Origin of the sequence: Streptomyces sp. NPDC088097 (genome assembly GCF_044741845.1) — a bacterium.
Classification (GTDB): domain Bacteria; phylum Actinomycetota; class Actinomycetes; order Streptomycetales; family Streptomycetaceae; genus Streptomyces.
The window spans coordinates 506,177-561,981 of sequence record NZ_JBIUTJ010000003.1 but is presented as its reverse complement, the minus strand read 5'-3'; the positions used below and the strand labels follow the sequence as shown (position 1 = coordinate 561,981).

The 55,805-nt window shown below is 74.8% G+C and carries 49 protein-coding genes and 1 pseudogene (1 of these 50 cut by a window edge); 25 read left to right on the top strand and 25 right to left on the bottom strand.

Translation table 11 applies throughout. The annotated features are described in order from the left end of the window. Window positions 1-26: 26 nt before the first annotated feature. A complete protein-coding gene (locus tag ACIOD1_RS12550) occupies window positions 27-1,307 on the top strand; it encodes an ROK family protein (protein ID WP_401901891.1) in 1,281 nt (426 codons plus the stop codon). 40 nt (window positions 1,308-1,347) lie between these two features. On the opposite strand, the gene ACIOD1_RS12545 is transcribed toward ACIOD1_RS12550, so the two are convergent. Then, on the bottom strand, window positions 1,348-1,902 hold the full coding sequence (locus tag ACIOD1_RS12545; protein ID WP_401901888.1) for an ATP-binding protein: 555 nt from the start codon (window positions 1,900-1,902) through the stop codon (window positions 1,348-1,350). A gap of 198 nt (window positions 1,903-2,100) precedes the next feature. Here ACIOD1_RS12545 and ACIOD1_RS12540 point away from each other — a divergent pair, with 198 nt between their 5' ends. Together ACIOD1_RS12540 and ACIOD1_RS12535 are read left to right on the top strand one after the other, a co-directional pair. Further along, on the top strand, window positions 2,101-3,258 hold the full coding sequence (locus ACIOD1_RS12540; protein ID WP_365623653.1) for a PLP-dependent cysteine synthase family protein: 1,158 nt from the start codon (window positions 2,101-2,103) through the stop codon (window positions 3,256-3,258). A gap of 108 nt (window positions 3,259-3,366) precedes the next feature. After that, window positions 3,367-4,398 (top strand): hypothetical protein, encoded by a 1,032-nt coding sequence (locus tag ACIOD1_RS12535; RefSeq protein ID WP_401901885.1) that lies wholly within the window; start codon window positions 3,367-3,369, stop codon window positions 4,396-4,398. A 46-nt stretch (window positions 4,399-4,444) separates the two neighbouring features. Here the strand turns inward: ACIOD1_RS12535 and ACIOD1_RS12530 are convergent, their stop codons facing one another. From ACIOD1_RS12530 to ACIOD1_RS12520, 3 genes are all read right to left on the bottom strand, one after another. Continuing rightward, window positions 4,445-4,939: an SRPBCC family protein gene (locus ACIOD1_RS12530; protein ID WP_401901883.1), complete on the bottom strand. Its 495-nt coding sequence runs from the start codon at window positions 4,937-4,939 to the stop codon at window positions 4,445-4,447. 114 nt (window positions 4,940-5,053) lie between these two features. After that, on the bottom strand, window positions 5,054-7,558 hold the full coding sequence (locus ACIOD1_RS12525) for a right-handed parallel beta-helix repeat-containing protein (protein WP_401901880.1): 2,505 nt from the start codon (window positions 7,556-7,558) through the stop codon (window positions 5,054-5,056). 161 nt (window positions 7,559-7,719) lie between these two features. Continuing rightward, complete coding sequence (locus ACIOD1_RS12520) at window positions 7,720-8,331, bottom strand: hypothetical protein (protein ID WP_365623645.1); 612 nt, start codon at window positions 8,329-8,331, stop codon at window positions 7,720-7,722. Between the two features lie 395 nt (window positions 8,332-8,726). Between ACIOD1_RS12520 and ACIOD1_RS12515 the strand changes: the two genes are divergently transcribed. Then, entirely contained in the window at window positions 8,727-10,067 is a 1,341-nt protein-coding gene (locus ACIOD1_RS12515; RefSeq protein WP_401901877.1) for an NAD(P)/FAD-dependent oxidoreductase, read from the top strand. On the opposite strand, the gene ACIOD1_RS12510 is transcribed toward ACIOD1_RS12515, so the two are convergent. The 4 genes from ACIOD1_RS12510 to ACIOD1_RS12495 form a co-directional block, all read right to left on the bottom strand. Beyond that, a complete protein-coding gene (locus ACIOD1_RS12510) occupies window positions 10,031-10,396 on the bottom strand; it encodes a UBP-type zinc finger domain-containing protein (RefSeq protein WP_401901874.1) in 366 nt (121 codons plus the stop codon). The two genes, ACIOD1_RS12515 and ACIOD1_RS12510, sit on opposite strands and share 37 nt — an antisense overlap. A gap of 70 nt (window positions 10,397-10,466) precedes the next feature. Beyond that, on the bottom strand, window positions 10,467-11,297 hold the full coding sequence (locus ACIOD1_RS12505; RefSeq protein ID WP_365623639.1) for an MOSC N-terminal beta barrel domain-containing protein: 831 nt from the start codon (window positions 11,295-11,297) through the stop codon (window positions 10,467-10,469). Between the two features lie 153 nt (window positions 11,298-11,450). Continuing rightward, window positions 11,451-11,969 (bottom strand): DUF6643 family protein, encoded by a 519-nt coding sequence (locus ACIOD1_RS12500; RefSeq protein ID WP_365623637.1) that lies wholly within the window; start codon window positions 11,967-11,969, stop codon window positions 11,451-11,453. 246 nt (window positions 11,970-12,215) lie between these two features. Next, a complete protein-coding gene (locus ACIOD1_RS12495) occupies window positions 12,216-13,412 on the bottom strand; it encodes a glycosyltransferase (RefSeq protein WP_401901871.1) in 1,197 nt (398 codons plus the stop codon). Window positions 13,413-13,683: 271 nt separating this feature from the next. On the opposite strand from ACIOD1_RS12495, the gene ACIOD1_RS12490 reads away from it, so the two are divergent. Genes ACIOD1_RS12490 through ACIOD1_RS12480 form a run of 3 tightly spaced genes read left to right on the top strand, consistent with a single transcriptional unit; the run spans window position 13,684 to window position 16,156 of the window. Then, on the top strand, window positions 13,684-14,484 hold the full coding sequence (locus ACIOD1_RS12490) for a glutamate racemase (RefSeq protein WP_401901868.1): 801 nt from the start codon (window positions 13,684-13,686) through the stop codon (window positions 14,482-14,484). Window positions 14,485-14,524: 40 nt separating this feature from the next. Then, window positions 14,525-14,815 (top strand): hypothetical protein, encoded by a 291-nt coding sequence (locus ACIOD1_RS12485; RefSeq protein ID WP_401901865.1) that lies wholly within the window; start codon window positions 14,525-14,527, stop codon window positions 14,813-14,815. 54 nt (window positions 14,816-14,869) lie between these two features. After that, entirely contained in the window at window positions 14,870-16,156 is a 1,287-nt protein-coding gene (locus ACIOD1_RS12480) for a hypothetical protein (RefSeq protein WP_365623629.1), read from the top strand. Window positions 16,157-16,188: 32 nt separating this feature from the next. Here ACIOD1_RS12480 and ACIOD1_RS12475 read toward each other — a convergent pair whose 3' ends face one another. Together ACIOD1_RS12475 and ACIOD1_RS12470 are read right to left on the bottom strand one after the other, a co-directional pair. Further along, window positions 16,189-17,175, bottom strand: a complete 987-nt coding sequence (locus ACIOD1_RS12475; RefSeq protein WP_401901863.1) for an ADP-ribosylglycohydrolase family protein — start codon at window positions 17,173-17,175, stop codon at window positions 16,189-16,191. Next, window positions 17,172-17,762 carry a TetR/AcrR family transcriptional regulator gene (locus ACIOD1_RS12470; protein WP_401901862.1) on the bottom strand — a complete coding sequence of 197 codons (591 nt, stop codon included), beginning with the start codon at window positions 17,760-17,762 and terminating at the stop codon, window positions 17,172-17,174. The genes ACIOD1_RS12475 and ACIOD1_RS12470 overlap by 4 nt, the downstream gene beginning before the upstream one ends. Before the next feature lie 78 nt (window positions 17,763-17,840). Between ACIOD1_RS12470 and ACIOD1_RS12465 the strand changes: the two genes are divergently transcribed. Further along, window positions 17,841-18,950, top strand: coding sequence for an FAD-dependent oxidoreductase (locus ACIOD1_RS12465; protein ID WP_401901860.1), 1,110 nt, complete (start codon window positions 17,841-17,843; stop codon window positions 18,948-18,950). Between the two features lie 92 nt (window positions 18,951-19,042). Here ACIOD1_RS12465 and ACIOD1_RS12460 read toward each other — a convergent pair whose 3' ends face one another. Then, window positions 19,043-19,804, bottom strand: coding sequence for an alpha/beta hydrolase family protein (locus ACIOD1_RS12460; protein ID WP_401901858.1), 762 nt, complete (start codon window positions 19,802-19,804; stop codon window positions 19,043-19,045). Window positions 19,805-20,070: 266 nt separating this feature from the next. On the opposite strand from ACIOD1_RS12460, the gene ACIOD1_RS12455 reads away from it, so the two are divergent. Genes ACIOD1_RS12455 through ACIOD1_RS12445 form a run of 3 tightly spaced genes read left to right on the top strand, consistent with a single transcriptional unit; the run spans window position 20,071 to window position 22,803 of the window. Beyond that, the gene (locus ACIOD1_RS12455) at window positions 20,071-20,586 is read left to right on the top strand and encodes a hypothetical protein (protein WP_365623621.1); all 516 of its coding nucleotides are present in this window, start codon (window positions 20,071-20,073) and stop codon (window positions 20,584-20,586) included. 56 nt (window positions 20,587-20,642) lie between these two features. Beyond that, window positions 20,643-22,262, top strand: coding sequence for an apolipoprotein N-acyltransferase (lnt, locus tag ACIOD1_RS12450; protein WP_401901856.1), 1,620 nt, complete (start codon window positions 20,643-20,645; stop codon window positions 22,260-22,262). 37 nt (window positions 22,263-22,299) lie between these two features. Beyond that, the gene (locus tag ACIOD1_RS12445) at window positions 22,300-22,803 is read left to right on the top strand and encodes an NUDIX hydrolase (RefSeq protein WP_401901855.1); all 504 of its coding nucleotides are present in this window, start codon (window positions 22,300-22,302) and stop codon (window positions 22,801-22,803) included. A gap of 95 nt (window positions 22,804-22,898) precedes the next feature. On the opposite strand, the gene ACIOD1_RS12440 is transcribed toward ACIOD1_RS12445, so the two are convergent. Then, on the bottom strand, window positions 22,899-23,333 hold the full coding sequence (locus tag ACIOD1_RS12440; RefSeq protein ID WP_365623615.1) for a hypothetical protein: 435 nt from the start codon (window positions 23,331-23,333) through the stop codon (window positions 22,899-22,901). A gap of 443 nt (window positions 23,334-23,776) precedes the next feature. On the opposite strand from ACIOD1_RS12440, the gene ACIOD1_RS12435 reads away from it, so the two are divergent. Beyond that, complete coding sequence (locus ACIOD1_RS12435) at window positions 23,777-24,484, top strand: helix-turn-helix transcriptional regulator (RefSeq protein ID WP_365623613.1); 708 nt, start codon at window positions 23,777-23,779, stop codon at window positions 24,482-24,484. Window positions 24,485-24,553: 69 nt separating this feature from the next. On the opposite strand, the gene ACIOD1_RS12430 is transcribed toward ACIOD1_RS12435, so the two are convergent. Further along, a complete protein-coding gene (locus ACIOD1_RS12430) occupies window positions 24,554-25,339 on the bottom strand; it encodes a trypsin-like serine peptidase (RefSeq protein WP_401901853.1) in 786 nt (261 codons plus the stop codon). A gap of 110 nt (window positions 25,340-25,449) precedes the next feature. Then, the gene (locus ACIOD1_RS12425; protein WP_401901850.1) at window positions 25,450-26,910 is read right to left on the bottom strand and encodes a hypothetical protein; all 1,461 of its coding nucleotides are present in this window, start codon (window positions 26,908-26,910) and stop codon (window positions 25,450-25,452) included. Window positions 26,911-27,070: 160 nt separating this feature from the next. Here ACIOD1_RS12425 and ACIOD1_RS12420 point away from each other — a divergent pair, with 160 nt between their 5' ends. Both ACIOD1_RS12420 and ACIOD1_RS12415 read left to right on the top strand, forming a co-directional pair. Then, entirely contained in the window at window positions 27,071-28,360 is a 1,290-nt protein-coding gene (locus ACIOD1_RS12420) for a bifunctional GNAT family N-acetyltransferase/ATP-binding protein (protein WP_365623607.1), read from the top strand. A gap of 429 nt (window positions 28,361-28,789) precedes the next feature. Then, a complete protein-coding gene (locus ACIOD1_RS12415; protein ID WP_365623605.1) occupies window positions 28,790-29,116 on the top strand; it encodes a DUF6191 domain-containing protein in 327 nt (108 codons plus the stop codon). Here the strand turns inward: ACIOD1_RS12415 and ACIOD1_RS12410 are convergent. The 5 genes from ACIOD1_RS12410 to ACIOD1_RS12390 form a co-directional block, all read right to left on the bottom strand. Next, the gene (locus ACIOD1_RS12410; protein WP_401901848.1) at window positions 29,098-29,904 is read right to left on the bottom strand and encodes a hypothetical protein; all 807 of its coding nucleotides are present in this window, start codon (window positions 29,902-29,904) and stop codon (window positions 29,098-29,100) included. The genes ACIOD1_RS12415 and ACIOD1_RS12410 overlap by 19 nt on opposite strands. Continuing rightward, a complete protein-coding gene (locus ACIOD1_RS12405; RefSeq protein WP_401901846.1) occupies window positions 29,901-31,517 on the bottom strand; it encodes a serine/threonine-protein kinase in 1,617 nt (538 codons plus the stop codon). Before ACIOD1_RS12405 ends, ACIOD1_RS12410 begins: the two co-directional genes overlap by 4 nt. 149 nt (window positions 31,518-31,666) lie before the next feature. Next, window positions 31,667-32,923 carry a Tm-1-like ATP-binding domain-containing protein gene (locus ACIOD1_RS12400; protein WP_365623599.1) on the bottom strand — a complete coding sequence of 419 codons (1,257 nt, stop codon included), beginning with the start codon at window positions 32,921-32,923 and terminating at the stop codon, window positions 31,667-31,669. Window positions 32,924-32,971: 48 nt separating this feature from the next. After that, window positions 32,972-33,463 (bottom strand): NUDIX domain-containing protein, encoded by a 492-nt coding sequence (locus tag ACIOD1_RS12395; protein WP_365623597.1) that lies wholly within the window; start codon window positions 33,461-33,463, stop codon window positions 32,972-32,974. A 99-nt stretch (window positions 33,464-33,562) separates the two neighbouring features. Next, window positions 33,563-34,657 (bottom strand): cation diffusion facilitator family transporter, encoded by a 1,095-nt coding sequence (locus ACIOD1_RS12390; RefSeq protein WP_401901844.1) that lies wholly within the window; start codon window positions 34,655-34,657, stop codon window positions 33,563-33,565. Between the two features lie 173 nt (window positions 34,658-34,830). On the opposite strand from ACIOD1_RS12390, the gene ACIOD1_RS12385 reads away from it, so the two are divergent. Genes ACIOD1_RS12385 through ACIOD1_RS12375 form a run of 3 tightly spaced genes read left to right on the top strand, consistent with a single transcriptional unit; the run spans window position 34,831 to window position 38,827 of the window. Next, on the top strand, window positions 34,831-37,257 hold the full coding sequence (locus tag ACIOD1_RS12385) for an FHA domain-containing protein (protein ID WP_401901842.1): 2,427 nt from the start codon (window positions 34,831-34,833) through the stop codon (window positions 37,255-37,257). An 8-nt stretch (window positions 37,258-37,265) separates the two neighbouring features. Then, the gene (locus tag ACIOD1_RS12380; protein WP_365623591.1) at window positions 37,266-37,889 is read left to right on the top strand and encodes a hypothetical protein; all 624 of its coding nucleotides are present in this window, start codon (window positions 37,266-37,268) and stop codon (window positions 37,887-37,889) included. Next, window positions 37,889-38,827 (top strand): serine/threonine-protein kinase, encoded by a 939-nt coding sequence (locus ACIOD1_RS12375; RefSeq protein WP_365623589.1) that lies wholly within the window; start codon window positions 37,889-37,891, stop codon window positions 38,825-38,827. The genes ACIOD1_RS12380 and ACIOD1_RS12375 overlap by 1 nt, the downstream gene beginning before the upstream one ends. On the opposite strand, the gene ACIOD1_RS12370 is transcribed toward ACIOD1_RS12375, so the two are convergent. Continuing rightward, on the bottom strand, window positions 38,824-40,116 hold the full coding sequence (locus ACIOD1_RS12370; RefSeq protein ID WP_365623587.1) for a streptophobe family protein: 1,293 nt from the start codon (window positions 40,114-40,116) through the stop codon (window positions 38,824-38,826). The genes ACIOD1_RS12375 and ACIOD1_RS12370 overlap by 4 nt on opposite strands. 132 nt (window positions 40,117-40,248) lie before the next feature. On the opposite strand from ACIOD1_RS12370, the gene ACIOD1_RS12365 reads away from it, so the two are divergent. From ACIOD1_RS12365 to ACIOD1_RS12350, 4 genes are all read left to right on the top strand, one after another. After that, a complete protein-coding gene (locus tag ACIOD1_RS12365; RefSeq protein ID WP_401901840.1) occupies window positions 40,249-41,679 on the top strand; it encodes a DUF6777 domain-containing protein in 1,431 nt (476 codons plus the stop codon). A 261-nt stretch (window positions 41,680-41,940) separates the two neighbouring features. After that, window positions 41,941-42,444, top strand: a complete 504-nt coding sequence (locus tag ACIOD1_RS12360) for a hypothetical protein (protein ID WP_365623583.1) — start codon at window positions 41,941-41,943, stop codon at window positions 42,442-42,444. 163 nt (window positions 42,445-42,607) lie between these two features. Then, window positions 42,608-43,039: a type IV pili methyl-accepting chemotaxis transducer N-terminal domain-containing protein gene (locus ACIOD1_RS12355; RefSeq protein WP_365623582.1), complete on the top strand. Its 432-nt coding sequence runs from the start codon at window positions 42,608-42,610 to the stop codon at window positions 43,037-43,039. Between the two features lie 172 nt (window positions 43,040-43,211). Next, window positions 43,212-45,296, top strand: coding sequence for a SpoIIE family protein phosphatase (locus ACIOD1_RS12350; RefSeq protein ID WP_401901838.1), 2,085 nt, complete (start codon window positions 43,212-43,214; stop codon window positions 45,294-45,296). A gap of 58 nt (window positions 45,297-45,354) precedes the next feature. Here the strand turns inward: ACIOD1_RS12350 and ACIOD1_RS12345 are convergent, their stop codons facing one another. Then, complete coding sequence (locus ACIOD1_RS12345) at window positions 45,355-46,113, bottom strand: DUF4328 domain-containing protein (RefSeq protein ID WP_365623578.1); 759 nt, start codon at window positions 46,111-46,113, stop codon at window positions 45,355-45,357. A 191-nt stretch (window positions 46,114-46,304) separates the two neighbouring features. Between ACIOD1_RS12345 and ACIOD1_RS12340 the strand changes: the two genes are divergently transcribed. Continuing rightward, window positions 46,305-49,097, top strand: coding sequence for a phosphodiester glycosidase family protein (locus tag ACIOD1_RS12340; protein ID WP_401901836.1), 2,793 nt, complete (start codon window positions 46,305-46,307; stop codon window positions 49,095-49,097). Between the two features lie 7 nt (window positions 49,098-49,104). Here the strand turns inward: ACIOD1_RS12340 and ACIOD1_RS12335 are convergent. The 4 genes and pseudogenes from ACIOD1_RS12335 to ACIOD1_RS12320 all read right to left on the bottom strand — a co-directional run bounded on the left by ACIOD1_RS12335 (window position 49,105) and on the right by ACIOD1_RS12320 (window position 53,203). Beyond that, window positions 49,105-49,631 (bottom strand): annotated as a pseudogene (locus tag ACIOD1_RS12335) (LD-carboxypeptidase). Window positions 49,632-49,709: 78 nt separating this feature from the next. After that, window positions 49,710-51,668 (bottom strand): ABC transporter permease, encoded by a 1,959-nt coding sequence (locus ACIOD1_RS12330; protein ID WP_401901834.1) that lies wholly within the window; start codon window positions 51,666-51,668, stop codon window positions 49,710-49,712. Between the two features lie 153 nt (window positions 51,669-51,821). Then, window positions 51,822-52,643, bottom strand: a complete 822-nt coding sequence (gene modA, locus ACIOD1_RS12325; RefSeq protein ID WP_365623572.1) for a molybdate ABC transporter substrate-binding protein — start codon at window positions 52,641-52,643, stop codon at window positions 51,822-51,824. 164 nt (window positions 52,644-52,807) lie between these two features. Beyond that, complete coding sequence (locus ACIOD1_RS12320) at window positions 52,808-53,203, bottom strand: helix-turn-helix transcriptional regulator (RefSeq protein WP_365623570.1); 396 nt, start codon at window positions 53,201-53,203, stop codon at window positions 52,808-52,810. A gap of 134 nt (window positions 53,204-53,337) precedes the next feature. Here ACIOD1_RS12320 and ACIOD1_RS12315 point away from each other — a divergent pair, with 134 nt between their 5' ends. From ACIOD1_RS12315 to ACIOD1_RS12305, 3 genes are all read left to right on the top strand, one after another. Then, entirely contained in the window at window positions 53,338-53,745 is a 408-nt protein-coding gene (locus ACIOD1_RS12315; RefSeq protein ID WP_365623568.1) for an RNA-binding S4 domain-containing protein, read from the top strand. Between the two features lie 168 nt (window positions 53,746-53,913). Then, window positions 53,914-54,558, top strand: coding sequence for a response regulator transcription factor (locus ACIOD1_RS12310; RefSeq protein WP_365623566.1), 645 nt, complete (start codon window positions 53,914-53,916; stop codon window positions 54,556-54,558). Beyond that, window positions 54,555-55,805: the 5' portion of an ATP-binding protein gene (locus ACIOD1_RS12305; protein ID WP_401901832.1), read on the top strand. The gene runs 1,059 nt beyond the window's last position; only the first 1,251 of its 2,310 coding nucleotides appear in the window; its start codon is at window positions 54,555-54,557; the stop codon falls past the right edge of the window. The genes ACIOD1_RS12310 and ACIOD1_RS12305 overlap by 4 nt, the downstream gene beginning before the upstream one ends.

The window sequence follows — 55,805 nt, the reverse complement described above, 5'->3', positions numbered from 1 at the left end:
CTCCCGATCATGCGAGGATCCATGTCATGAACGGCAACGGGGCCCCGCCGCGGGTGGGGGACGTGACCACGGCGTCCGCACCGTCCGGTGGGCCCGCGGGCTCCACGCGGACCAAGCTGGAACGGGGTCGCGGCGCACTCGGCCCGGCCCTGGAACTCGTCCACACCGGCCGGGCCCCGACGCGCGCCGTCCTCACGGCGGAGCTGGGCGTCACCCGCGCCACGGCCGGGGCCGTCGCCGCCGAGCTGGAGGCGCTCGGCCTGATCCGGGTGGACTCCCGCCCCGGAGGCGCGGGCGGAACGCAGGGCAGGCCCTCGCACCGGCTCGCCGTGGACGAGAACGGCCCGGTGGCGCTGGCCGCGCAGGTTCACCCGGACGGGTTCAGGGCCGCGCTGGTCGGCCTCGGAGGCCGGATCGTGGCGACCGCGCCCGGCAAGGTCACCGTGTCCGCCGATCCGGCGCAGGTGCTGGGCGCCGTCGTCGGGGCGGGCGCCGCCCTCCTCGCGGAATCCGGGCGTCGCTGCGTCGGCGCCGGCCTCGCGGTGCCCTCGGCGGTCGCGGAGCCGGAGGGCACGGCGCTCAACCCGCTGCACCTGGCCTGGCCGGCGGGCGCCCCGGTACGGGCCATCTTCGCGCGGTGCGTGAAGGAGGCCGGGATCGACGGACCGGCCCTGACCGGCAACGACGTGAACCTGGCCGCGCTCGCCGAACACCGCCACGGCGCGGGCCGCAGCGCGCAGCACCTGCTGTGCGTGGCCACCGGGCACCGCGGGGTGGGCGGGGCGCTGGTGCTCGACGGCCGGCTGCACAGCGGGAGCGCGGGCCTGGCCCTGGAGGTCGGCCACCTCACCGTCAACCCGGAGGGCCGGGCCTGCCACTGCGGCGGCCGGGGCTGCCTGGACGTGGAGGCCGACCCGCTGGCCTTCCTCACCGCGGCGGGCCGCACGCCCGGCCCCGAGGTGTCGCTGCTCCAGCAGGCCCGTGACCTGCTGCGCGAGGAACCCGCCGAGCCGGCGGTACGGGCGGCCGTCGAGGAGCTGATCGACCGGCTGGGGCTCGGCCTCGCGGGCTTGGTCAACATCCTGAACCCGGACCGGATCATCCTCGGAGGACTGCACCGCGAGCTGTTGTACGCCGACCCGGAGCGGCTCCGCGCGGTGGTCGCGGACCGCAGCCTGTGGGGGCGCAGCGGGGGCGTGCCGATCCTGCCCTGCACCCTCGACCACAACAGCCTGGTGGGGGCGGCGGAACTGGCCTGGCAGCCGGTGCTGGACGACCCGCTCGGCGCCCTGGGGGCGGCTGCCTGAGGGCTGCGGTCCCGGCGGCGGGGTGGAGGGCCCGGGGAAGTCAGCCGGGCCCGGCACCGGCCGGGACGGGCTCCGGCACGCCTGCGGGGACGGCCCGCGGGTCCACGGCGGCGAGCACCGGGTGCGGGGACTTCCGTACGGACTCCTCCTCCGCGCCGATGCGGACCGTACGGCACGGCGCCGCCGGGGCGGGGGCGGCCCGCAGCGAGAACCACACGATCTTGCCGGGGCCGTCCGGATGGGGCCGGACCCCCCAGGCCTCGCTGAGCGCCGCGACGAGGGCCAGCCCGCGCCCGGAGGTCTCCAGCGCGTCGGCCTGCGCCTCCCGCAGGACGGGCAGCCGCGGATCCCCGTCGTGGACGGAGACGGTGATGCGGCCGAGGCGGAGTTCGATCTCGACCGTGCACACCTGGTCGGGCCGCGCGTGGCGGTGGACGTTGCTGAGCAGCTCCGTCACCCCGAGCGCGGCCCGGTCTATGAGCGGGTCGAGCTGCCAGTGGCGCAGTTGCGCCGCGACGATTCTGCGGATCTGGCCGATCCGGGCGGGCAGGGCCTGCAGTTCCACGACGCAGTGCCTGCGGGAATGACTGATCACGGCTGCGACTCCCCGACATCGGTGTTACGGGTGCTGCACCCACGGTGAGACTCCACCAGGGTCACCCGCGGTGACGCACCCTGCAACCGAATGCGACCGAAAGCGATCCGAGGAGAAACCCAAAGGAACTGTTTGCGCAGGTGAGGGGGGTACATTGCGAAAGCAGGGGGTCGCGGAACCGACAGAGGAGCAAGGCGCATGAGCACTACCGGTAGCACCGGCAAGACCGGCGAGGTCGCGGCCGCGCCGTTGACCACCGTGGACGTGGACCGCAGCGACGCGGACTACCGCGCCTGGCTCAAGGAGGCCGTCCGCAAGGTCCAGGCCGACGCCAACCGCTCCGCCGACACCCACCTGCTGCTCTTCCCGCTGCCCGAGGAGTGGGGCATCGACCTCTACCTCAAGGACGAGTCCACGCACCCCACGGGCTCCCTGAAGCACCGCCTGGCCCGCTCCCTCTTCCTGTACGCGCTGTGCAACGGCTGGATCCGCCCCGGCCGCCCGGTCATCGAGGCGTCCAGCGGCTCGACCGCCGTCTCCGAGGCCTACTTCGCCAAGCTGATCGGCGTTCCCTTCATCGCCGTCATGCCGAAGACCACCAGCCCGGAGAAGTGCCGCCTCATCGAATTCCACGGCGGAGAGTGCCACTTCGTGGACGACTCGATGAAGATGTACGAGGAGTCCGCCGAGCTGGCCGCCCGCACCGGCGGCCACTACATGGACCAGTTCACCTACGCGGAGCGCGCCACCGACTGGCGCGGCAACAACAACATCGCCGAGTCGATGTACCAGCAACTGCGCCTGGAGCGTTACCCGGAGCCCACGTGGATCGTGGCGACGGCGGGCACCGGCGGCACCTCCGCGACGATCGCGCGCTACGTGCACTACATGCAGCACGACACCCGCATCTGTGTCCCGGACCCGGAGAACTCCTGTTTCTTCGACGGTTGGACCCGCGACGACCCGCACGCGAGCAGCGACTGCGGCTCGCGCATCGAGGGCATCGGCCGCCCCCGGATGGAGCCGAGCTTCGTCCCGGGCGCCATCGACCGGATGATGAAGGTCCCGGACGCGGCGAGCGTCGCGGCCTGCCGCGCTCTGGAGTCGGCCATAGGGCGCAAGGCGGGCGGCTCCACCGGTACGGGCGTGTGGAGCGCGCTGAAGATCATCTCGGAGATGGTGGCGGAGGGCCGCAAGGGCAGTGTCGTGACCCTGCTGTGCGACCCGGGCGACCGCTACCTGGACAAGTACTACTCCGACGAGTGGCTCGCGGCGCAGGGCATGGACATCGCCCCGTACGCCCGAACCATCGAAACCCTCCTGGCCACGGGCGACTGGCGCGAACCGGGGGCGTGAGGACGGGGGCGTGAGGGGCGGGGCGCCGGGCCGGCTCCCCCGGCCGGGGGAGGCGGATCGTTCCGGCGGCCGATGCCACCGCGTCGTGGTCGATGCGACGTTCGGAACATGACCGGTGTCGGACGGACGATGACGGCGCGCTGGAGCGCGTGGTGGCAGCGATGGCCGCGATGGGCGGCCGGGGCGACGGTGCTGTGGGCGGTGCTGTACGCCGGGTGGGGCCTGACGTGCGCGCTGAACGGAACCCCCTTGCTCTCCCACGGTGGTGGCCCCGGGGCCACCGGGCCGGCGTGGGCGGTCGTGGCGATCGGTGTCCTGGGGGCGCTGGTCGGCGGGGCGGTGGTGCGGTTCGGGCTGCTGCCGGCGCTACGGGTGCTGCTCCGGGTGGTGTGCGGGCTCGCCGCGATCACGGCGTTCAGCCTGCTGATGGACGTGATCACGCTGATGCTCGGTCAGGGAGTGGACAGCCGGGCCGCCGCCGTGACCAAGGCCCTGGCGGCGGTCGGGGCGGTCCTGCTCGCGGCCACGGCCCGGTCCGACCGCCTGCCCGCCGGTGACACCGCCCGAGCGCCGTCCGCCGCACCGCGGCCCGTGCAACTCGCCGCCTGGGCGGGGACACTGGCCTTCGTCCCGTACGCGGTGATGAAGCTGGTCTGGGCGTCGGGCGGCACGTTCGCGGGGATCAGCGGCGCGGAGATGCTCGCGGTCTCGGAGCGGAACGGCGCCTCGGGGATCTTCCTCACCCTGGAGTCCTGGGGTCTGGACCCCACCGCGCTGCTGGCCGTGCTCGGCGTCTTCCTGCTCTGGGGGCTGGTCCGTCCGTGGGGGCAGGTCTTCCCGCGCCGGACGCTGTTCCTGCGCGGCCGACGGGTGCCACGGTGGCTCCCGCTCGCCCCCGCTCTGCTCGGCGCCGCGACGCTCGCCCCGTACGGCGTCGTGGGGATCGGATACCTGGCCCTGGCCACGGTCGGCGCGGTGACCGTACGGCGCGGCGACCTCCACTCCCCGGGCGCCGCGCTGTTGGTCGGTTGGATCGGGATGGTCGCCTTCGCCGTCTACGGCGTCACCCTGACCATCGCGGCGCGCTCGTACTGGCTCCGGAGCCGCCCCACCGGCCGGACGGGCGGCAACTCGCAGTAGTCACCCCACGCTACGCCGACGGCGCGGCAGAGACGGCCGAGGCCGTCTAGCCGCCGCTGCGGGTCGTCAGGCGGGTGTCCAGGGTGCGGACGGCGGTGCGGAAGGAGTGGCCGAGGGCCGGGCGGGCGGCGGTGAGGGCCAGGCGGAAGGCGGTCGGGCCGTCGCAGGCGAAGGTCCAGCGGATCAGCGTGGCAGGGGAGTCGGCGCCCCCTACCGGGGTCAGCAGCCACTCCTCCAACAGGGCCCGCATGCCGGGCGCGTTGGTCTCGTCGACCCGGTACGCGTAGCGCTGCCCCGGATCGGCGGCCATGATCGTCTCCTGGAACCGGACCCCGCCCATCAGCTTGACCTCCCGGCCCGCGCCGCCCCCGGTCGGCCGAGCGAGGGTCACCGCCCGGAACCAGTCCGGCCAGCCCGTCACCTCCTCCGCGAGCGCCCGGTACACGGCTTCCGGGGTCGCCGAGGCGCGAGCGGTGTAGACCAGACGGACCGGGGCGGTGTCGGCGAAGTCCAGCCCGACGGGGCGGAGTCGGCGGGTCATGGTGGAACCCCCTGGGGGTGCGGCGTGCGTGCGTACGGACGGCGGTGCCGCGTCACCATAGCCGGCTTCGCGCCCGTTGTCCGCACCGGAACGCCCCCGGATCGGCAGGGGCGGTCAGCAGGGCGCCGGGGTCACCGCCGACACCGCGACCCCCGGGAGCGCCGGAAGGTCCGGGAGGTCCGCGGCGAACAACAGGGTGAGGTCGTCCGTGGTCGGCTCGGCCAACTGCGCGACCCGGCCCGCGTGCCGCTCCACCATCGACTCGAAGGTCTGGCGCGCCGTGCGGCCGTTGCCGAAGGCCGGCCCCTTGGGAAGCTCCGTGAAGTACGTCAGCAGAGCCTCGACCGTGCCCTCGCCCAGCCGGTACTCGTGCTCCTCCGTCTGCTGCTCCACGATCCGCAGCAGTTCCCCGGGCCCGTAGTCGCCGAAGGTGATGGTGCGGGAGAAGCGGGAGGCCACTCCCGGGTTCACGGTCAGGAACCGGTCCATCTCCGCCGTGTACCCGGCGACGATCACCACCACCGCGTCCCGGTGGTCCTCCATCAGCTTCACCAGGGTGTCGATGGCCTCCCGGCCGAAGTCCCGCCCGGAGTCCTCAGGCGCCAGCGCGTACGCCTCGTCGATGAACAGCACTCCGCCCCGGGCCCGGTCGAAGGCCTCCTGCGTACGGATCGCCGTGGAACCGATGTGCTCGCCCACCAGGTCGACGCGCGACACCTCGACCAGGTGCCCGCTCTCCAGCACCCCGAGGGAGGCGAGGATCTCCCCGTACAACCGGGCCACGGTGGTCTTTCCCGTGCCCGGCGAGCCCGTGAAGACCAGGTGCCGGCGGACCGAGGCCGCCTTGAGCCCCGCCTGTTGACGCCGGCGGCCGACCTCGATCATGTCGGTGAGCGCCCGGACCTCCCGCTTCACGCTGTCCAGTCCGACCAGCGCGTCCAGGTGCCCCAGGACCTCGCCCGAACCGCGGGCGGTGTCGGCGGCCGCGGACGTGTCCGCCGGGCCGTTCGCCTCCCGCGTGGCGGCGCGGGGAGCGGGCACCCCGGAAGGCGGTCCGGCCGGGCCCTGCGCGGCCGTCACCGTACGGATCCCCGGGCGGTCCCCGGCCGGCGCGCCCCCGGCGGCTCCCGCCCGGGCGGCCAGTCGGGGACCCGACTCGTCGCTCGTGCAGCCTTCGGCGAGCGGGCCGTCCTCGGCGAACTCGTAGCCACCGCGCGCGCAACGCTCGGTGTGACACTTGGTGATGGTGGTGCGGCAACCGTCGATCACGTGGAAGCCGAAGCCGGAGCTGCCGCTCACCCGGCAGGCCGTGAAGGTGCCCCGGCCGCCCGCCGACACGTAGAACCCGGCCTCGGCGGGGGAGGTGACCGTGCACCGCTCCAGCGTGGGATCGGCGCCCTTCGTGACGATCACCCCGGTCTGCACGTTGTCGATCGTGCAGTTGGCGAGGGTGCCGCCGCTGCCGTGGTCCCGGAACCAGGCCCCCGTGCCGGCCTCGCGGATCCGGCAGTCGTCGAGCTGCGCGGTGGCGCCGTCGCTCACGGACACGGCCGTGTTGCGGACCTGGGACAGGTCGCTGTCGACCACGTCGGCGCGCGAACCCCGGTCCAGTACGAACAGTGCGTCCGGCACGTCGTGCACGCGGCAGGAGTCCAGGGAGGCGGTGGCCCCGTCGCTGATCCACACCGCCGGATAGTCGCCCGTGCTGTCGTGGATCTCGCAGGACTCGGCATCGACCCGGGTCCCCGGATCCCACACCGACAGGCCGTTGCGCCCGAAGCGGCGGACGGTGGTGCGGCTGAGCGTGAGGACCGAACGGGACCGCAGGTCGATCGCGTTCTCGGGGATGTCGTGGATGTCGCAGCCCGCGAGGGTCAGCACCGCGTCGGTGTCCAGGGTGACCCCGTCGGCGGAGGTGCGGTGCACCGAGCAGTCGGTGAGGCGGGCCGAGGCGCGGGCGGCGATCTGCACACCGGTGCCCTTGATCTCGTACACCTCGCAGCCCAGCGCCTCCAGCCCGGAACCCTCCCCGGTGACCGAGATGCCCGCGCCCGTGGCGTGGTGGATGCGGCAGCGCTCCAGCCTGGGGTGCGCGCCGCCGCGCACCGCGACCCCCGCCTGGCCGGCGGCCACCACCTCGCACTCCTCGAAGACCCCGCCGCCGCCGTCGAGGACGGAGATCCCGACTCCGGCCGGATTCTCCACCGTGCACCGGCGCACCAACGGGCGGGCCCCGCCGCGCACCTCGATGCCCGAGGCCGACCGGGTGAGCACGCGCAGGTCGGTGAACTCCGGGGAGCCGTCCTCGACGAGCAACGCGGGCGCCGCCCGGTCCGCCCCCTCCAGGTAGAGGTCCTGGACCACGGCCGAGGCCCGCACCGTCAGCGCGACCCCGTCCAACGGGGCGATCCGCACGGAACCGGCCACCGCGCCCTCGGGCCCGCGCAGGGTGACGGCGTGCCGCAGGATCAGGTTCTCCCGGTAGGTGCCGGGGGCGACGGACAGCACGTCACCGTCACCCGCGGCGGCCAGCGCGGCGGCCAGCGTCGGATACTCACCGGAGCGCCGCCGCCACCGCGAGGCCCCGCCGTGCGTCACCTGGACCGTGCCCTGAGCCATGGTGCTGTCGTACCCCCACCCTCGTACTCGCGCTGCCGAAGCGGCGGATGTTGCTGATGCGGCCCCCGCGTCCCGAGTGACCGGAGTCCCTCCAGTGGTCGACGCGACCGAACGGCCTGCGGATCCCACCGTAGCGCGCGCGGGGCCGGTGGGTTGCCAGGTCAGTTGCCCGCGCCCGCCCGGCCCCAATCGGGCCCGGCCGCCGCCCACGCGCGGTCCAGACGGATGTACCGCCGATGCATGAGCCGGCGTACGACCAACCGCCGCAGCATCTCCACCAGCGCGGCCGCCCCCAGGGCCGCGGCCAGTCCGACCATCCCCGCGTGGAAGGAGGCGGCGGACGGGTCCAGCGGCTGCCCGACCACCCGCCCCCGCGTATCGGTCCATATGCGGAACCGGTCACCCGCGTGGGGCGGTTCCTCCGCCGCCGGTACCGTCCCCTGGTGGCTGCTGCCGTCGGGCGCGGTCCAGGAGGCCACGATCTGCGTCCGCTCCGGCGCCTGGCGCTGGGCGGAGGGATCGGTGGCCGCCCCCGCCACGGGCACGGCCGTCGGCCGCACCACCACGGCCGGCACGAGGTGCCGCTCGTGCTGCTGTGCGCTCGCGGCCCTCTGGAGCGTTCCGTCCACCGCCAGGCCGGAGACACAGCCCACGGCGGGCGCGAGCAACAGCAGGCACGCCAAGGCGGCGAAGGCCACCCACGCCTCGAAGAGGTCGGTTCGACGGCGCAGCGGATTGCGCCGCCAACGCCACACACCCATAGCTGTCCACACGGCCGGCTCCCCCTGCCTCTGCCCGTTCCCACTCCGCCTTTTCCCGCTGTCCGTGCGTCCCAGCCTCCCGCATGCGCGCGGGACGCGCATTCCGGGACGCGCGAGACGTGGATCACCCGATCCGGTGCTCGTCTCCCGGAGAGAGGGCGCCACGTCCTGACCGTTCCAACGGCCGTGCCCCGTCGGTTGGTTCCTCAGAGGGACAGGAGCCCCTCGAAGGTGTTGCTCCGTTCCCCCGCCACGTCCCCCTTCCCCGTCACGTCCGCCTCCCGCGCTTCGCTTCCCTCCCGGCCACCCTCGCCGCATCCGGCGGCCCGTGCCCGGCCGAAGAGGACGACAGGAGCAAGACTGGGAAGAGCCGGGCCAGAGGCGCGCAGCACGACGAAGGGAATCCCATGGACACGTCCCGAAGGGGGCGGCGAGCCCCCGTCCTCGTGGTCGGCGCCGGTCTGGCCGGGCTGGCGTGCGCCGCCGACCTCGCGGCGGCCGGGGTGGAGGTCTCGCTCCTGGAGGCCGGCGACCAGGTGGGGGGCCGGATGCGCACCGACGTCCGCGACGGCTTCCGGCTCGACCGCGGCTTCCAGGTCTTCAACACCTCCTACCCCCAGGTCAAACGCCGCGTGCGGCTGCGCCGGCTCGGCCTGCGGCCCTTCACCCCCGGCGCGCTGGTGCACACGGCCGACGGCGAACGGATCCGCTACGGCGACCCCACCCGGCGCCCCGCCGACGCCCTCGCCCTGGTCACCGGAGGCCGCCTGTCCCCGACCGGGGCCGCCACCCTTGGCGCGCTCACCGCCCGCGACCTGCTGTTCCCCGCCGGCCTGCTGCGCCGGATGCCCGACACCAGCACCCGGGCCGCGCTGCGCGCCTGGGGGCTGCCGGAAACGCTGGTGGAGGAGTTTCTGCGGCCCTTCCTCGCCGGGGTCTTCCTCGAAGACGATCTGGAGACCTCCAGCCGGGTCTTCCACCTGTTCTGGCGCAGTTTCCTGCGCGGAACCCTGACCCTGCCCGCCGAGGGCATCGGGGCCGTGCCCCGGCAGCTCGCCGAGCGGCTCCCGCCCGGCTGCCTGGAACTGGACACCCCCGTCACGGCGCTCACCGACGGGGGAGTCCTGGTGGCGGACGGGACCGAGCGCGAGGCGTCCGCGGTCGTGGTCGCCACCGACCCGGCCACCGCCGCCCGGCTGCTCCCCGGGCGTCCGGCCACGCCGACCCGTACCGTCACCACGTACCACCACGCCTGTCCGCGCTCGCCCCTTCGGGAACCGACGCTGCTGCTCGACGCCCGCGGGAGCTTCCTCAACACGTGCGTCCTGACCGAGGTGGCGCCCACCTACGCGGCGGACGGCCGCGCCCTGGTGGCGACGTCGGTGCTCGGCGAGGACTCGCCCGAGCGGCGTCGGTCCCTGCTCGGGGCGCTGTCGCAGGCGTACGGGACGGACGCGGGCGCCTGGGAGCCGGTGGCCGCCCTCACGGTGCGCGGCGCACTGCCGGCGATGCCCGCGCCCTGGCCGCTGACCCGGCCGACGCGCGTCGCCGAGGGCGTCCACCTGTGCGGGGACCACCGGGCGACGGGTTCGGTCCAGGGGGCTCTCGCCTCGGGCACCCGGGCCGCGCGCGAGGTGCTCCAGACCCTCCGTTCGGGTCGGTCGGGGCAGGCGGGTCGCTCGGGGCAGTTGGGTGAGACGGGTGAGACGGGTCAGACGGGGTCGGCGGGCGGCGCGGGGACGAGGTAGAGCTCGTCGGCGTAGCACCAGGCCCAGCGCGCGCCTTCCTCGGCGGAACGGGCCAGGACGTGACCGCTGCGTTCGGCGTGGGCCCAGGCGTGCTTGCCCCGCGAGCTGTCGCAGCAGCCCACGTGCCCACAGCTCAGGCAGACCAGCAGCCGTACCCAGGTCCCGCCCGAGGCCAGGCACTCCGCGCAACCCGCCGCCGTACCGGTGGCCGTGGCCGTGGCCGGGGGGCGGGGTGCTCCGGCCGCATGGGGGCAGGTGCGGCCCCCGTTCGGCCGTCCCGGGTCGGGGGCCTCGATCCAGCCGGGCCCCGCTCCGTCGGGTTCGTTCATGCCGCCTCCTCGGGAAGAAACAGGAAGACAGGAAGACAGGAAGACTGGCGGCCAGGGGACCGGGAAGTCCCTACTCCAGGACGCGGACCTCGTCGCCCACCCGGATCGTCCCCAGGGTGATCGGGACCATTTGGCGACCGAAGGCCAGTGATTTGCCGATCCGGCGGTGGCGGGCCAGTGTCTTGAGGGGTTCGCGGCCGCGTTCGGCCGTCCGCTGGTCGGTGGTGGTCACGATGCAGCGCCCGCACTCGCGCACCCCACGGAAGACGGCGTCGCCGATCGCGATCCGCCGCCAGCCGTCCTCGGCCCAGGCCGCGAGGTCCTCCCCGCCCACCACGAGGTTGGGGCGGAACCGGTTCATGGGCAGCGGGCCCTCCGCCGGATGCTCGCCCTGCGCGATCAACGCGTTGAGGGCGTCGAGCGAGGCCGCGGAGGCCAGGAGCAGCGGATAGGCGTCGGCGAGGCTGACGGTCTCGCCGGGCAGCGCGTAGTCCGGGTCCACGGGGCGGCGCACCGCCGGGTCGTCGAGGTGGACCAGCCGCGCCCCTCTGCCGAGGTAGGCGCTGAACCAGTCGGCGGCAGCGCGCGAGGCGACCACCGTCTCGACCTTCTTGCCGAACAGGACGACCGGCTCCAGCGGCCCCGGCTCCGGCACCTCCACGATCAGCCCGTCCATCCCGGGGCCCGACAGGGCGATCCGCCCGCCCCCCAGCGGACGCGCGGAGGCGAGCGCGAGGCGGGCCTCCTGGCGTTGGGTGAGGATCGCTCCCTCGGAGTCGACCACCGCCCAGCGCCGGTCCCCGGACAGCCCCCAGGGCTCCACGGTCATCTCGTCGGGGGCGACCCCGGTCAGTGACTTGACGGGATGGACGTGGAGGGACCGGACGTACGGATTCGGCATGGGGTCATTTTGCCGGCACCCGGAACCCGGCACCCGACTTCCGGTACCCGACCTGCGTCACCCGGGTTCCGTCACCCGGGTTCCGGCATCCGGGTTCCGGCATCCGGTCGACGAGGTCCCCGCGCCCCCGGGGACCTCGGCGTGACCCGACCGTCAGTAGCCGCGCCCCTGCTGGTACTGCTGCCGGCCGTACGGGTCCTCGTACGAGGGCACCGCGGCGGCCGTCTGGACCGGGCGCGGGGCGGCCGGCCGCATGGCCTCGTAGCCGGTCCCCGCGGCCATCGGACGGGGCTGCTGGGGCTGCGGCTGCGGCATGTACCCGCCGCGGACCGCGACCGGCTGCTGCTGCGGGATGTACGGCGCGGGCGCGTGCTGCAGCGGCATCGGCTGCTGCTGGTACTGCGGCGCCTGCTGCTGCTGGGGGTACCCGTACGCCGGCGCGGCCTGCTGGTGCGACATCGCGGGCGGGAGGGCGGGCATGGAGGAGGCGAGGGCCGGCAGGTAACCACCGCTCGAGTAACCGGCACTGGGCGACTCGTAGGCGGCCGGGACGCGGATCGGGGCGATCTGCGGAGTGCCGCGTTCGGCGACGAGGGAGTCGTAGATGGGGGTGTCCGTGAAGGAGGGCGCGGAGTAGTAACCGCCGCCATAAGTGGAGCGGGGGGAGGTCATGGGACCTAAGTTAAGCCCACGACTTCACGGGGTCCATAGCGAGGTGCCGTCAACACCGCCCTGACCTGCATATTCCCAGGTCAGGGCCCCAGCTTTCACTTGACGTTCACGTGCACGATTCATCACTTCCGCCCCGCCTTGTTCCCACTCGTACCCACCACATGGTGCCTGCACCCATGTGTCGCTGACGCAGCGTCACAACGCGGTGACCTCGGATGACGCCCTTTCAGCGGGTGGGGGCGCGTTTCACGCGTCGCCGGGCCGGGCATATGTCCGGCCCTTCCAGGCCGCCCCGCGCCCCCGGTAGTGCTGGACGGCCGAGTCGACGGTCATGAGGAGATAGAGCAGCGCGGTCAGGGGGAGCAGCGGCGCCAGGGCGGCGGGCTGCCCGTAGTGGCGCACCATCGGCAGGTACGTGCCGGCCATCAGCAGCCACGCGAGGCCGCCGGCCCAGGCGAGGGCGGGCCGGCCGGCCGCGAGCCCGGCGACGAGCGCGGCCGGCGGCACGAGGTACACGAGGACGAGCCCGGCCACCGTCCCCGCCAGCAGGACCGGCCGGTGGCGCAGTTGGGCGTAGGCGCTGCGCGACACCATCCGCCAGAGGTCGGCCAGGTCCGGGTACGGGCGCACGCTCTCCGCCCGCTCCGCCAGCCCGAGCCAGATCCGGCCGCCGTGGTCCTGGACGGCGCGCGCGAGGGACACGTCGTCGATGACGGCCTGCCGGATGGAATCGGGGATCCCGGCGCGGACGGCGGCATCGGTGCGCAGCAGTACGCAGCCGCCCGCCGCGGCGGCGGTCCGGGAGGCGGGGCTGTTGATCCGGCGGAAGGGGTAGAGCTGGGCGAAGAAGTAGACGAACGCCGGGACGACGAGCCGCTCCCAGAACCCCGCGACGCGCAGCCGGGCCATCTGGGAGACCAGGTCGAGGTCGGCGGAGGTCGCGGCGGCGACCAGCTCGCGGAGGCTGTCGGGCGCGTGGGCGATGTCGGCGTCGGTGAGGAGGAGGTACTCGGGGCCGGCACCGGGGCCGGCTCCGACATCGGTCGTACGGGTGTCACGGGCGTGGGCGATGCCGTGGCGCAGGGCCCACAGCTTCCCGGTCCAACCGGGGGGAGGCTCGGGCGGGGAGACGACCGTCAGCGGCAGGCCGGGGCGCTCGGCGGCGAGGCGGCGGGCCAGCGCGGCGGTGCCGTCGGAGCTGCCGTCGTCGACCAGGATCACCCGGGCCGCGCCGGGGTAGTCCTGGGCGAGGAGCGAGGGGAGGCTGAGGGGGAGCACCTCGGCCTCGTCCCTGGCCGGGACGACGACGGCCACGGACGGCCAGCGGGCGGGGTCGGTGCGCGGGGGGAGCCGGACGTCGGTGCGCCAGAACATCCCCTGGGCGAGGGCGAGCCAGAGCCAGGCGGTGAGGGAGGCGCAGGCGGCGATCAGGAGGGGGCCCATGGGGGGAGTGTGTCGAAGCCCGCGGGCCATGTCGCGCGTCCGGGCCGCGTGTCTGTCCGCATCGCGCGTCCGGGGCGCGTGTCCGGGGCCGGGGTTCGAAACGGGCCTCGGGCGGGGGTTCGGGGCGGGGGTTCGGGTCCGGGGTCCGGGCCGGTCGGGGCCGTGTGGGTCTGTGTCGGGGTGCGCGTTCGACGCCTGCGTCGTGGGCCGACGTCCGTGCCGGGTGCGAGGCGGCGGAGGTCGGTGGGGGGCGGTCGATTAAGGTGACCAGGTGAAGATCGCCCTCATGGACTCGGGAATCGGCCTCCTCGCGGCGGCCGCCGCCACGCGTCGGCTGCGGCCCGACGCCGATCTGCTGCTGTCCTCCGACCCCGACGGGATGCCCTGGGGGCCCCGTACGCCCGCCGATCTCACCGAGCGTGCCCGCGTCGTGGCACGGGCCGCCGCCGCGTTCCGCCCCGACGCGCTGATCGTGGCCTGCAACACCGCGTCCGTGCACTCCCTGGACACCCTGCGTGCCGAGCTGGAGCCCGGGGTCCCCGTCATCGGGACCGTCCCGGCGATCAAGCCCGCCGCGGCCGCCGGCGGCCGGATCGCGATCTGGGCCACCCCCGCCACCACCGGCAGCCCCTACCAGCGGGGGCTGATCCGTGAGTTCGCCGCCGGGGCCCGGGTCACCGAGGTCCCCTGCCCGGGGCTCGCCGACGCCGTCGAGTACGGGGACGAGGCCGCCGTCGTACGGGCCGTCGCCGCCGCCGCCGAGCTGACCCCGCCGGACGTCACCGACGTGGTGCTCGGCTGCACCCACTACGAGCTGGTCCGGGAAGTCATCCGGGCCGCCCTCGCCGCCCGTACCGGGGGAGCCGAGCCGATCTTCCACGGATCCGCCGAGGCCGTCGCCGTCCAAGCCCTGCGCCGCATCGGCGTCGCCCCCGAGCCGGGGCTGCCCCGTACGGGCGGACTGACCGTCCTGCACAGCGGCCGCCCCTCCGAGCTGTCGGCCGCCGCCCTGGGCTACGCCGAAGGGCGGCTCCTCGCGGGTCGGCAGCGGGACGCGGCCGTCGGGCGGTGACGCCCGAGGACTCCGCCCTCGCGGAGGTCCGGCGCCCGAGTTGTTCCGCGCCGGGTGGACCGTGGAGCGGATCCGGTCCGTCTCGCGGGACCTGAGCGCGACCGTGCTGTCGCCGGACCGGATCGTCCTCGTCGAGTCCGCCGTGGCCGGGGCCGGGGGTGCGGCGGCCGGGTACGCGCGTCTGCGACCCGCCGTGATCCTCGCGTTCCACGACCTGTGCCTCGTCCAGGAGGAGGACGAGTGGTACATGGGTCAGCTGAACACCGATGGCTCGGTGGTCTGTTGGGCCTCCTACGGCTCCGACCTGGAAGCGGCGCTCCGTGCGCTGTGAAGCGGTGCGCACGGCCCGTTCCCCGGGGGCTTGAGCGCTCGCATACTGGTCCGTGTGACCGCCTACGCCAAGCACCTTCCCACCGGGACGGCTCCGGCAAGTGACCTGCGGACATGGGGAGTTCCCCTCGCGGAACGGTGGTCCCGGGCTCGGGCGCCGCTCTTCTTCGCGCCCGCCGGCGGGAGTTGGGTGCTCGGCGCCCTGGTCGTCCTCGCGTTCGTACTGATCCTCGGGGACGAGGGCGCGGGTCCGGCGGGCGGCGCGGACTGGCGGTATTACCCGGACGCCGTGCTGCTCGCCGCCCTGCCGCTGTGGTTCCGCCTCCTGCCCGCGGCGACGGCGGTCTCCGCCGCCCTGCTCGCGGTGGAGGCCGCGCTCGCCCCCGCCGCCCGGACCGCACCGCACACCGCCGGGCGGACCGGCGCGCTCCTGGTGTGCGGGCTGTCCCTGTGGGCGTTGACCGGAGCCCTGCTGCGGCTGCGGGCCCGCCGGGCCCAGGAACGGCCGGTGCTGGAGGCGGCCGGGCCGGCCCGCTTCCCGCTCCCGGAGCGGCTGCCCGTCGGGCACCGGCGGCGCGGACTGCCCTGGATCCCGCTCGGCGCCCTGCTCTGCCTCTTCGCCGTGCCGGTCCTCCTCGCCGCCCTCGGTGCGAGCGCCCCGGGCGACGCCGTCGACGGGCAGCGGATCGCCCTGCTCCCGCTGGTCCTGGGGACGACCGCGCTGGGCCGGGGGTCGGCCGCCGCCCTGGCCGCCCGGAGGTTGCGCGGCCGGCCGCAGCCCGCGCTGATCGTCGGGATACGGATCGCCCCCTCCGGGCACCACTGGATCCTCCCGGACGCCGACACCACCTCCGGGCGCCCGCTGGTCGCCTTCCGGCCCGGCGGCCGGGACACCCTCACCGAGGTGCGGCTGCTCTCGGGCGGCGCGGGCGCCGTCGCGGGGCGACCCCCGCGCGGGCTCCACGACATCGACGCGCGCGCCGAGCCCTTCGAGGCGGTGCTGTACGGGGTCCCCCGCGAGGGCGCCGAGGTCCTCCTCGAATACGCCGTCCATGAGGGCCGCCACATCGGTTCCTCACTGACGGCGGTCCCGCTCCTGCCGCGCCGCCGCCACCGCTTCGACCAGTGGAACCCGGCCGGGGTCTCCCACCGCGACACCACCGCGAGCCGCCTGGCCCGGGCGGCCGAGCGGCGCCGGGAAGCGGAGGCCCGCAGGCGCGAGGAGCAGCGGCGCGGTCGGGCCGAGGGCGGGGCGGCCGCGACCGCCGGCGGGTGCGGGGGCGGCGACGGCGGCTGCGGGGGAGGGAGCTGCGGTGGGTGCGGGGGCTGCGGATGCGGCTGAGGCGACCCCTGCGGCGTGCGTGCAAGCACGCCTCACCCCGCGGCGAGGCGCTCGGCCAGCCTCCGCAGGTCCTCGGCGTCGAGGACCCGGCCACCGGAGCCGGGCAGCGGTACGTGCAGCGGGGCCGTCCACCGCTCGGGGACGGCGGCGCGGCCGTACACGGCCCCGGCGAGGGTTCCGGTCACGGCGGCCACGGTGTCGGTGTCCCCGCCGAGGTCCACGGCGGCCCGGACGGCCCGCGCGAATTCGGTGGTGGTCCGCAGCGCCCACACCGCCGAACCCAGGCAGGGCCACACGGCCCCGTTGAACTCGGTGGCCATGTCCGGGTGCCAGGCGGGGTCCAGGACACGGGCGTAGCGCTTGCGGTGCTTCGGGTGCACCGCCTCCAGCGTCGCGGGGAGGGCGGACAGGGGGTCGTCCCCGTCGAGTGCCACGCGGACCAGTTCGTGCAGGACGGCGGTGCCTTCCCAGGCGGCCCGGTCGCCGTGGGTGAGGGCCGCGATCCGGCGGGCGGCGTCCATGGTGGCCTCGCGGCCCGCGGCGGCGAAGTACACCGCCGAGGTGGCGGCCCGCATCAGTGAACCGTTGCCCGCCGCGCGCGCGTTGACCTGGAAGTGCAGGGCCGCGGCCAGGTCCCAGGCCTCCCCGCTCGTCAGGACGTCCTCGGTCTGCAGGCCGATGTCCTTGGGGTCGGAGGCCGCCCAGCGGCGGAACCGCTCGAAGATGTCCGGGAGTTCGAGCCCGCCGTGGTCCAGGAGCGATTCGCCGACCAGGACCGCCATCTGGGTGTCGTCGGTGGCCTCGCCCGGATCCCAGCCGCCGCCCCCGCGCATCTCCTCGCCCCGCGCGGCGAGTTGTCCCGCCGGGCCGAACTCGTACGGCGCGCCGAGCGCGTCGCCGACCGCCGAACCGACCACGGCCCCCACGGCCCGGTCGAGCCGGTCGGGTCGCGCGTCGGGCCCCGGCGCAGGTCGTACGTCGGGTCGTACGTCGGCCGGTACGTCCGGCTGTTCCTTCATCGGGGCTCCTCCGGGCAGAGGGAGGTCAACAGGTTCCGGGCGAAGGCGTCCGGGTCGTCGAGGCCGGCGGCGGCGAGGGTGGTGGGCGCTCCGGCCAGGAGGTGGAGGAGCGCCCCGTGCAGGGCGAGGGTGAGCGCGCGGACCCGGTCGGGGTCCGCCGGCAGGCCCGCGCCGGCCAGGAGGTGCCCGTGCGCCGCGAAGTCGCCGGCGCCGATCGGGTCGAGCAGGGCGGCCAGCCAGGGCCGCCGGGCGGCCTCGGTCTGCAGCTCCAGGTAGGCGAGCATCCGCGCCCGGCCGGGTCCGGCCACGTCCCGCAGCAGGGCGGCGAGGAAGGTCGCCAGGGCGTCCCGGTCGCGCGGGCCCGGTCCGGCGCCCGCGAGGGAGGCCGTGCGTTGGCGGTACTGCTCCAGGCAGCGTTCGGCCACGGCCCGCAGGAGCGCGTCGCGGGTCGGGAAGTAGTTCTTGGCGGTGCCCGGCGGTACGTCGGCGGCCGTGTCGACGGCCCGGTGGGTGAGCCCGCGCGCACCCGCCGCCGCCAGTACGGACACGGCCGCGTCGCCGAGCCGATCCCTTCGATCCTGATTCACATTGCCAGCATAACCACACCCGTGGTACCACAGATGGGGTACCACGGATGTGGTGATGCGAGGGGACGGGAGAACGCGATGGAACGGTGGGGTTCACGCGGGAGCGGCGACGAGGGCCGACGAGCCGAGGAAGCCGGGGACCCGGGAACCGCCGTCGTGATCGGAGCGGGCGTCGCCGGACTCGCCACCGCGATCGGCCTGCGCCGCGCGGGCTGGGCCGTCACCGTCCGCGAACGCCGGCCCGCCCCCGACCGCTACGGCACCGCCTTCGGGATCCACCCCACCGCCCAAGCCGCCCTCGACCGGCTCGGCCTCGGGGACGCGCTGCGGGCGCGCGCGGTCCCGTACCGGCACGCGCGGATCCGCCGCCCCGACGGGAAGGTGCTCGCCGCGCTTCCCCTCGAACGGGTCGAGCGCAAGGCCGGACGCCCCGAACTCCTCGTGTCCCGGCCGCACTTGGTCGACGCGCTGCTGACCGAACTCGACCGGCTCGGCGGCCCCGCCCCTTCCTACGGGCAGCCGCTCACCGAGGATCCGGCGGCGCTCGACGCCGATCTCGTCGTCGGCGCCGACGGCATCCACAGCGCCGTGCGCACGTCTCGCCCGGTCCGCTTCGGCGCTCCCGACCGGGTGCGGAGCCTCGACACGGCGGCCTGGATCGGCATCGCCGACTTCGAGACGGAAGAGTACGGCGAGACCTGGGGCGACGGCCGCTTCTTCGGGGTGACCCCCGTCGAGCCCGGCCGCACCAACTGGTACGCCGCCGTTCCCGCCGCCACCACCGCGGAGGAACTGCGGGACGCGTTCGCGGGGTGGCACGACCCGATCCCACCACTTCTGGGCGCCACCGACCCGGACACCTGGATCCGCTACGAGCTGCGCCACCTGTACCCCGCGCTGCGCGGCTTCGTCGCCGACGGCCGCATCGCCCTCGTCGGGGACGCGGCCCACGCCATGACCCCCAACCTCGGCCAGGGAGCCTGCACCGCCCTCCTCGACGCCGAGGCCCTCACCCGCGCCGTCGCCGCCCACGGCAGGGCCGGGTTGCCCGCCGCGCTGTCCGCGTACGACTCCGAACGCCGACGCAGCGCCCAGCGGGTCGCCCTCGGTTCCCGGACCCTGCACCGCTTCGTGAAGACCCGCCGCCCCGCACTGCGCGACGCCCTGATCGGACTCCTCCCCGGCTAGGCGCCGTCATCAAAGGCTCGTCGGGCCCCTCACGGCCGGGCCCCGGCAGCGGCGCCCGGTGGGCGGGGGCCGGACGCCGCTGCCGCTCACCTTCAGGCCGTCGAGGCGACCGACCGGCCGAGGTGCCGGGCGAAGAAGCGGGTCGCGCTGTCGGCCTCCAGCCGGGGGTCGACGTGCTCGCCGGCGATGGCGTGCAGCGTCTTCTCCTTCGAGGCGAAGGCGTCGAACAGCGCGAGGCTCGTCGCGCGCGGGACGCGCTCGCTGTCCCAGTGCATGGAGAACTCGATCGGGACGGTGATCCGCCGCGCCGCCTCGCACAGGGCGTCGGCCCACATCATGCCGAAGACGGCGGCCGTGATCCTGGGCTCGGCCGCCACCAGCGGCACCCCGATCGCGGTGCCCATGGCGATGCCGACGTAGCCCACCGGCCCATCGGCGCCGATCTCGGGGAGTTCCTGAAGGGCGTCGAGGGTCGCCCGGTACTCGGGCACGGCGAGCTCCGCCAGGCGGGCGTTGTACGGGACGACGATCGGGGCTTCCGGCGCGCCGGTCGCCTGCGCCTCGCGCAGCGCGGCGATGTCCCGCTCGTCGTGCGCGGTGCGCGGCCGGTCGCCGTGACCGGGAGCGTCGAGGACGGCGACGTGGAAGCCGCAGCCGGCCACGAGGAGCTGTGCCCGGCCCACCATCGCCCGGTGCTTCTTGTGGGCGCCCCCACCGTGGCCCATCAGGACCAGGGGCGCGCGATCGGCGCCGGCGGCCGGCGACCAGAGGACTCCGGGGACCCCGTCCACGGTGAAGTCGCGCTCGACGATGCCGTTCGAAGACGACTCGGCGGTGAACTGCGGAGAATGCATGGGTGTTGCCTTTCGGGAGTGCCTGTTGTCGAGGCGCTCCCGGCGACACCTACGTCAATCGCCCGACCGTGACGGCAAGGGGGAGCACCCACATCGATACGGCGTTCATGGGTCCCACCTCCTCAGACAGCGTCGCGGTCGACTGGAAAGTAGCAGCCCGACCGTCCCGCCTCCAACCCCTTTTCCCACCGCTGATCACGACTCCGGCTGGGGTCGGCCGGAGTCGTCACGGTGGCGGGTGCGGCGAAGGTGGGTACGCTCTGGACATGACGGTTCACCCCCCGGGTCCCCTCTGGACGGGCCGGGCCTCCAACCGCGTGCAGTGGGTGCTCGCGGCGGCCGGTGCCGCCTTCATCGCGCTCGGCGTCGAGCTCGCCGTCGACAACGCCTGGGGCTCCGGCTCCGCCCCGTTGTTCATGTCCGTGATCGGCTGTCTCGCGGCGGGGCTCCTGATCCTCTACGGAACCCTGGCCTTCGTGCACGTGGCCGTCACGGTCGACTCCCAGGCCGTCGACGTCCGCTGCGGCCACATGGGCCTCCCGCGCCGCACCATCCGCCTGACCGAGGTCACCGACGCCGAGTTCCTGCCCCGCGTCACCCCGCAGCAGTGGGGTGGCTGGGGCTACCGGTGGCGGCCCGAGAAGGGCACCGCCGTCATCGTCCGGCGCGGCGAGGCCGTGGTCCTGCGGCTCGGGGACGGGAAGGCCTTCACCTTCACCGTGGACGACGCCGAGAACGCCGTCCGCGTCATCCGCACCCACCTGCGGGCCCTCGCCCGCTGAGCCGCGCCCCGGCCGCCTTACCGGGGCCCGGCGTGCGGGGACGTACACTCCGCCAGATGAGCAGCAGTGTCACCCGCGCCGCCGAGAGCGAGCCCCCGCGGCCCGTCGAGCGTGCCGGACGTACGGATTCCGAAGCCCCGGCCGCCACCGGCTCCGCCCGCAAGGGCGCCTGGTTGGCGCGGCCCGCCCTCGCCGCCCTCGCGGGGGTGCTGCTCTACCTCAGCTTCCCGCCCCGCCCCCTGTGGTGGCTGGCCCCCTTCGCGCTCGCGCTGCTCGGCGGCTGCCTGCGCGGACGGCGGGCCCGGGCCGGCTTCGGGATCGGGTTCGTCTTCGGGCTGGGCTACCTGCTGCCGCTGCTCGTCTGGACCAGCGAGGGCGTCGGCCCGGTGCCGTGGATCGCGCTCGTCACCCTCGAAGCCCTCCTCATCGGCCTCACCTGCCTCGGCATCAGCCTGGTCGGCCGGTTGCCCGCCTGGCCCGTGTTCGCCGCCGCCGTGTGGGTGGCGGGCGAGGCCCTGCGCGCCCGCGCCCCCTTCGGCGGCTTCTCCTGGGGCAGGCTCGCCTTCGGGCAGGCCGACGGGGTCTTCGTGCCGCTCGCGGCCCTCGGGGGCACCCCGCTGCTGTCCTTCGCCGTCGCCCTGTGCGGATTCGGGCTCTACGAGGCCGCCCGCGTCGTACGCGGCCGGCCCGCCCGGAGCGCCGCCGTCCTCGCCGTCCTCACCGTCGTGGCGCCGATCGGGGCGGGCCTCGCCGCCCGCCCGCTCGTCTCCGACGCGGCCGAGGACGGCACCGCCGTCGCCGCGGTCATCCAGGGCAACGTGCCGCGCGCCGGCTTCGACTTCAACGCCCAGCGCCGGCAGGTCCTCGACAACCATGCCAAGCGCACCCTCCAGCTCGCCGAGGACGTCAAGGCCGGTCGCGCCCCCCGGCCCGACTTCGTCGTCTGGCCGGAGAACTCCTCCGACATCGACCCGTACACCCAGCCGGACGCCTACGCCGTCATCGACAACGCGGTCAAGACCATCGGCGTGCCCGTGGCGATCGGCTCCGTACTGGCCCCGGAGACCGGGCCGCTGCGGAACACGATGATCTTGTGGGACCCGGTCAAGGGCCCCGTCGACACCTACGACAAGCGCAAGATCCAGCCCTTCGGCGAGCGCATCCCGATGCGGTCCTTCGTCCGGCTGTTCAGCTCGGACGTGGACCGGGTGCGCCGTGACTTCGGCCCCGGCAAGGAGCCCGGCGTCTTCGACATGGCGGGCTCCGGAGTCGGCATGGTCACCTGTTACGAGGCCGCCTTCGACGACGCCGTCCGTTCCACCGTGCGGGCCGGGGCCCAGGTCATCGCCGTCCCCAGCAACAACGCCACCTTCGGCCGCTCCCAGATGACCTACCAGCAGCTGGCCATGGACCGGATCCGGGCCGTGGAACACAGTCGGACCGTGCTCGTCCCCGTCACCAGCGGGGTCAGCGCCGTCATCCGGCCCGACGGCACGATCGTCGAGCAGACGAAGATGTTCACGGCGGACGCCCTCGTCACCGAGATCCCGCTGCGCTCCACGCAGACCCCGGCCACCCGCTTGGGCCCGCTGCCCGAGTACGCGCTGGTTCTCCTGGCCGCCGGCGGGTTCGGGGCGGCCTTGTTCCGCCGGATTCGCGCCCGCCGGGCCGCATGAGGACGGTGTCCGCCGCGTGCCCTCGTAGGGTCGGGCCATGACCACACCCGATTTCATCCGCGCCATCCGTGCCGGCGCCGGACAGTTGCTGCTCCTGCTGCCCGGCGTCACCGCCGTCGTCTTCGACGACCGGGGCCGGGTGCTCCTCGGGCGCAGGGCCGACACCGGACGCTGGTCGGTGATCGGCGGTATCGCGGAACCGGGGGAGCAGCCCGCCGACACAGCGGTGCGCGAGGTCTTCGAGGAGACCGCGGTGCGGTGCGTTCCCGAACGGGTCGTCCTCGTCCAGATGCTGGCGCCGATCACCTATCCCAACGGCGACCACTGCCAGTTCCAGGACATCACCTTCCGCTGCCGGGCCACCGGCGGCGAGGCGCGCTCCGCCGACGGGGAGCTGCTGGAGGTGGCCTGGTTCGAGACGGACGCGCTGCCGCCGCTGGAGCCGTTCGCCCTGGAGCGCGTACGCCGTTGCCTGCTGGACGAGCCCACCTGGTTCGAGGCTCCCACCGCCGCGCCGGAGCCGGAGCCGGCCGACGGCTGACGACCGACGGCTGACGGCCACCGGCGGGCGATCGACCCCGAGCGCCGCTCCGGGACCCCCGTGGCCCCGGAACGGCGCGAGCGGGACGTGGTCGGTCAGCCGTTGACGGTGAGGCGGGAGGCGCCGCCGTTGATCTCGATGGCGCCGGACAGGGTCGGGACGGTGGCCACCGCGCCGGCCGAGGCGCCGTTGCCGGCGTTGCCCCCGACCCAGCCGGAGGCGACGTAGTTGCCCCGGCCGTTGCGCAGGGTGACGCGGAAGACGCCGCTCTTGTTGGAGTAGCCGTTCACCCAGCTGTTGCCGTCGCGACCGCGGTGGACGGCGACCCAGTCGCCCTTGTACCAGGACGAGCCGTTGTAGGCCATCGTGCACTGGATGTCGTCGTAGGTCTGCTCCGGCGGGCAGCTGCGGACGGCGGTGACCCCGGTGGTCCCGGTCTCCGAGGCCGTGGCGGCCGAGGCCGAACCGGCGGCCGGCAGGCCGGCGAGCAGGGCGGTGGTGGCCAGGCCGAGCATGATTTTCGTGCGCATGATGCGGAACACCTTCCGTGGAAGTCGAAATCCTGGGCCGTTCGACATTCTTCGGCGCCGAGCGTCGAGTGTCGAAAGCCTCGAACGGCCCGTGCCGAGTGCCTGATCAGCATGGGCGGCCGGGGAAGGGATTGCATTGTAAGAATGCGACACGATTCGGAATTCATAGTTCCGACTCTTTTCGCGGCCCGGGAAATGGCCTGTACGTTCGCGTCAAGATGGCGCAAGACCGTGTTGTCGCTCTGTGGGGCCAGGGTCATGATCGACTGTGCATGATCACCTCGATTCCGGCCATTTACCCGTTCGAGAGGCACGCGTCTGTCATGTCCGACCCTGGAAAAGCATCTCCGCACCTGCTCTTTCGACCGACGGCGGCATTGGCCGGAATCGTCACCGAGTATTCCGGCTACGCCTATTACGGAAACTCGGTCCGTACTCGCCTCGTGATTCCCAATACCGTCGCCACCATCAATTTCGGCTTCGCCGCCCCCGTCCACACCGAATCCGTGTCCGGTGAGCGCCCCTACGGGGCCGGTCTCTCCCGGGTCGACCTGCCGACCACCCTCGCCGTCAGGGCGGAGCACGTGGGGGAGGTGCGGGGAGTCGTGGTGCGGATGCGGCCCATGGGCGCGTACGAGCTCTTCGGCATGCCCATGTCCGAGTGGGGCGAGCCGCAATTCGACCTCTCCCACCTGCTGCCCCGCTCCCTGCGCCACCTGCCGGAGCAACTGGAGGCCGCCGACCCGGACCGGCGGGGCCGCGTCCTGGACACGCTGCTCGGAGAACTCCTGGGGCGGGGGCCGTCCGTCGCCCCCGAGGTGCGGTGGGCCTGGCACGAGTTGCACCGCACCCGCGGCCGGATCCGCGTGAACCGGCTGGCCGCCGGAGCCCTGGTGAGCGTCCGCCACCTGGAACGCCGCTTCAGGGAGCAGATCGGCCGCTCGCCGGGCGAGATCGCCCGCGTGCTGCGCTTCACGCACGCTCTGCGGTTACAGGCCCGGGGACTGTCCCTGGCCGCCGTGGCCCGGCTCGCCGGCTACCACGACCAGGCCCACTTCAATCACGTGGTCAAGGCCACCACCGGCCTCACCCCGACCCAGCTGCCCCAGTGCCACCAGCTCGCCTGGAGCGCGGAGCCCGAGACCCCGTGAGCGGCTCGGAGCGCGGGGAACGGCTCCCGGTCGGCTCAGGATCACGGCCGGGGGACCTCCAGGGCCCGCTCAGCCCGCCGAGACCGCCGCCTCCCGGTACAGCTCCAACGCCTGGTCGCCCATCACCGCGCTGTACGAGACCTCCGGGACCGTACCGCCGCCCTCGTACCCGCCGAGGACCCCCGTCAGGGCCCCGTTCGCCAGCCACGGGCTGCCACTGGTGCCACCGCTGAGGTCGGGGCAGTCGATCCGGCGCTGGGTCGGGGAGAAGAGGCCGGTGGTGTTGGAGCAGCGCAGCGGCGCGCTCTCGGCGCTCGGGTAGCCGACGATCGACACCGTCACGTCGTCCGGCTGCTCCGTGGCCACCGGGAACCCGCCGACGACGTCCTCGACGTTCGCGCCACCGGACTCGCCCCGGTCCACCGGGACCACCGTCGCGAAGGCGATGTCGTCGTCGGGGTCCTCGCCGTCCGTCCACTCCGGGGCCATGTAGACGCCCGTCACCCGCCAGGTCCCGTACGGGGCCGCACCGTCCCGGTAGCCCGGGGCGAAGACGGTGGTGTCCGGGTTGTCGAGGCAGTGCGCGGCGGTGGCGATCACATCGCGGTCGGCGCTGCGCACCACGGCGGCGGTGCAGAAGTGGCCGCCGTCGAGGTCGTCGGCGAACAGGGCGCCCACCCGGGCGGAGGTGGGATCGGGCAGGGCCTCGGCGGTGACCCCCAGCGGGGGGAGGGCCACGGCGTCGGGCAGGTCCACGCTCAGCAGGGAGGCCATCGCGGCCGACGCGAGCAGGATCCGGGACGCACGCCGGGCGCGGTGACGGCCGGCCTGTCGGGGGAGGATGCGCGGGATCATGCACCCGAGCCTTCCCGGTGAAACTGTGTCCACCGCCCGGATCTCCGTATGAATACGCTGTGAATCCCGAACCGGCGCCCAGGCGTCCTCCCGGTCTCCCCCGGGGCGGCTCAGTCCCGGCGCTCGTACACCGTCACCCGGCGCCCCCGCACCTGGCGGTCCTCGACCACGCTGAACCGCTCCCGCAGCACCTGCGCCTTGACCTGGTCGCGGCGCGCCCCCGGCGGCTTCGCCACCCCCTCCGCGTCCGTGACCAGCAGCACCCGGCGCCGCTCCAGCAGGGCGGCCCGGATCCGGGCCGCGTCCGCCTCCTCGCCCTTCAACGTCCCCGAGGCGGCCGGGGCGTCGGCCAGCGCCACGTCGGCCAGGCCCGCGAAGGCCGCCGGCGACACCAGGGCGGTGTCCCGCCGCGCGGCCGGTACGAAGAGCACCGCGTCCCCGTCCCGCTTGAGCCGGGCCACCTCGCCGGCCACGCGGAGCACGTCGTCCACGCGGCTGGCGGGGTCCCGCTTGGCCAGTTCCACCGGGAGCAGGGCCAGCGTCGTTACCGCGATCACCCCCGGCACGAGCAGGGCCGACGCGCGCGGCAGCCGGGGCCGGGCCGCCCGTACGGCCGCTCCCAGCCCGGCGCCGATCAGCAGGGACAGACCGACCATGGAGAACAGCACGTAGCGGTCCAGGAACAGCGGCTGCGCCAGCGAGATCCCGATCAGCGCCGACTGCGGCACCACCAGCAGCGGCAGCCCGACGGCCGCCGCCGACACCCGGCCCCGGGTCGGCCGGTCGGCCCACGCGCCCGGGGCGCCGACCACCAGCAGCAGGGCGGGACCGATCATCATGTGCCAGGTCAGCGGGGGGATCCAGGACACCTGGTCGGACTGGCCCCGGCTGAACAGCACCAGCGGCAGCGCCCCCACCACCGCGCCCGCCCCGGCGACGGCCCAGCGCGCCCACACCCCGCGCCCGACCCGCACCCACCACAGGGTCGCCGCGTGCGCGGGCAGGGCCAGCAGCGAGAGCCAGTTCAGCAGGGCGCACAGCAGCACGAGGCACCCGTACGCCGTCCAGCGCGTCCGGGTCCGCCGGCCGGCCGGTCGGTTCCCGAGGAGGGACACCAGCAGCAGGGTCGACAGCGCGACCCCGGCCGCGACCAGGGCGTAGGGCCGCCCCTCCTGGAGGTAGAACTGCACGGCGGGCAGCAGCCCCAGCGCCGTCCCGGCCGCGATCCCGGCCCACGGCCCGGCCAGCCGGCGGCCGATCAGCGCCACGCAGACGGCGGCGCCCGCGCACGCGAGCACGGACGGCAGCCGCAGGGTGGTGGTGCTCGCCCCGAACACCTCGAAGAGGCCGTGCATGAGCAGGTAGTAGAGCCCGTGGACGGCGTCGACGTTGCCGAGCATCGCCCATATCTCGGCCGTCGACCGTCCGGCGACCTGCCAGGTGGCGGCCTCGTCCCGCCACACGCTGTCCTGCCGGGAGAGCCCCCACAGGCCGAGGCCGAGGGTCCACAGGGCGGGCAACAGCCAGACGAGGTACGGGCGCCGTGGACCGGTCGACATGTGAGAAGTCATGAAGGCGGGCGGATCCTCGGGCTGATGTTCGGGCGGATCGCACCAGTCTATGGACGTCGCGGACGGTTTCCGGACGGCCTGTTGTGCACGACGGAGCGTGAACGCCGGCCCCTCCCGCCCCTAGCCTCGCCGCAGGAGTACGAACGAGGGGCGGTACCCGGTGAACTGGCTCATCCACGACTACCGCGAGGGCGATCTCGCGGCAGTGGTCCATCTGATCGACACCACGGCGGAACTCGGCCAGGAGTCGGTCTTCTCGCTCGCCGAGTGCATCAGCGCGCTCACCGACCGCCAGCCCTGCGTGGTGGCCGTCCACCAGGGAGTCCCGATCGGCGCCGCCCTCGCCTGTGTGACGGGGGAGCGGGCCTGGGTCATGCGCATCGCCATCGCGGCCGGCTGGCGCGGCCGGGGCCTCGCCAGCGCCCTGCTCGTCGAGTTGGAACGGCGGCTCATCGCCGCCCGGGTCGGCAGGATCGCGTACGTCCTGCCCGAGGAGGACCTCCTCGGCGAGGGACTCCTCAACGCCGGCTACACCCGTCAGCCCGCCGTCGCCTACTTCGAGAAGACCGAGCCGCTGCACGGACCGGCCGCCGGCCTCCTCGACGACCTCGGGGGCCGCTTCCTGCCCAACGACCTGTGGACCAAGGTCGCCGGCATGGAGACGGAGAAGGACCTCATCGAACGCCGCGTGGTCCTGCCGCTCGCCGAACCGGAACGGGCCGCCTCGCACGGGGTCCGCCCGCCGCGCGCCATCACCCTCTTCGGGCCGCCCGGCACCGGCAAGACCACCTTCGCCCGCGCCATCGCCTCCCGGCTCGGCTGGCCCTTCGTGGAACTGCTGCCCTCCCGCCTCGCGGACGGCGGCAACCTCGCCACGGCGCTGCGCGACGCCTTCGCCCGGATCGCCGAGTTGGAGCGGGTCCTCGTCTTCATCGACGAGGTCGAGGAGATAGCGCCCGTCCGCAGCGAGCCCGCGCAGCCCGGCGGGATGCACGGGGTGACCAACGAGCTGCTGAAGCTCATCCCGGGCTTCCGGGAGGGCGACGAGCGGCTGTTGGTCTGCGCGACCAACTCCATCCGCTCCCTCGACCCCGCCTTCCTGCGACCGGGGCGCTTCGACTACCTGATCCCGATCGGCACCCCGGACGCCGGGGCGCGCGCCGCGATCTGGTCCCGTTACACGGCGGGACGCGCCGACGTGGACGTGGCGGCGCTGGTGGCGGCGACCGAGCTGTTCACCCCGGCCGACATCGAGCACGCGGCCCGGATCGCGGCCCAGGTCTCCTTCGAACGGGACCTGGAGGCGGTCGGCGCGCGCGGCGCGGCGGCGGCGCAACTGGGGGCGAGCACGCGGGACTACCTGGCGGCCGTGGCCCAGTGCCGGCCGACCGTGACCCCGGCCATGACGGGGGAGTTCCAGGCCGACATCACCGCGCACGCGCGGTTCTGAGGCGCCTGGTTCCCAGAGACTCCGTCCCCCGGTTGCGGCGGGGGACGGACATGCGAAACGGCCCGCAGCCACTCCCCAAAGCGGCTGCGGGCCTCCCGCGCGGACTTGGCATCCGTGCGGGACGGTCACGTTCCGGTTGGGGTGTTCGCCGGCTGGAACGTGACACGCAGGGTGCCGGAGGGCGTCCTGTACGCCCTCGTCAACATCTACGAGTCAACCAGCGGGCGGGGTGTCCGGGCTTCGGCCGTACGGCCACACCGCACCCGGCCGAAAGTACGGGAACGGGTCCCGTCGCCGGGGGCCGAAGGTCCCGCCCGGACGCCCGGACGCCCGGACGCCCGGACGCCCGGACCCGGGCCGGGGAGCGGGCCGGCCCGATCGGGAGCGGGGCCTGTGCCCCCCGGACGACCGGCGGGCTACGGTCGGGCCATGGGTTTCGCCGTCTTCATGACACTGCCGGGCCTCGCGATCGTGCTCACCACGATGGCCTTCTTGGACCTGGCGCTCGTCCGCGCGGGCCGGGCGGGCATGCTGCCGTGGCGGTGGAGCGGACGGCAGGGCCAGATCTCCTCCACCGGGTTCGAGCAGCTGCACGCGAGCTTCTCGCCCGGCAAACAGCACGAGTTGAAGGAACGGCGCAGCGCCCTCGTGATGCGCGACGACGAGGAGGACGGCGCGCCCCCGCACTCCCGCGTCGACCTCGACGGCGGCCTCGCCGTGATCCGGCTCCCCGGCCTTCAGGGGCGGCAGGCGTAGGTGAACTCCACGGCGGCCGAGTGGCGGGACGGGGACGTCACGAGGACCTCGGCGCGGGCCGGGTAGGTGCCGGTGCCCCGGAAGGTCCACAGCAGGTGCAGCGTGGCCTCGTGCCGCCCGCTCGGGACCCGTTCCGTCAGCTCCTGCGAGGTGGTCCCGTCGCTGCGGAGCCAGTGGTAGGTGAGCACGCCCGGGCGCCCGTTCGTCCGTACGACGGCCACCACATCGGCCGCCGAGTCGCAGGCCGGCCCCTGCGGATCGGTGGTCACCGCCACGTCCCGCACCTCGACGGCGGGCCCGAACCGCTGCCAGCCCAGGTAGGCGAGCACCGCCGCCAGGACCACCACGGCCAGGGTGTAGCGCCGCCATCCGAGCCGCCGCCGGGCGGGCCGCGGCGGGCCGGGCAGCACCGGGAACGGTGCGGGCAGGGACGCCGTCACCCCGGGACCGAAGCGCATGACCGACCCCTCCACCCGGTCGGGGGCGGAGTCCGCCGGGGGCGGCGGCCCGGAGAACCAGTGGCTGCCGAGGACCGTCGCGCTGTAGCCGTCGTCCTCCGCGCGCGGGGCCACGACGACCGGGCCGCCCTCCGGCACGGTGAGGGCCTCGGGCTCGCCCCGGCCCGGGGCCGGCGACCCGAGCGCGGCCTCCCGCACGGTGAGGGCCTCGGGCTCGGCCTCCCGCACGGTGGGGGCGTCGTCGGTCTTGCGCAGGGTCACGCCCTCGGCGCCGACCTCGCGCAGGGTCGGGGCGTCCTCGCCCTCGCGCCGGGTGGGGGAGTCGCTCATCGGGGGACCTCCTGGACCTGGCAGCGGAGCAGCAGTTGCGAGTCGGACGCCGAGCCGCTGCCCGAAGCGGGCTTCGTGGTGACCCGGACGGTGCCGTAACAGCCCCGCCCCCGACTGAAGGCGTGCGTCCGGACCACCGGCGCGGAGCCGGCCGGGACGGTGAAGCTTTCCGTGCCGTCGGCGACCGCGCGGCTGCCCGGGGCGTCGCCGAGGAACCACTCCAGGACCACCGTCACCGAGCCGGTGCCCTGCGTCGCGAGGGACACGGTGGCGTCGCCCCGGTAGACCCCGGGCCGCAGGGACACGTCGAGCTTGGTCACCCGGAGCGTCGGGGTGGGGGTCGGCGTCGGCGTCGGGGACCAGGACACCGTCGGGCTCGTCGAAGGCGTCGTGGTGGGCGAGTACGTCGGGCTCGCCGTGATCGAGGCACTGGGCGAGGGGGAGGCGGAGGGGCTCGCGCTCGGCGAGGGGGAGGGGGAGGGCGAGGTCGAGGAGGACGGGGACGCGGTCGGGCCGGGACCCGGCGAGGCCGGTCCGGGCGGGGCCGCGCTGCTCGTCGCGAAGGAGCTGAGTGCCGAGGCCCCGGGCGCCGTGCCGCCGATCGCGTCCGTCGTCAGCACCAGTACGGCGCCGACGACCAGTGCCAGGCCCGCCGCGATCCAGCCCCCGCGGCCCGGTGTCCAGGCGGAGGAGTGACCGATCGAGGTGGTGGCCACCGCCGTGGTGCCCGCCGCGGCCGGCGCCGCGGACGGGAACAGCAACGGGAGCAGGGCGGCCAGCGCGGCCAGCTTGCGCTGCCCGCGCTCCTCCCAGTCCGGTCCGTACGCCGCCAGCGCGACCTGCTCCAGCTCGGCCACGAAGGCCTCGGCGTTCGCCGGCCGTTGTTCGGGCCGCTTGGCCAGACCGCGACGGATCAACGGGCGGACCGGCTCGGGCGCCTCCGTCTCCGGGACGGGCGCCTCGACGTGCTGGACGGCCAGCTCCGCGAAGTTCTCCCCGTCGAAGGGCTTGCGGCCGGTCAGGCACTCGAAGAAGGTCGCCGTCGCCGCGTACACGTCGGCCGCCGGGGAGGCCGGATGCCCCTGCCACTGCTCGGGGGCCATGTAGGCGGGCGTGCCCGCGACCCCGGGGGTGCTGCCGCGGTCCGCCGCGATCCCGAAGTCCACGAGCTTGGAGGAGCCGTCGGCCGCCACCAGGACGTTCTCCGGCTTGTAGTCACGGTGCACGACGCCGGTCCGGTGGGCGGCGGCCAGGCCCAGCAGCGAGCCCTTCAGCACCAGCAGCGCCGCCTCCGCGTCCGTCCGGCCGGACCGCTTCAGCAGGGCCCGCAGGGAGATGCCGTCGACCAGCTCCATCACGATCGCGGCGCCGCCCGGCGCCTCCACGTACTCGTACAGACCCACCACGTACGGGGAGTCGAGCCCGCCCAGCAGCCGGGCCTCGGCCCGGAACTCGCGGACGAAGGCCGGGTCGCGGCGGAGCTGCTCGGAGAGGTACTTCACCGCGACCGCCGTGCCCGTGCCGTCGTGGACGGCGAGCACGACCCTGCCGCTGCCGCCCGCGCCGAGCTCCCGGACCTGCGTGTATCCGGGTACCGTCCAGCCGTTGTCCATCGTTGCCCCCGTCCGTGGCGCCCCGGGCCACCCGAAGGGGCCGACCGGTCGTCCCCCGACCGGCCATCACCGAGGACACAGTTTGCGCCATGACCGGTTCCCGGTGCGCCACACGTCTCGCGGTGCGGACCCGGGCGGGCCGGGACGGGTCAGGCCGCGGCCGACACCGCCCCGATCATGGCGTGCAGCCGGTCGGCCGCCGCCCGCCCGAAGGCCGGGTCGTTGATGTGGGTGTCGTAGTCGTACAACCGGGCCGCGCTGCCCCGCAACCCCTCCCGCAGTGCCGTGAACAGCGCCCGGTCCGCGCCGGGGTCGTGGTAGGGGCCGCCCGGCGCCCCGAGGGTGGACAGTCCGCGCAGCGGCAGGCACACCGCCGTCGGCCCGGTGGCCGGGCGGAGTTTGGCGGCGACCCGGCGCCCCAGCTCGGCGCACTCGGCCTCGGTCGTACGGATCACCGTGATCGACGGGTTGTGGACGCGGACCCGCCGGTAGCGGGCCCGCTCGGGCAGGGTCTCCAGCGGGCCGAACTTCACCATGTCCAGCGCCCCCAGGCTCACCACCTGCGGGACCCCGGCCCGCCCGGCCGCGCTCAACCGGTCGGGGCCGGCCGAGAGGATCCCGCCGCACAGGTCGTCGGCGATCTCGCTGAGGGTCAGGTCCAGCACTCCCGCGAAGATCCCCTGCCCGGCCAGGGTCTCCAGGGTGCGCCCACCGGTGCCGCTGACGTGGAACACCAGTACCTCGTAGCCGAGTTCGGTCAGTCGTTCCCGGGCCGCGTCCACGCCGATCGTGGTGACCCCCGCCATGCTCGCCGCGATCAAGGGCCTGCCGCCCGCGGCCGGCCCGGTCGGGCCGCGCAGCTCGGAGGAGACCCGCTCGAAGCCCTTGGCCATCCCGGCGACCGCCTCCACGGCGTTGGCCAGCACCGGGGCCGAGATGCTGTTGATCCCGGCGATGTCCACCACGCTGTACATCATGGTGATGTCCGCCGACCCGACGTAGGGGGCCACGTCCCCCGACGCCATCGAGGAGACCATCACCTTCGGCACGCCCAGCGGCAGCGCCCGCATCGCCCGGGTGGCGATGGAGGTTCCGCCGCTGCCCCCGATCGCGAGCACGCCGTGCAGCCGGCCCTCGGCGTGCAGGCGCAAGAGGGTGGCCTCGGCGCCCCGGGCCATGGTGGTGACGGCGGCGCCCCGGTCGGCCGCCGCCCGTAGTTCCGACAGTTCCGTCCCCGCGGCCCGGGCCACCTCCGCGCGGGGCACGTCCGCGGGCACACGGGGGTCGCCCATGATCCCCGTGTCGACCAGTAGCACTTCGACGCCGGTGCGCAACAGCCTCTCGCGCAGCCAGCCGTACTCGACACCCTTGGTGTCCAAGGTTCCCACCAGCACGACGCTCGTCATAAGTGCAATGTCCACGCAGGTGGGGTTTATTGGCAAGTAAAGGTCGGGTCAACCCTTCAGGAGTACCAACAGTCGCTCCAGGAACGGGATTTGAGGGATCATCAGTTTGGTTCGGGCCAAGGGCGGGGCGAACCAGGCCACGCGGTCCAGCTCGGGGAACTCCTGCTCCCGCCCCGAGTGCGGCGGCCACTCCATGGAGAAGGTGCCCGGAACCACCAGCTCGGGATCGAGATCGGCCTCCACCGCCCAGATGGTGACCAGCTTCCCGCTGGTCAGCAGCACCTCGCCCAGCGGCAGGTACGGGCCCTCCGGCGGGGCCAGCCCCAACTCCTCGGCGAACTCCCGCCGGGCCGCGGCCCGGGGGGTCTCCTCCGGCCCGTACTCGCCCTTGGGAATCCCCCAGCCGCCGTTGTCCCGGGACTCCCACAGGGGGCCGCCCAGGTGTCCGAGCAGGACCTCCACGCCGTCGTCGCCCGGGGCGCCGGTCCTGCGGAACAGCAGCAGGCCGGCACTGCGCTTGCGCACCTTCGGTTCCGTCATGGGGGCATACATGCCCAGTGCGACCCGCGCCGCACGCCTCGTACGGGTGCGGCCCCCCGGAGCGCGCGGGCCCGCGGCCCCAGTGCGGAGCCGGAGCCGTCAGTGCGCGTGCGGGCCCTGGCGGTGCACCGGCCCGTGGGCGTCGGCGCAGTGCGCGTCGCCCCCGTCGGGCAGCGTGCCGGCCCGGCCGACCGTGAGCAGCGCGTCCTGGACGTGGTCCACCTGGAGCGTGGTGTGGGTGACCCCGTACTCCTTGGCGAGCAGCGCCTCCAGGTCGCGGCGCACGGCGTGGCAGTCGCCCTCCGGTTCCACCAGCACGTGCGCCGAGAGCGCCGCCTGACCGGAGGTGATCGTCCAGATGTGCAGGTCGTGGACCTCGGTGACGGGCGGCTGCCCGACGAGGCGGTCGCCGACCGCGTCCGGGTCCAGGTGCGCCGGGGCCGCCTCCAGGAAGATCCGTCCGGACTCGCGGACCAGGCCGTAGCCCGCCCGGAACATCAGCGCCACCACCACGAGGGTCGCGATGGCGTCGGCCTGCACGAAGCCGGTGGTGAGCACGATCAGACCGGCCACCGCCGTCCCGATGAAGGCGAAGAGGTCGTTCAGGACGTGCTGGTAGGCGCCCTCCACCGCGAGGGAGGAACGGTTGGCCCGGGACATGCACCAGGCCGCGCCCACGTTCACGACGATGCCCGCCAGCGCGGTCGCCAGCACCGGCCCGCCCGCCACCGGCGGCGGATCCATCAGCCGGCGCACCGCCTCATAGGCCAGCCAGGCCCCCAGCAGCAGCAGGGTCAGCCCGTTGGCCTGCGCGGAGAGTATCTCCGCGCGCTTGAGGCCGAAGGTGAACCCGCCGCGCGCGGGGCGCGCCGCCAGCCGCATCGCGACCAGGGCCAGGACGATCGACACGGCGTCGGTGAGCATGTGCGCGGCGTCCGAGATCAGGGCCAGCGAGTGGACCATGACGCCGATGACCACCTCGACGGCCATGAAGCCGACGATCAGGCCGAGCGCGATGCCCAGCCAGCGACGGTCCGCGTCCGGGTCCACGCCGTGGCTGTGCCCGCCGTGCCCGTGCCCGTGCCCGCCGTGCCCACCGTGGCCGTGCGCGTCGTGGTCCGGGCCGTCGTGCTCGTGGTCCGGTCCCACGTACTCGTACTCGTACTCGTCGTGCGCGTGGTCGTGCGCGCTCATGGCTTCCCCCGTGCGTTCGGTTCCGACGCGTGAAGTGAAGCGCACCTGGGCGGGATCGGCAAAGGCTGCAACGGGGACCGTTGTCATTACCTTTAAGACCCGCCTGACCTGCGACGATTCCCCGAGAGTCGCGGTCCGGTGCCGGTCGGGTCGGATCGTGGGAAAATCGCCCCATGGTCCAGCGCCCCGGTGCGGTGACCGCGCCAGAACTCGTCCTGGAGACCGCCAGGGGCTCCACACGCATGAACCCGGCCCGGATCTACCACGTCGGCCGCGACCCCCTCTGCGAGGTCTGCCTCGACGACGCCCGCGTCTCCTGGCACCACGCGGTCCTGCGCCCCGACGGGGACCACTGGACCGTCGAGGACGAGGACAGCACCAACGGGACCTGGGCCGACGGCCACCGGATCCACGCCCTGACGGTCGGCCCCGGCAGCGAACTGCGCTTCGGCAGCGCGCGGGACGGCCCGCGCGCCCTCCTCGTAGGTCGTACGCCGCCACCCGCACCACTCACCGCGCGCGCGTCCGCCCCCGCCCGGCCCGCCGACGGAGCGGGCGACGGGCCCGCCGCCCGGCCCGCCGACCGTCCCTCCCGGCTCAGCGTCCCCTCCCTCACCGGCACCTTCCGCCGCCCCACCACCGTCCGCCCCCTGCCACCCCGCACCTCCCTGAGGATCGGCCGCGACCCGACCAACGACCTGGTCGTCGACGACCTCGTGGTCTCCCGCCGGCACGCCGAACTGCGCGCCCTGCCCGACGGCACCTACGAGATCGCCGACCTCGGCAGCCACAACGGCACCTACCTCAACGGCGCCCCCGTCGGCCGCGCCCGCATCGCCGAGGGCGACATCGTCGGCATCGGCCACACGGCGTTCTGCCTCGTCGGAGACCGGCTCCAGGAGTACGTGGACACCGGCGAGGTCTCCCTCGACGTCCAGGAACTGGCCGTCTCCGTCGACCACGGCGCCAAGACCCTGCTGGACCACGTCTCCTTCCCCGTCGGGTCCAAATGCCTCCTCGCCGTCGTCGGCCCCAGCGGCGCCGGCAAGTCGACCCTGCTCGGCGCCCTCACGGGCCTGCGCCCCGCCGACCACGGCACCGTCCTCTACGACGGCCGCGACCTCTACCGCGACTACGCCGAACTGCGCGGCCGCATCGGCCTCGTCCCCCAGGACGACATCCTGCACGCGCAGCTCACCGTCCGCCGGGCCCTCACCTACGCCGCCGAGCTGCGCTTCCCCCAGGACACCGCCAAGGCCGAACGCCAGGCCCGCGTCGACGAGGTGATCCGCGAACTCGGCCTGGAACAGCGCGCCCAGCAGACCATCCACAGCCTCTCCGGAGGCCAGCGCAAGCGGGTGTCCGTCGCGCTGGAACTGCTGACGAAACCCTCCCTGCTGTTCCTCGACGAACCCACCTCCGGCCTCGACCCCGGCATGGACCGCTCGGTGATGCACATGCTGCGCGGTCTCGCCGACGACAGCCGCACCGTCATCGTCGTCACCCACAGCGTGCTCAGCCTCGACGTCTGCGACCGGCTGCTCGTCCTCGCCCCCGGAGGCCGCGTCGCCTGGTTCGGGCCGCCCGACGAGGCCCTCGCCTTCTTCGGGTTCGACCAGTGGCCCGAGGCCTTCGAAGCCTTCGAGAACGACCGGGACCGCGACTGGGCCGGCCGGTACGCCGCGTCCCCGCAGTACCACCGCTACGGCGCGGGCGCGGCCCGCCGACCCCGGGCCGACGCGGACCGGTCGGGCCCGGCGGGCTTCGCCCCCGCCCCGCCCAAGGCCCAGAGCCGGCGCTCCCAGCTGTCCACCCTGGTCCGCCGCTACGCCGCCGCGCTCGGCGCCGACCGCACTTTCCTCGCCATCATGATCGCGCTGCCCTTCGTGATGGGTGCCATGGCCCGCGCCCTCGCCGGCAGCGCCCTCACCCAGGAGACGGCGATCAACGCCCTGCTCATCCTCTGCGTGGGTGGCGTCCTGACGGGCGCCGCCAACGCCGTACGGGAACTGGTCAAGGAGCGGGCCATCTACCAGCGCGAACGCGCCGTCGGACTGTCCAGATCCGCCTACCTGATGTCCAAGGTGGTCGTGCTGGGCGCGATCACCGTGGCCCAGGCCGTGGTCCTGACCCTCGTCGCCCTCTTCGGGGTGCGGCTCGGCGCCCCGGGCGGACACGGGGTCTTCCTGCCACCCCTCCTGGAGATCACCCTCGTGGTGGCCCTGCTCGCCTTCACCGCGATGATGCTCGGCCTGCTGGTGTCCGCGCTGGTGCGCAAGGAGGAGGTCACCATGCCGTTGCTGGTGCTCCTCGCCATCGTGCAGGTGGTCTTCTGCGGGGCGCTGCTCCCGCTCGACGGGGTGCCGGTCATCGGGCAACTGGCCTGGTTGGTGCCCTCCCGCTGGGCGCTCGGCGCCATGGCGGGCACCATCGACCTCGCCCGGATCCTGCCCGGCCCCCTCACCGACGACCCCCTCTTCGCCCACTCCGGCGGCGTCTGGCTGCTGAACGTGGGGATGCTGATCGTCCTGTCCGCGCTGTTCGGGCTGCTGGTCGCGCGGCTCCTGCGCCGCCACGAGCCCGCGATCATGCGGAAGTAGGCCGGACGATGTCAGAGCAGCCGACCGGCGGCCCGGCGGATCCCGCCGACGCCTTCCGCCCCACGCACGTGGTGCCCCCCGACGGGCTGCCCGCGTGGGAGGGCCCCGGGGCCTCCCGTCCCACGGCCCCGCTGGACGCCTTCCTGCCCGTACGGCTGCTGTCCCGGCATGGGGACTGGGGGGAGGTCCTCTGCGCGAACGGCTGGTCGGCCTGGGTGGACGGAAGGCTCCTGGTGGCGGTCCCGCAGCCGCCCCCCACCACCGGGCGGCCCCTCGCCCGCGCCGAGGACCCCGGCCCGCTCCTGGACCGGACCGCCGAGGCCCTGGAGCGCTACCGCCGGGCGGCGCGAACCGGCCCCGACGGCGAGGGCTTCCGACGCGCGGTCCGGGGCCTGCGCGCCGGGATCGTGATCGACGGGGAGTCCGTGTGGGTCTACGAGGAGTCGGCGCGACGGTGGCTGTACGCGGACGGGAGCCGCCCCACCACCTACGCGGTCGCCTCGGAACCGGGAGCGCCGCCCGCGCCGCAGCCGCCGCCGGGCGGAGCCGACCCCGGGGCGCGGGCCGACGTACGCGAGGCTCCGCACGAGCCCACCCGGATCGCCGACGCCCCTGAACCGGGAGGGCGCTGATGGGCGCCGCCGACGCGTCCGCGGACCGGGCTCCGCAGCCGCCGGGCCGGCAGATCGCCGGGTACCTGCTGGAGGGCGAGATCGGGCGCGGCGGCATGGCGGTGGTCCACCGCGCCCGGGACCTGCGCCTGGACCGCACCGTGGCGCTGAAGCTGTTGGCCCCCGAACTGGCCCGCAACGACGCCTTCCGGCAGCGGTTCGCGCACGAGTCGAAGGTGGCGGCGGCCATAGACCACCCGCACATCGTGCCCGTCTTCGAAGCGGGCGAGGCGGACGGGCTGCTGTTCATCGCCATGCGCTACGTCGCCGGACAGGACCTGCGCGCCCTGCTGGACCGTACGGGTCCGCTCCCGGCCGACGCGGTCGCGCGGATCGCCGGCCAGGTGGCCTCGGCCCTCGACGCCGCCCACGCCCACGACCTGGTGCACCGGGACGTGAAACCCGGCAACATCCTGGTCGCGGAGGGAACGGACAGCGAACACCCCGAGCACGTCTACCTGACGGACTTCGGACTGACGAAGAAGTCGCTGTCGCTGACCGGGTTCACGACCGTGGGGCAGTTCGTCGGGACCCTGGACTACGTGGCGCCCGAGCAGATCTCCGGCAAACCGGTCGACGGGCGCTGCGACGTGTACGGCCTGGGGTGCGTGGTCTTCGAAATGCTGACCGGCGGCCCGCCCTTCCGGCGCGACGACGACCTGGCGCTGCTCTGGGCCCACCAGTACGATCCGCCGCCCGCGCCGTCCTCGCTCCGCCCGGAGCTGACGCCGGCCGTGGACGAGGCCGTGGCGAAGGCCCTCGCGAAGGCCCCCGAGGACCGCTGGCCGACCTGCCTGGACTTCACGGCGGCCCTGCGCACGGCAGCCGCCGCGCCCCCGGGACCGCCTCCCGCTCCCGAGCCGGAGCCGCCCCCGGCGTGGGCGCGGGCGGTGTTCTAGGCCGGCGGGGCGGAGGCGGGCGGGGCGGATCCGGGGGGCGCGGGCGCCCAGGGGCCGCGGTGGCGCAGGGGGCGGGCGACGACGGCGCCGAGGAAGCCGGCGAGGGCGCCCCACAGCAGCGCCAGGCCCGTGGTGCGCCCGAGGTGCGCGGTGAGGTCGACCCGGCCGCCCAGACCTCCCACGTCACCGAGTCCCAGCAGGGACAGGCCGAACTGCGCCTGGACGCGGCCCAGCAGGCACACCGTCACGGTGGCCGCGGCCAGCGCCACCGCCAGGTGCAGGGCGTGCCGCCAAGGGGCCACGCCGGCGGGGGAGCGTACGGCGGCCAGGACACCCGTGCCGAGCAACAGGACGGCCGCCACCACGACCAGCCACCACGCCCGGGGGTCGCGTTGCGCCAGGGAGGCCACGTCCAGGGTGGTCGGGTCCGGGCCGCGCAGCACCAGGTCGAGCAGGTGGGGCACGGGCAGGCCGAAGGGGCCCTCGACCCGGCCGTGCCAGGCCCCGCCGAAGCCCAGGGTGAGGGCGAGCCAGGCCAGGTTCGGCAGGCCGAGCAGCGCCACCGCGAGGGTCCGGGCGGGGTGTCCCTGGGTGGCGGCCACGACCACGGCGACCACGGCGGCGAGCGCCACGTAGGACAGGAGGAGGACGGTGGTGGCGAAGGCGGCCGGGCGCACCGCCGTGTGGAAGCGCAACAGCCCGGGCGGGAGCGGGGCGCGGCGTGAGACGAGCAGCGAGACCAGCAACAGGCCCAGGATCCACAGCAGTCCGAAGAACAGGGTGGCGGGCAGGTCCGCGCGGAAGCCCACGGTGGGCGCGGAGTCCAGGAATTCCCCGATCTCCCCGATCTCGCCGAGCGAGGGATCGCCGGTGGACAGGGCGAAGGTGTGACGGGCCAGGAGGGCGAAGACGGCCAGCAGGACCAGCCACAGGGCCGCCGATCCGGCGGCCCTCAAGGCGAGGTGGCGGGCCGTGACCACGGCGTGGTGGCGCAGGGGGCGCAGGAAGAGGCAGCCGACGGTGAGGGCGCCCGCCAGGCTCACCGACAGCGGGAGCACGGACAGGCTCGCGTCGGCCCCCGCCAGGATTCCGGCGTCGCCGAAGACGCCGACCGAGCCGCCGGCCGCCATCACGACCACGGCCGCCACCACCCGCGGGAAGGCGCCGCCGGGCAGGTCACCCGCTCCGGCGCACGCGAGTCCCGCCGCGGCCACCGCGGTCATCACCGCGAAGCCCGCCACGACGGCGACGAGGGCGTCGCGCCAGGCCCTCGGGGAGGTACGGCTCATCCCGCAACGGTGGCACCCCCCGCTTGCGGGCACCACCCGGACGACGCTCAATGGTCCGCAGGGCGCGGTACGTCCGTGTCGCGCCCCGAACGTCCCACCGGGGCCGCCCGCCGAGCCCGGGAAGAAGAGGCCGTGACCACGCAACCCTCCGGCGAACGGCCGCCCGAGCCCGCCGCACCGTCCGCCCCGCCCCCGGGCCCCACCGGTTCCACCGGCTCCGGGCGGCCCACCGGACCGCCCTCCGGTCCGCTCTCGGGCGGCGGGAGCGGCCCCCCGCCCCCGGGGCCCCCGGCGCCGCCCACCGGACCCTCGGGCGGTCCCCCCGGGCCCTGGTGGCGTTCGGTGCCCCGGCTGGTGACGGTGGCGGTGGCCCTGGCCGCGGTCGCCGCCCTGGTGGTGGTGCTGACCCGGCCCGACGGCGGCGGCTCGACCCGGCACGCCCGGGCCGAGGTGTTCCTCCAGCCCGCCGGGGCGACCGGCCCCGACCCCTTCACCGAGTCCACGGCGAACCGGCGGGCCACCCCACCGGCGGAGCCCCCGCGCCAACCGGCCCCCAGCGGGGCCCCGACGGGCACTCCCCGCGTCAGCGGCGCCGCCCCGGGGCTCTACGGCGGTACGAAGGACGTGGCGAGCTGCGACGTCGAGAAGCAGATCACCGCACTGTCCGCGCAGCCGGCCAAGAACGGGGCCTTCGCCTCCGCGCTCGGGATCCGTCCCGCGGCCGTACCCGGCTACCTGCGCTCCCTGACCGCCGTGCAGTTGCGCGTGGACACCCGTGTCACCAACCACGGCTTCCGTGACGGCAGGGCCAACGCCTACCAGGCGGTCCTCCAGGCGGGCACGGCCGTCCTGGTCGACGACCGCGGGGTGCCGAGGGTGCGGTGCGCCTGCGGGAACCCGCTCGGCGAGCCCGTGGCGCTGCCGGCGAACCCGAAGCGGCACGGTCAGCCGTGGAACGCGTACCAGCCCGCGCGGGTGGTGGTCATCGCGCCGTCGACCACCGTCATCAACAAGATCGTGATCTACGACCACCAGGACAACCGCTGGTACGAGCGTGGCCGCGGTCCCGCCCGGGACCGTGACGAGCCCGTCGTGGCGCCCGTCGTCCCGCCGGTCGTGCCGCCCGTGACCCCCTCCGGGTCCCCGCCGGCCTCCCCGGCCTCGCCGCGGACCTCCCCACCGACCTCCCCACCGAACTCCCCGCCGATCTCGCCGGGGGACGGCAGCGCCCCTCCCGGGACCACCTCGCCCCCCGCGACCGGGAGCGACACCCCCGCGCCCGAGGACAGCGGCGGCACGCCCTCCGACGGCCCCTCCGCGGGTCCCTCCACCGGCACGTCGGACAGCGCGCCCGCCGGTCGGTCGTCGGGCACGTCCGACACACCGGCGGGCCCCTCCTCCGGTACGCCCTCGGACACCCCCGACGAGGACCACACGGGCACGGAGGACGGGTCCTCGAAGCCCGCCCTCACCGACCGGACGGGGACCCCGACGGGAGCGAGTACGCCCGGCGCGCCGCCCGCGCAGGACCCGCCGGCGCCGCCCGGGCCGCGCCGGCCCTGAACGGGGTGGCGCCGCACGGCGGGCGGGATTCACCCGTTCGGTCCAGTCGGGTCGGCGGCGGACGCCCGCCGGAATGCGAAGGGCTGGCAACTGGCCGCCGCCCCAAGCGCGTTGGCCTCCGACCTCTCCGGTTGCGGACTTCCGCGGCGCGGCACAGCCTGGATCATCGGACCGTCCGGAGCCCGTCAGTGGCGCGGGCCGTCCAGACAGGGCGGCAGGCCCTGCCCACCGTCCGCACCGGACGCACCCCAAGGAGCAGCCATGACGCAGCCCACCCCCGGCGACCCCGGCACATCGGGCGCCTCCCGTACCGCCGGAACCGCGCACACGGCACCGCCGTCGCGCACCCCCTCCGCCTCCAGTCCCTGGGCGGCCGGCGGAGTCGCCTTCGCCGGTGTCCTCCTGCTGTTGGACGGAGTCCTGAGCATCCTGAAGGGCATCGTCGCGATAGCCGAGGACTCGGTGTACACCGAGATCGGCGACTACGTCTTCAAGTTCAACGTCACGACCTGGGGATGGATCCTCCTCGTCCTCGGCGTCATCCTGGTCGTCGTCGGTGTGGGCATCCTCAAGGGCGCCGGCTGGGCCCGCGGCCTCGGCGTCGCCCTGGCCTGCCTCAGCCTCGTGGCGAACTTCCTGTGGCTGCCCTACCAGCCGCTGTGGGCACTGATCTCCATCGCCATCGACCTGTTCGTGATCTGGGCCCTGTGCACGGACCGGTCCCACCAGGCACACGAGACGCACCCGACGCACGCGGCGCACTGAGGCCACGGGCCCGGCCGGGCGTTCACCCGCCCGGCCGAACCCGCCGCCGCCGCGCGGATGCGGAAGGCGAAGCCCTATGCGAGGTTTATCCCGACTTGACCGCAAAGGATCTCGCTCGGAGGCGGACTCCCGCCGGCGAATCTGTCGAGGAAGGCCCCACTCAATGAAGCGTTTCGTGGCGACCAGTCTGATCTGTGCCACCGCGGCACTCGGCCTCACCGCGTGCTCAGACAGCAACGATGAGACCCCGAAGGAGGAGGCCACCAAGGCCGCCGCCGCCCTGTGCAACGACCTGGCCACGCTCAAGGCGGACTCGGCCAAGCTCCGCGCGATGGACCCGGCCAACTCCACGAAAGACCAGATCAAGAGCGCGTTTGACGCGGTGCAGACGGACTGGGACAACGTGAAGAAGAACGCCCAGTCCCTGGAGCAGGCGAAGCGCGACGGCGTCAAGAACGCGGCCGAAGGCCTGAAGAAGTCGTACGAGGACCTGCCGGGCGACACGACCGGCCAGCAGGTCATGACCTCCATCCAGCCCGAGCTCGCGAAGCTGGACGCCTCCGTGGCCGCCGCCTCGACCTCCCTGAAGTGCTGAGCCCGGACACCGTTGGTTGACCCCGGCCGCCCCCGGGCCGTAATGGCCCCGGGGCGGCCGGCGTCGTTCGCGCCCGTGCCGGAAGGGAAGGGACCCGGCCGGCCGCGGGGAGGCCCGAGCGGCGTGCGCACGCCGTGGGGCGGGGAAGGGTGAGCGGTGAGACGCTGGCTGCATGGACCAGCGGGGACGGACCCCCGAGGTCGACTGGCCCGCGCGGCCCGATCTGAGCCTGGCGCTCAACCGCATGGGCACCTTCGACTGGGACCTCGACGGCGGGCGCATGCACTTGGACGCCACCGCCCTTGAGGTCCTCGACCTGCGCCCCGACGAGTTCGACGGGACCCCCGAGGGGGTGCGTGCCCGCGTCGTGCCCGGCGAGGAGGCACGGCTCGACCGCCGGGTGCGCCGAGCCCTCGACGACGGCCGCAGCCACTACGGGGCCTACTTCCGCACCCATCGCGCGGACGGCGGCGTCGCCTGGACCCACATCCAGGGCCACATCCTGCGGGACCCGCACGGCCGCCCGTACCGCGTCATCGGGATCCTCCGCGACGCCGCCCAGGACCCCGGCGAACCGGGAGCCTCCGGAGAGCGGGACGAGGGCCGCCGGCGGATGACCGGGGTGGTCGAGCGGACCACCGCCATCCTCGCGCACGCCCGCACCGTCAACGACGTGACCGACGTCCTCAAGGACCCCGAGGCCCTCGGACACCTCGGCGCCGTCAGCGTCATGCTCGGCGTCGTCGACGGGCCGCGCGTCCACCTCGTCGCGGAAGGGCAGCTCGGCTCGTACGTACCGGAGATCGAGTACACCCGCATCGACGCCCGGTTCCCGATGAGCGAGGCCGTACGCACCCTCCAGCCCGTGTACCTCTCCTCGCGCGAGGAGTTCCGGCAGCGCTACCCGCTCCTTTGGCCGTACATCGAACCGCTGTCCGTGTGCAGCGGGGTCTACCTCCCCCTGATCGCCCAGGGCCGGCCCGTCGGCGCGCTCGGACTGCTCTACAGCAGGGACGGGGACTTCACCGCCGAGGAGCGCAACGTCCTCGTCGCCCTCGGCAGCGGCATCGCCCAGAGCCTCCAACGGGCCATCCTCTTCGAGCAGGAGCACGACCTCGCCGAGGGCCTCCAGCGGGCCATGCTGCCGCGCCGGATCCCCGAGGTCCCCGGCGCGCGGATCGCCGTGCGCTACCGGGCCGCCCGCATGGGCCGCGACATCGGCGGCGACTGGTACGACGTCATCCCCCTCGGCGAGGGCCGGGTCGGGGTCATGATCGGCGACGTGGAGGGACACGACACCGACGCCGCCGCCGTCATGGGACAACTGCGCATCGTCCTGCGCGCCTACATCCTCGAAGGGCACACCCCCGGCACCGCCCTGGCCAGGGCCTCCGCCTTCCTGCGCGACCTGGCCACGGAACGCTTCGCCACCTGCACCTACGCCGAAGTGGACCTGAACACCGGAATGCTGCGCCTGGTCCGCGCGGGCCACCTGGACCCGCTGGTGCGGCGCGGGGACGGCAGCTGCCACCGGCTCCAGGTGGCCGGCGGGCTCCCGCTCGGGCTGCCCGAGCGCGAACGGGCGGGGACCACCGGCTCGGGATACCCGGTCACGTCCATGGAGTTGCATCCGGGAGACACGCTGTTGCTCTGCACGGACGGCCTGATCGAACGCCCCGGCGCGGACCCCGAGAGCGGGGTGCGCGAGCTGATGGAAGCCGCCCGAACGGGCCCGGTCGACGTGGAGGAACTGGCCGACGTGCTGTGCGACCTGGTCGGGGACGCGGGCGGCGGGGACGACATGGCCCTGCTCCTGCTGCGCCGCCGGGGGAGCCCCGGACCGCGCGCCGGCGGCCCGCTGCGGCAACGTCTCGCTCCCGGCGACCCGGACGGCCCGGCGGTGGCCCGCCACCTGATCCGGGCGGCGGTGGCCGCCTGGGGCGCCCGGGAGCGGGCCGACGAGATCGAACTCGCCGCCGACGAGCTGATGACCAACGCCCTCGTGCACACCGACGGCGGCGGTGAGGTGACCTTGAGGCTGACCGCCGACGGCCGGATCAGGATCGAGGTCGAGGACTCCAGCAGCGCCCTGCCCCGACGCCGCGAGGCGGACGACTGGGCGGTGTCGGGCAGGGGTCTGATGCTGGTGGACCGGCTCGCGGAAGCCTGGGGCGTGGAGGCCCGGGGCAGCGGCAAACGCGTGTGGTGCGAGTTCGAGGTCCCGCCGCGGACGGCGGAGCCGGGGGCCGACCACTGACCGCGGCCGGCGGCGCCGTGGCCCGGACCGGGTGGGCCCGGACCGGCGGGTCCGGAACTCACACGGCGGCGTAGGGGCCCTGTGCCGCCTTGATCTCCTGGAGGGCGGTCAGCCGGCGCACGAAGAGGAAGGCCAGCACGGCCGCCACCACCGCGCTCAGGTCAGAGACCGCCCCCAGGGCGGAGGCTCCACCGATCTCCTCCGCCGTCTCGGCCCGCTCGTAGAGCGATCCGAAGGCGCGGTCGATGAGCATCATGGCGACGAACATCAGCCACCAGGCGGTCACCGGGGCGTTGGAGACGCGGCGGTAGGAGCCGTCGGGGGCGAGCTGGATGCTGGCCTCCCAGGTCTCCCGGGCCGTCCGGTAGGGGAAGAAGAACTGGGCGATCGGGACGAACCAGCCGCCGATGGCCCAGCCGGTCGACTGGGTGAAGCCGTCGGGGCGGAAGACCTGGCCGTTCGAGCGGACCCGGTGGAACCAGATGATGAAGACCACCATCGTGGCCAGCCGGAGCGCGACCTGCGCGAGGCCGGTCATGGCGGTCAGGGAGTCGGACAGGTTCAGAGTGTCCTCCTCGACCGAACCGGGGTCCGCGCCGAAGTCCTCCATCAGCTGCCGGGTGTAGAGGTTGACGCCCGCCGAGAAGAGGTCGACGGCCGCCCCGACCGCGAGCAGCACGGTCACCGCCGTCGCCAACCCCCGGGGGGAACGCAGCACGGCCGAGGGCGTCGGCGCCGGGCTCATGACGGGCGGGTACGGGGCCTGGACCGGGCCCCGGTTCGGGGTCGCTGACGGGTCGGACGTGTTGACGGACATGACGGAAGATCCCCCCACGGGACGTGTGACATGGGAACGGACCGCCTGATCGGCGGCCCGAGCCGACTGAACATACGTCAGGACCCTCGCCGCCGTCCAAGGGGTTCGGCGGAGCGGCGAACGGCTGAACCGCCGCTCCACGCGGCGGGTCGGTCATCCGATGGTCGTACGGTGTGACCGATCCTGCCGGGGTGTCGATCTTCCGCCCGCTCCGGCCCGTGTTGCTCCCCGTGCTGTTGACCGGGTTCCTCACCGCGCCCGCCCTGCCCGCGCACGCCGCCACCCGCCCCGGGGACGCCCGCGCGGCGCGTGTCGGGGCCCCCGCCGAGCAGGGCCTCGGGACCGGCGCCGAGTCGGGCCTCGGGACCGCCGAGTCGCGCATCGAGACCGGCGCCGAGCCCGGCATCGAGACCGCCCGGACGGCGCGTCAGGTCGCCCCCGGGCTGCGCCTGGAGTCCTACGACCGGCTGGAGGGCGACCGCTGGCTGCGGATCGACGAGCTGACGGCCGACCTCGGCGGGCCCGACGGCCTGCGCGCCGAGTACCTGCCCGCGCCCGCCGGCGGACCGGCCCCCCTCGCCGAGGCGGCCGCCCGGTACGCCCCCGGACCCGGGCGGCGCGTGGTCGCCGCCGTCAACGGAGACTTCTTCGACATCCACGCCACCGGAGCACCCCTCGGCCCCGGCGTACGGGGCGGACGCCTGCTGCACTCCGCCTCGCCCGGCCCCGGCGGCGGCTCCGCCGTCGGCTTCGGCGCGGACGGCTCCGGCCGCCTCCAGCGCCTCGGTCTGGACGCGACCGTGACCCTGCCCGGCGGCGCCGTCCACCCCCTGACCGGGTACAACGCCGCCAAGCCGGGCGCCGAGTCCGCCTCGGGAGGGTTCGCCGTCTACACCGCCGACTGGTCCGGGGCGACCTTGCCGGTGCTCGGCCCCGGCCCGGCCGTGGAACTGCGCGACGGCCGTGTCACCGCCGTCGCCGTCACCCCGCGCCGCCCCGCCACCGGCACCACCCTGCTCGTCGCCCGGGGCCCGGCCCAGCGGGCGGCCCTGGCCGCGCTGAAGGTCGGGGACCGGGTCGGGGTCACCGCCCGGCCCCGCCCGCTGACGGGCCCCGACCCCGTCACGGCGATCGGCGGCCGCGAGGTCCTGGTCCTCGACGGAGCCCCGGTCGGCCACGCGGGCGAACCCAACGACACCTCCGCCCCGCGCACCGCCGTCGCCCTCTCCCGGGACGGCCGCCGACTGCGCCTCGTCACCGTCGACGGCCGCCAACGCGACAGCGGCGGCCTGACCCTCACCCGGCTCGGCGCTCTCCTGCGCCGCCTCGGCGCGCACCAGGCCCTCAACCTCGACGGCGGCGGCTCCTCGACCCTGCTCGCCGGGCGCGCCGGCGAGCGCGCGCTGCGCCTGGAGAACGCCCCCTCCGACGGCCGGCCGCGCCCGGTCCCCAACGGGCTCGTCCTGACCGCCCCGGCGGGCTCGGGCCGGCTCACCGGGTACCGGCTCGAGGCCCTGGGGGGGAGCGCCCGGGCCTTCCCGGGCCTGGGACGCACCCTCACCGCCACCGGGCACGACCCGGCCCTCGGCCCGGCGGCGGGACGGCCCGAGTGGACGGCCACCGGCGGCCGGATCGGGCCGGAGGGGATCCTCCGCGCCGACCGACCCGGCCCGCTGACGGTGAGGGCCCGCCACGGCGACGCCCGGGGCGCCCTCCACCTCGACGTGCTCGGCCCCCTGACCCGGATCCGCCCCGTCCCCGCCAGGATCGGCCTCGCGGAGTCCGGGGAGAGCGCCGGCTTCACGCTGACCGGCTACGACGCCCAGGGCGCGGCGGCCCCCGTCGAACCCCGGGACCTGACCCTGGCCTACGACCGCTCCCGCTGGCGGGTCGCCGAGGACGGCCGGGGCGGCTTCACCGTCACCGCCCTGACCGGGCAGGCCTCCGGGCGGCTCACCGCCACCGTCCGGGCCACCGGAACCACCGTCGAACTGGCCCTCGGCGTCGGCTCGGTGGCCCGGCCCCTGGCGGGCTTCGAGGACGCCGCCGGTTGGAGCGGCCCCGGCGCGGCCCCCGCCGAGGGCCACCCCGGCCCCGGGCTCGCCCTGAGCGCCGCCCCCGACGGCCCCGCCGCCGCGACCCCGCCCCGCCCGCTGCCCGTGCCGGAGCAGGCCCGGTCGCTGACGCTGTGGGTGCGCGGTGACGGCTCCGGGGCCCGGCCCGCCGTGGAACTGGAGGGCGCCGACGGGAGCCCCGCCACGCTCCGGGGGCCCGCCGTCGACTGGACCGGCTGGCGGCGGCTCACCCTGCCCCTCCCCGTCGCCGCCGAACGCCCCCTGCGCGTCACCCGGCTCTCGGTGACCCCCGGAAGCGGGCCCGGCAGGCTGGTGTGGGACACCCTGAGCGCCCTGACCCCGCCCACCGGGCCCGCCACCCCCGACCCGGCCCGTCCCGACCCGGCGGTGACCACCGCCGCCGAAGTCCGCTCCCGGCCCTGGCGGTTCTCCGCCGACCCGGCCGAGGCCGGGGTGCGGGCCGCCGGGGTGCGGCCGGCGGGGACGGAACTCGTGCTGACCGGCGCCGAACGGGATCCGTTCGTACACGGCGGAGTGCGCTTCCTGCCCCTCGACACCCGACGCCGCACCCTCGACGGGGGCGGCGGACTCGATCGGATGCGGGCCCTGGAACGAGCCTTGGCGACCGCCGCCCGGGAGCCGGGCACGGGCGCGGTGGCCGTCGTACGCCCCTACGCGCCGGGCCGTCTCGACGCCAAGGAGACCGCCCTGCTGGAACTGCGCCTCGCCGAGTTCCGCCGGGCCACCCACAAGGGCGCCGCGCTCATCACCCTCGGCGGGCCCCGCTTCGCCGCGACCCGCTCCGAGGGCGTGCCGCACCTCACCGCCGCCCGGGGCGCCCGCACCCTGTTCGGAGTGGACCCCTTCCCGAGCGCCGGCCGTGACTGGCTCGCCGTGCACCCGGGGTGAGGGCCCGTCAGTAGGTGACCGTGATCCTCCGGGCGGCCCCGTCCACCCGCACCCGGCCCCCGTACGGGATCACCAGCCGCGGATAGGTGCGCCCCAGGTCTCCGAGGTCTCCAGGAACAGCACGCCCCCCTCGTACCCGACCGGATCCCGCCCGATCTCGCCTCCGGCCGTCAACAGCCGGTAGAGGGTCACCAGGTTGCCGCCCCGGCTCCGCCCGGTCGCGGTCGGTGTCGCGGTAGCGCTCGGAGGGGCGCAGCTCGTAGGGCCCCGGGGTGAAGAGGGCGGCGCGCACCGAGTCGGCGGTCAGCGGGTGCGGTGTCGTCACCGCCGATGGTGGCCATGACCGCCTTGATCGACGGATCGGCGAACGCGGTGTGGACGTCGTCGGCCCGCTTCTGCGGGGTCGAGCCCATCTTCCGCGTGGCCGGGTACTCCACCGGCTCCGGCCGAACTCTTCCCGCAGCCGCTTCAGGCCCGGTCGTGGGGGAGCGGGAGGATGCCGGCGGGCCCCGAGGACGGCGAGATCACCGCGATGCGGTCTCCGGGCGCGGGCTCGGGCGGTTAGGCCGGGGCGGCCGTGGAGGAGATCATGCCGCGAGGACAGGGGCGGTCTCAGAGTGCGACGAGGGTGACCTCGGTGGCCTTGACGCTCGTCCAGAGCCGGGCGCCGTCCCGCACGCCGAGATCGGCCGCGGCCTGCGGGGTGATCTCCGCGACCAGGTCGGGGACTTCGTCCGAGCCGACGAGGACGCGGAGCCGGCTGCCGACGACGGTGATCTCCCGTACGGTGCCGGGCCAGACGTTGCGGGGGCTGCCGGAGGGGCGGTCGTGGTGGAGGGAGACCGCTTCCGGGGCGATGATCGCGAGGGCCCGCGTCCCCTCGGGGAGGTTCTCGGCGGCGACCAGTCGGCCGCCGCCGGTGAGCGCGACCCCTGCCGCGTCGGTCGTGCCGGGCCAGGCGTTGCGGCCGAGCATGCGGGCGACCCAGGGGGACCGGGGGTGACGGGTGACCTCGGCCGGAGTGGCGTCCTGGAGGGCGTGGCCGTCGGCGAGCACGAGGACCCGATCGGCGAGGGAGACGGCTTCGACGGGGTCGTGGGTGACGATGAGGCAGACCCCCCCGAAGCCGGCGAGGTGGGTGCGCAGCGTGTGGCGGACGTGGGCCCGGGTGGTCTGGTCGAGGGCGGCGAGGGGTTCGTCGAGGAGGAGCAGCCGGGGGCGGGCGGCGAGGGCCCGGGCGAGGGCGACGCGTTGGGCCTGGCCGCCGGAGAGCTGGGCGGGCTTGCGGTGGGCGAGGTGGCCGACGCCGAGCCGGTCCAGCCAGTCTTGGGCCTCGGCGCGGGCCCGGGCCTTGGGGGCGCCGTGGGCGCGCAGGCCGTAGGCGGTGTTGGCCAGCGCGCTCAGGTGCGGGAAGAGGGCGCCGTCCTGGGGGACCCAGGAGACCCCGCGTCGGTGCGGGGGCAGGGTGGTGACGTCGAGGTCGCCGAGGCGCAGCTCGGCGTGGGCGCGGGGGGTGAGCCCGAGGAGGGCGCGCAGCAGGGTGGTCTTGCCGGCGCCGTTCTCCCCGACGACCGCGATGGTGGTGCCGGGTTCGGCGTCCAGGGTCAGCTCGTTGAAGCCCGTCACGCGTGCGCGCAGCGGCCAACGGTCGCCGTCGGGAGGGGCGGGCGCCGAGGGGTCCGAGGGCTCCGGCGTCTTCGCGGGGCCCGGCCCGGGGACCGCCTCGGGCTGCGCATCCTCGGAGACCGGGGCGGCCGGCGCGGTCCTCGGGGTGATCGGGGTGCCCGTCCAGCGGCCGCGCAGGGCTACCAGGACCGCCATGGCGATGGCCAGCAGCAGCAGGGACACCGAGGTCGCGGCCTCCGGCTGGTCCTGGAGGAGCAGGTAGACCTGGAGCGGCAGGGTCTGGGTGGTGCCGGGAAGGTTGCCGGCGAAGGTGATGGTCGCGCCGAACTCGCCGAGCGCGCGGGCCCAGGTGAGCGCCGCGCCCGCGATCAGCCCGGGGGCGACCATCGGCAGCGTCACGGTGAAGAACACCCGGACCGGGGAGGCGCCGAGGGAGGAGGCGGTCTCCTCGTAGCTCTGCTTGAGCCCGCCGAGCGCGCCCTCCAGGCTGATCACCAGGAAGGGCATGGCGACGAAGGTGGCCGCGACGACCGCGCCCGAGGTGTTGAACGGCAGCGTGATGCCGAAGGTGTTCTCCAGCCACGGCCCGAGCAGTCCGCGCCGCCCGAAGCCGAGGAGCAGCGCCACACCGCCGACGGTCGGCGGCAGCACCATCGGCAGCAACACCAGCGAGCGGACCAGGGACTTGCCGGGGAACTCGACCCGGGCCAACAACCAGGCCAGCGGCACGCCGAGGACGAGGGACAGGCCCAGTGCCCACAGGGACACGAACATCGAGAGCCTGAGGGCCTGCACCACACCGGGAGAGGTGAGGTGGTCGGCCAGCTCGCTCCACTGCGTGCGGCTGAGGATGCCGAGGAGCGGCAGCAGCAGGAAGGCCACGGCGAGCAGCGCGGGGAGCGCGAGCGTCAGGGGCGGCCGGGTGCGGGTGCGGTGTCTGCTCATGAGGGTTCCTGGCGGGGCGAAGGCGGAGGCGCTGGTGTCGGCGGATGCGGTGGAGTCGGCGGACGGGTCGTCACGGGAGCGTACGCACGAAGGAGGGGCCGCCCGTCCCCCCGGACCGGGCGTCCCCTCCCTCACGTCGGCCCGCGCAAGCCGTTACGCCTTCTGGAAACCGGCGTCCTGGAGGATCTTCTGCGCCTCGGGGGTGCTCAGCCACGCCACGAACGCGGCGGCGGCCTCGGCGTTCTTGGAGCCCTTGAGCGTGGCGGCCGGGTAGGAGGCCACCGCGTTCTGCTCGTCCGGGATGTCGACCGTGACGACCTTGTCACCGGACTTGGCGGAGTCCGTCTTGTAGACCAGACCGGCATCGGCCTCGCCCAGCTCGACCTTGGAGAGGACGGCGCGGACGTTCGGCTCCTGCGAGACCGGCTTCACCTCGATCTTCTGGGCGTCGAGGATCTGCTTGCTGTAGCGACCCACCGGGACCTCGGGCGCGGCCAGGACGACCTTGATCTTGGAGTCGGCGAGGTCCTTCAGCTCGTCGACCTTGAAGGGGTTGTCCTTGCCGGTCGCGATGACCAGGCGGTTCTTCGCGATGATCGTCGCGTTGTTCGTCTCGGCCTTGAGGCCGTCCATGGTCTTGGTGTCGGCGGTGACCAGGGCGTCCGCCGGGGCGCCCTGCTTGACCTGGGCGGCGAGTTCCTGCGAACCGGCGAAGGAGAACTTGACCTCGGTGCCGGGGTGCGACTTCTGGTACGCCTCGCCGGCCGTCTTGAACACGTCCGTCAGGGAGGACGCGGCGAGGACGGTGAGGGTCGCGGGCTTCGCGGCGGGGGAGGCCGGGGCGGAGGCGGAGGCGGACGGGGAGGCGTCGGCGTCGGTCTTCTTGTCGCCGTTGCCGCAGGCGGACAGCGGGATGAGCAGGGCGGCGGTCAGGACGGCGGCCGCACTGCGACGGCGGGTGAAGGTCGCGTTCATGGGTGCTCCTCGGTTCGGGTCGGCGGGCCGGCCGGGTGCCGGTACCGCGTGGTGGTGACCCGCGCCGGTGACGGGCGGAGCGGGTGGGACGAGCGGTGGGACGAACGGGGTGTGAGACGAGCGAGCGGGGTGGTGAGACGAACGAGCAGGCCGGTACGGGTGGTTCAGGTGCGGTCGATGTGCACGCTGGTGGACTTCACGCGGGCGGTGGCCTGCATGCCGACTTCCAGTCCCAGTTCCTCGACGGCCTCACGGGTGAGCAGGGAGACCAGCCGGTGGGGACCGGCCTGGATCTCGACCTGGGCGGCGACGTCGCCGAGCTTGACGGCGGTGACGATCCCGGGGAAGGCGTTGCGCGCGGAGGTGTAGGGCTCCCCGTCCTCGGCGTGCGCCCCCTGTCCCACCTCGACGGAGAAGGCGGCCAGATCGCGGCCGTCGATGAGCCGGCGGCCGCCTTCGTCGCGATGGGTCACGACCCGGCCCGCGTCGGCCCAGCGGCGAGCCGTGTCCGGGCTCACGCCCAGCAGACGTGCCGCCTGACCGATGGTGTAGGACTGCATGAGCGACAAGGTAGGGGCAGATCTGCCGCATTTGCAATTCGTTTGGGAGCATCTCCATCGCAGATGCCATGCCTCTTGTGGTTTCCGCCAAAACCCATTCCGCTTTTGGGCCCGCGGATCGATAAAGTCGCCTCATGGCTGATGCAGAGGCAGGGGCGGCCAAGCCGTCGCCGATGGAGACGGGCACCGCGCGGGTCGACGCCTGGATGTGGTCCGTCCGGCTCACCAAGACCCGGTCCGTGGCCGCGACCGCCTGCCGGGCGGGGCACGTGAAGGTCAACGGCGAGCGGGCCAAGCCCGCCCAGATGGTCCGCGCGGGCGACGAGGTGCGCCTCTTCCACGCGGGCCGGGAGCGGATCGTCGTCGTGCGGCGCCCCGTGACCAAGCGGGTCGGAGCGCCCGTCGCGGCGGAGTGCTTCATCGACAACAGCCCGCCGCCGCCCACCCGTGTCGAGGCCGCCGTGGTCGGCATCCGCGACCGTGGCGCGGGCCGCCCGACCAAGCGCGAGCGCCGGGACATCGAGAGCCTGCGCGGCCGCTGACCGGTCGCCGGACGCCCCCCCCCGGCCGGTCCGGGGCGCAACCGGGCGAAAACCCCACGGGCGGACCCGGCCGGGCATACGCTTCCGGGACCAGCCGCGCCTTGGGGGGACGGAACCGTGGGTTCATCGGCCGTGGGGGACGCGACGTCGCCGATCAGGGTGGCCGTCGTGGACGACCACCCCATCATCCTGTACGGCCTTCAGGCGTCCTTCGCCGACCACACGCCCGACATCGAACTCGTCGCGATGGCGGAGGACGTCGACACCCTCCTCGCCCAGGAACACGGCGCCGACGCCTCCGTCGTCCTGCTCGACCTGCGCCTGCGGGACGGCAGCGACATCGGCGAGAACGTGCGCCGCGTCCGCGCCACCGGCGCCCGCGTGCTCGCCTACACCACCGAGCAACGGCCCGCCCTGATCCGCAGGGCGCTCGACGCGGGCGCCCTCGGGCTGGTCCTCAAGGAGGACCCGCAGAGCAGGCTCGCCGAGGCCATCCGGGCCGCCCACGCCGGTGAGGCGTACGTCTCCAGCCGGCTCGCCCATCAGATCGTCACCGATCCGCGCGGCGGCATCCGGCTCTCCGGGCAACAGCACCGGGTCCTCGAACTGATAGCGCGGGGCCTGCCGCACGGACAGATCGCCAAACTGCTCCACGTCACCGAGGACACCGTCCGCACGCACCGCAAGCGGGCGATCGAGGCCTACACGGACGCCGGCGACGGCCTGCTCGGCACGAACACCGAGATCGTCTGGCGGGCCGTGGCCGACGGCCACATCGACATCGCGCCGGACCGGCCGGACGCCGGCGGGTGAGCAGGACAGGCCGCTCGGTGAGGGCGGGCCAGTCCTACCGAAGCGGGGTCGAAGCCGCGCTCTCCCGGTCCGTGGCGGCCATCGCGGTCCTCTTCGCCCTGAACTGGACGGCGTTCCTGTTCTCGGGCGGTCGACGGCCACCCGGGGTCACGGCGGTGGCGGTCGTCTTCGTCGCCCTGACCGCGCACCTCGTGGTCCGGGGCGTACGGGGCCGACTCGACGGCTCCGACGCCTGGACCGCCGTCGCCGTGGCGGTCCTCGCGCACCCCGTCCTCGTCCTGGGCGGGGGCGCCGCGTCCGTCGTGATCGGTCAGCGCTGCATGCTGACGGTGCCGGCCTTGCTCCTCGCCACCGGGTTCCTGCCCCGAACGGCCGGACGGTGGGCCTGCCTCGCGGCCATCGGCGCCCAACTGGGCACGAGCTGGCCCGTGGACGGCCCGGCGGCGGCCGTGGAGGGCATCTGGCCGGTGGTGGCGACGGCCGTGGCCGGCACGGTGCTCGGGCCCGTCATGCGCGCCGCCGGCGACGGGGCCGACCGCTCCGAGGCGCTGGCCGCGGCGGCCAAGGCCGAAGCCGCCCGGGCCGCGGGTCGACGCGAGGCCCACCGTGACTTCCAGGGGATGCTGCACGACGAGGTCAGCGCGGCCCTGCGGGCCATAGGCCAGCCGGGGATCGCCGCGGACCGGGTACGGGAGGCGGCCCGGGGCGCCGTGGCCGCGATCGCCGGCGCCCCCGCCGTGCTGGGGACCACGGGCGGGGACGCGGACGGGACCGCGGGCGGCGACGGGATCGGGATCCCCGGGGACCGTGGCGACCTGGCGGCCCTGGTGCGCGGGCTCGTCCCGCCCGCCGGCGCCGGGACGACCGTGGAGGCCCCCGGAGTCCTCGCCGTCCCGCACGAGGTGGCCGCGGCGGCGGTGGGCGCGGCCCGCGAGGCCCTGCGCAACGTCGCGGACCACGCCCGGGCCCGGACCGTACGGGTGAGCCTGACCGCCCCGGAGGGCGGCGCGGGGTTCCTCCTGCTCGTCACGGACGACGGAACCGGCTTCGCCCGGGGGGAGTTGAGGCGGTCCTCCGTCGGCGTGCGCCGCTCGATGATCCGGCGGATGGAGGCCGTGGGCGGCAGCGCGGAGGTGGTCAGCGCGCCCGGGCGCGGCACGACCGTACGCCTGGAGTGGCGGGACACCGCCCCCGACCCGGGGGCGCGGGCGGTCCCGGCCAAGGTCGAGCTGATGGGGGCCGCCGTC

Excerpts from the sequence above, each read along its gene's own strand:
- ACIOD1_RS12550 (WP_401901891.1), top strand. The coding sequence starts at position 27 with ATGAACGGCAACGGGGCCCCGCCGCGGGTGGGGGACGTGACCACGGCG.
- ACIOD1_RS12540 (WP_365623653.1), top strand. The coding sequence starts at position 2,101 with ATGAGCACTACCGGTAGCACCGGCAAGACCGGCGAGGTCGCGGCCGCG.
- ACIOD1_RS12535 (WP_401901885.1), top strand. The coding sequence starts at position 3,367 with ATGACCGGTGTCGGACGGACGATGACGGCGCGCTGGAGCGCGTGGTGG.
- ACIOD1_RS12530 (WP_401901883.1), bottom strand. The coding sequence starts at position 4,939 with ATGACCCGCCGACTCCGCCCCGTCGGGCTGGACTTCGCCGACACCGCC.
- ACIOD1_RS12525 (WP_401901880.1), bottom strand. The coding sequence starts at position 7,558 with ATGGCTCAGGGCACGGTCCAGGTGACGCACGGCGGGGCCTCGCGGTGG.
- ACIOD1_RS12515 (WP_401901877.1), top strand. The coding sequence starts at position 8,727 with ATGGACACGTCCCGAAGGGGGCGGCGAGCCCCCGTCCTCGTGGTCGGC.
- ACIOD1_RS12510 (WP_401901874.1), bottom strand. The coding sequence starts at position 10,396 with ATGAACGAACCCGACGGAGCGGGGCCCGGCTGGATCGAGGCCCCCGAC.
- ACIOD1_RS12505 (WP_365623639.1), bottom strand. The coding sequence starts at position 11,297 with ATGCCGAATCCGTACGTCCGGTCCCTCCACGTCCATCCCGTCAAGTCA.
- ACIOD1_RS12500 (WP_365623637.1), bottom strand. The coding sequence starts at position 11,969 with ATGACCTCCCCCCGCTCCACTTATGGCGGCGGTTACTACTCCGCGCCC.
- ACIOD1_RS12495 (WP_401901871.1), bottom strand. The coding sequence starts at position 13,412 with ATGGGCCCCCTCCTGATCGCCGCCTGCGCCTCCCTCACCGCCTGGCTC.
- ACIOD1_RS12475 (WP_401901863.1), bottom strand. The coding sequence starts at position 17,175 with ATGAAGGAACAGCCGGACGTACCGGCCGACGTACGACCCGACGTACGA.
- ACIOD1_RS12465 (WP_401901860.1), top strand. The coding sequence starts at position 17,841 with ATGGAACGGTGGGGTTCACGCGGGAGCGGCGACGAGGGCCGACGAGCC.
- ACIOD1_RS12460 (WP_401901858.1), bottom strand. The coding sequence starts at position 19,804 with ATGCATTCTCCGCAGTTCACCGCCGAGTCGTCTTCGAACGGCATCGTC.
- ACIOD1_RS12455 (WP_365623621.1), top strand. The coding sequence starts at position 20,071 with ATGACGGTTCACCCCCCGGGTCCCCTCTGGACGGGCCGGGCCTCCAAC.
- lnt (WP_401901856.1), top strand. The coding sequence starts at position 20,643 with ATGAGCAGCAGTGTCACCCGCGCCGCCGAGAGCGAGCCCCCGCGGCCC.
- ACIOD1_RS12445 (WP_401901855.1), top strand. The coding sequence starts at position 22,300 with ATGACCACACCCGATTTCATCCGCGCCATCCGTGCCGGCGCCGGACAG.
- ACIOD1_RS12440 (WP_365623615.1), bottom strand. The coding sequence starts at position 23,333 with ATGCGCACGAAAATCATGCTCGGCCTGGCCACCACCGCCCTGCTCGCC.
- ACIOD1_RS12430 (WP_401901853.1), bottom strand. The coding sequence starts at position 25,339 with ATGATCCCGCGCATCCTCCCCCGACAGGCCGGCCGTCACCGCGCCCGG.
- ACIOD1_RS12425 (WP_401901850.1), bottom strand. The coding sequence starts at position 26,910 with ATGACTTCTCACATGTCGACCGGTCCACGGCGCCCGTACCTCGTCTGG.
- ACIOD1_RS12415 (WP_365623605.1), top strand. The coding sequence starts at position 28,790 with ATGGGTTTCGCCGTCTTCATGACACTGCCGGGCCTCGCGATCGTGCTC.
- ACIOD1_RS12410 (WP_401901848.1), bottom strand. The coding sequence starts at position 29,904 with ATGAGCGACTCCCCCACCCGGCGCGAGGGCGAGGACGCCCCGACCCTG.
- ACIOD1_RS12405 (WP_401901846.1), bottom strand. The coding sequence starts at position 31,517 with ATGGACAACGGCTGGACGGTACCCGGATACACGCAGGTCCGGGAGCTC.
- ACIOD1_RS12400 (WP_365623599.1), bottom strand. The coding sequence starts at position 32,923 with ATGACGAGCGTCGTGCTGGTGGGAACCTTGGACACCAAGGGTGTCGAG.
- ACIOD1_RS12395 (WP_365623597.1), bottom strand. The coding sequence starts at position 33,463 with ATGACGGAACCGAAGGTGCGCAAGCGCAGTGCCGGCCTGCTGCTGTTC.
- ACIOD1_RS12390 (WP_401901844.1), bottom strand. The coding sequence starts at position 34,657 with ATGAGCGCGCACGACCACGCGCACGACGAGTACGAGTACGAGTACGTG.
- ACIOD1_RS12385 (WP_401901842.1), top strand. The coding sequence starts at position 34,831 with ATGGTCCAGCGCCCCGGTGCGGTGACCGCGCCAGAACTCGTCCTGGAG.
- ACIOD1_RS12380 (WP_365623591.1), top strand. The coding sequence starts at position 37,266 with ATGTCAGAGCAGCCGACCGGCGGCCCGGCGGATCCCGCCGACGCCTTC.
- ACIOD1_RS12375 (WP_365623589.1), top strand. The coding sequence starts at position 37,889 with ATGGGCGCCGCCGACGCGTCCGCGGACCGGGCTCCGCAGCCGCCGGGC.
- ACIOD1_RS12370 (WP_365623587.1), bottom strand. The coding sequence starts at position 40,116 with ATGAGCCGTACCTCCCCGAGGGCCTGGCGCGACGCCCTCGTCGCCGTC.
- ACIOD1_RS12360 (WP_365623583.1), top strand. The coding sequence starts at position 41,941 with ATGACGCAGCCCACCCCCGGCGACCCCGGCACATCGGGCGCCTCCCGT.
- ACIOD1_RS12355 (WP_365623582.1), top strand. The coding sequence starts at position 42,608 with ATGAAGCGTTTCGTGGCGACCAGTCTGATCTGTGCCACCGCGGCACTC.
- ACIOD1_RS12350 (WP_401901838.1), top strand. The coding sequence starts at position 43,212 with ATGGACCAGCGGGGACGGACCCCCGAGGTCGACTGGCCCGCGCGGCCC.
- ACIOD1_RS12345 (WP_365623578.1), bottom strand. The coding sequence starts at position 46,113 with ATGTCCGTCAACACGTCCGACCCGTCAGCGACCCCGAACCGGGGCCCG.
- ACIOD1_RS12330 (WP_401901834.1), bottom strand. The coding sequence starts at position 51,668 with ATGAGCAGACACCGCACCCGCACCCGGCCGCCCCTGACGCTCGCGCTC.
- modA (WP_365623572.1), bottom strand. The coding sequence starts at position 52,643 with ATGAACGCGACCTTCACCCGCCGTCGCAGTGCGGCCGCCGTCCTGACC.
- ACIOD1_RS12320 (WP_365623570.1), bottom strand. The coding sequence starts at position 53,203 with ATGCAGTCCTACACCATCGGTCAGGCGGCACGTCTGCTGGGCGTGAGC.
- ACIOD1_RS12315 (WP_365623568.1), top strand. The coding sequence starts at position 53,338 with ATGGCTGATGCAGAGGCAGGGGCGGCCAAGCCGTCGCCGATGGAGACG.